We start from the raw sequence: 57671 nt of genomic DNA, 5'->3' as shown, positions 1-57671 counted from the left end.
TACCACCAAAACCGCTTGGCTGTCGCACCAAATGGATCTATCAGCTACATCAATGACGTATCTGCTTCTATCCACCCAATTACACAACGGATTGAAGAACGCCAAGAGAAAAAAATCGGTAAGATCTACTACCCTGCAGCAGGATTGTCAACGGAAACGATTCCTTACTACACTTCTGCCTACGACATGGATATGCGAAAAGTCATCGATGTCTATGCTGCCGCAACTGAACACGTAGACCAAGGTCTTTCACTGACTCTCTTTATGCGTAGCGATATTCCAAAGGGTCTTTACGAATGGAAAACTGAAAACAAACAAACCACTCGTGACTTGTCTATCCTTCGGAACTACGCCTTTAACAAGGGTATCAAGTCTATCTACTACGTCCGTACCTTTACAGATGATGGTGGAGAAGTTGGCGCCAACCAATGTGAAAGCTGTGTCATCTAATCCGCTATCCTAGATAGCTATCAAAAGTCGGTTCGCCGACTTTTTGTGCGGTATTCTATCAATTTATGGTAGAATAGTAACGATTGAATGAATAGAAAAAGAAAGTGATGCAAATGGAAACATACTACAAAGCCATTAACTGGAATGCGATCGAAGATGTCATCGATAAATCGACCTGGGAAAAACTGACAGAGCAATTCTGGTTGGATACACGTATCCCTTTGTCAAACGACTTGGATGACTGGAGAAAGTTGTCTAATAAAGAAAAAGACCTAGTTGGTAAAGTCTTTGGGGGATTGACCCTTCTAGATACCATGCAATCTGAAACAGGTGTTCAGGCTCTTCGTGCGGATATTCGTACTCCCCATGAAGAAGCTGTCTTTAACAACATCCAATTTATGGAATCTGTCCATGCTAAGTCTTACTCTTCTATCTTTTCTACTTTGAATACCAAGTCAGAAATCGAAGAGATTTTCGAATGGACCAACACCAATCCTTTCCTTCAAAGGAAGGCAGAAATCATCAACGAAATCTATCTCAATGGGACCCCTCTTGAAAAGAAAGTCGCCAGCGTTTTCCTTGAAACCTTCCTCTTCTACTCTGGTTTCTTCACACCTCTCTACTATCTTGGAAACAACAAATTGGCCAACGTAGCTGAGATCATCAAGTTGATCATTCGGGACGAATCTGTTCACGGAACCTATATCGGCTACAAGTTCCAACTTGGATTTAACGAATTACCAGAAGAAGACCAAGAAAAACTCAAAGAGTGGATGTATGATCTTCTCTACACCCTCTATGAGAATGAAGAAGGCTACACAGAGAGCCTCTATGACGGTGTGGGCTGGACAGAGGAAGTCAAGACCTTCCTTCGCTACAACGCCAATAAAGCCCTCATGAACTTGGGACAAGATCCGCTTTTCCCAGACTCAGCAGATGACGTTAACCCAATCGTCATGAACGGAATCTCAACCGGTACTTCTAACCACGACTTCTTCTCTCAAGTCGGAAATGGTTACCTTCTCGGTGAAGTAGAAGCCATGCAGGATGACGATTATAACTACGGACTATAAGACAAAAACCTTTCCAGACGGAAAGGTTTTTTTGTTGCAATCTTTTTCTAATTGGATCTGCTTTTTTTTGAAAAAAGAGGTTGGACAAACATCCAACCTCTCCGATTATTACAATTTACCTGCTACGGCATCCAACAATTCTTGGATTTTCGCTTGGTTGCTTCCTCCTGCCATGGCCATGTCTGGTTTACCACCACCACGTCCATCGACGATTGGAGCCAATTCTTTGATCACATTACCTGCATGCACATCTTTTGTCTTGCTAGCAACAAGGACGTTGACCTTGTCACCAATGGCTGCGACAAGAACAAGCACATCAGAGTAGTCTTTTTGTTTCCAGTTATCTGCAAAGGTACGAAGGGCACCTGCATCTGATACAGAAACTTGGCTGGCAATGTAACGGTGACCGTTTGCTTCTTGAACATTCTTGAAGACATCCCCTGCTGCCGCTGCTGCCGCTTTTTCCTTCAATTCTGCATTTTCTTTTTGCAATTGACGGAGTTGTTCTTGAAGACCTTCCACCTTGTGAGGAACTTCTTTGAGTTGAGGTGCTTTCAAGGTTGCTGCGACTGCTTTCAGAGCATCTTCTTGTTCACGATAAGCTTCAAAGGCTTCCTTACCAGTTACTGCCAAGATACGACGAGTTCCTGATCCGATCCCTTCTTCTTTGACAATCTTGAAGAGACCAATTTCAGAAGTATTGCCTACGTGGGTACCACCACAGAGCTCAACAGAGTAATCCCCGATAGTGACAACACGAACTTCTTTACCGTATTTTTCACCAAAGAGGGCCATAGCTCCCATTTCTTTAGCAGTATCAATATCTGTTTCAATCGTTTCGACTGCGATTGCTTCCCAGATCTTTTCATTGACTTGTTGTTCAATAGCACGCAATTCTTCTGGAGTCACAGCTTGGAAGTGAGTGAAGTCAAAGCGAAGGAATTCTACTTCATTGAGAGATCCCGCTTGGGTTGCGTGGTTACCAAGGATATTGTGAAGAGCCGCATGGAGCAAGTGAGTGGCTGTGTGGTTCTTCATAACACGATGACGACGATTGGTATCAATAGCCAAAGTGTATTCTTGGTTCAAGGCAAGTGGAGCAAGAACTTCAACCGTATGAAGCGGTTGTCCATTTGGTGCTTTTTGAACGTCTGTCACTGTCGCTACGACGTTTCCTGCAGCATCCAAGATTTGACCATGGTCCGCAACTTGTCCACCCATTTCAGCGTAGAATGGAGTTTCTGCAAAGATCAGTGATGCAGTCCCTTCAGATACAGCTTCTACTTCTGCATTATCCGCTACGATTGCTACCAACTTAGAAGGCAATTGGCTAGCATTGTAGTTGAAGCTACTTTCAACTGTGATGTTTTGAAGGGTTTCATTTTGCATCCCCATAGATCCACCTTTGACAGCAGATGCACGCGCACGTTCTTGTTGTTCCTTCATAGCTGCTTCAAAACCTTCACGATCGACTGTCATTCCAGCTTCTTCAGCGATTTCTTCTGTCAATTCTACTGGGAATCCGTAGGTATCATAAAGTTTAAAGACATCTTGACCGGCAATCACTGTTTGACCTTTGGCTTTCAAATCTTCAACGATGGTTTGGGCAAAGTGTTGACCAGAGTTTAAGGTACGAGCAAATGATTCTTCTTCACTCTTGATAATTTTTTCGATAAAGTCTTGTTTTTCAAGTACTTCTGGGTAGTAACTTTCCATGATCTTCCCAACGGTTGGAACCAATTTATACAAGAAGGTTCCTTCAATCCCCAATTTTTGACCATGCATGGAAGCACGACGGAGGAGACGACGAAGAACGTAACCGCGTCCTTCATTACCTGGAAGAGCCCCATCTCCAATCGCAAATGAAATCGAACGGATGTGGTCAGCAATCACCTTGAAGCTCATATTGTCTCCATCTGGATCATAGGTTTTACCAGACATCTTTTCCACTTCACGAATGATTGGCATGAAGAGGTCTGTTTCAAAGTTAGTCTTCGCCCCTTGAATAACGGCTACCAAACGTTCCAAACCTGCGCCCGTATCAATGTTCTTGTGTGGCAATTCCTTGTATTCGCTACGAGGAACAGCAGGGTCAGCGTTAAATTGTGACAAGACAATGTTCCAAATTTCGATGTAACGGTCGTTTTCGATATCTTCTGCAAGCAGACGAAGACCGATATTTTCAGGGTCAAAGGCTTCTCCACGGTCAAAGAAGATTTCTGTATCTGGTCCAGAAGGTCCCGCACCGATTTCCCAGAAGTTGTCTTCGATTGGGATCAAGTGAGTTGGATCTACCCCAACAGCGATCCAACGGTTGTATGAATCCTTGTCATCAGGGTAATAGGTCATGTAAAGTTTGTCTTTAGGGAAATCAAACCATTCCGGACTTGTCAAAAGTTCATAAGCCCACGTAATGGCTTCATCACGGAAGTAATCTCCGATAGAGAAGTTCCCCAACATTTCAAACATGGTATGGTGACGAGCAGTCTTCCCTACGTTTTCGATATCATTGGTACGGATGGCTTTTTGAGCATTTGTAATCCGTGGATTTTCAGGTTTGATGGTTCCATCGAAGTATTTCTTAAGAGTGGCAACCCCTGAGTTAATCCACAAAAGTGTAGGGTCGTTTACAGGAACCAAGCTAACAGATGGTTCTACAGAGTGGCCTTTGCTTGCCCAGAAATCAAGCCACATTTGACGAACTTGTGCACTAGATAATTGTTTCATATTTGTCTCCTAATTTTTTTAAGATTAATTTGCGCCAGCTTCTAACATTTCGACATAATCGATGGCGACACAAAGTGAGATGACTAAATCAGCGTATTCATCCTCATACACCGATACTTGGTAGGTAGAGGTTAGATGAAAGAGTTCCTTGCTAATCTCAGCGACGATTTGATCCCGATCATCAAACAATTTGAATTCTAGGTCCCAGATATTTCCCTGTACCCGCAGTCCCAAATCTTCGATATCGTATTTATCCCTGAAGAGCGTCAGCTTTTTATGGATAAAAAAGCGATCCCCATCCTTCAACTCAACCACAAACTTGGGAAGAAAGCTGATTGTTTTTTTGGTGATATGGCTCACTTCTTGTCCATTCTTATCGTAGATGGTAAAAGTCTTGGGAATCTTAAGAAAAGATCCCTCAACCTGGTACTCAACATTTCCCAACTCATCTTTGATATCGAACCGCTCGCCACCCAATCGAAATTTTTGTTTCACTTGATAGGTTCGCATCTTTTGATCTCCTTTAAAAAGCTCCAGACAACTGCCCATAAACAAAAGACAAGCCACTAAACGAAGGGCGAAAAACCGCGGTACCACCTTCATTCAATGAACTTGTCATTCTTCATTTTATATGCAATTGTCTCAGCCGAGTAGCAAAATCATTTCTCTTCCATGGCTCACACCCCCGCCACTTCTCTGATTCCGAGTAACAATGATTTATTCTCAACTATTTCATTATACAAGTTCCAAAAGGAACCGTCAACTATTTTTTAGATGATGATTTGCTATCGCTCGTTTGAACACCGATATTTTGCAAATATTGGTTAAATGTTGATTTGAAGGCATCATCTTTGACCTTGATATTGGCATTGGTCATCGCTTTTGCAATAATGCTACGGATGTAGTTGGTATCTTGCTTACGACCATCAACAATGATCTCTTTCAAACGTTTTTCGTATTTCTTCCAGTCAGAGCCTTTTTCTGTCTTCTTATTCAATTTGACAATATAGTAGCTAGCAGAATAGTTTTGACCTGCTGAAACTGTGATCACATCTGAAATGCCGTTCTCATCCAACTTAAAGGCAGCTTCTTTGACTTGAGATGGAATATCTGCTGTTCCTGAATCAAACTTGACTTCGCCACCTTTGTCTTTTGTAGCAGTATCTGTTGAATTGTCTTTGGCGATTTGGGCAAAGTCTGCACCTTCCGCTTTAGCTGCTTCCAACACTTCTTTTGCTTTATCTTCTGAATCTAACTTGATAATTTGTGCTGTTACTTCTGGTGTGTAAGATTCAAAAGCCGCCTTGTAGTCAGACTCTTTGATATCTTTCTTAGCAGCTTGGTTGACTGCATATTCCAACAACATATTGCTACGGATTTGTTTCTTTGCTGTTTCTTCCGTCAAGCCTTGTTGCGCCAAGTAAGCATCGAATTGCTTGCCTAATTGTTTCTTTTGTTTAGCCAATTCTTTATCGACTTCTTTATCAGAAACTTTTGATCCATATTCTTTTTCAAAGACTTTATTGATGGTCATTTGGAAAAGAACTTGTTGAGCACCTTGGTTGTTTTTGATTTCATTATAGAAATCAGAAACTGTAATCGTGTCCCCTTTCATGGTCACGATATCTTTGTTTGTGCCATTGGCACACGCTGCTAGTGTTACGACTGATAGCAAGGTCACAGCACCTGCTACAAGTTTTTTCTTCATGAAAATTATTCTCCGTTCCTTTTTAAACTTCTTCTATTTTACCACAAATTAGAGAGAATACCTTAAATTTACCTAAAAAGAGCTAGGATCTGGCAAGGTTACCGTCTCTGTATTTTTCCGAATCATCAAAATACCATCTCCAAGTGGCACCAAACTAGCGGTCAAATCTGGATGATTGAGAGTCGCATGAAAGAGGTTCTGAAGCCCCCGGTAAATGGTTCGTTGCCCACGACGCACTTCCATGATGTCCTTGGCAACATCTCCTCCTTGGAAAATATCATCCAATACCACGACTCCCCCAACCTCTAAGAGTTCGAGAATTCGTGGCAAAAAGACGATGTACTTAGACTTAGCAGAGTCCATAAAGACAAAGTCATAGGTCTCTGTTAAATCCTGCAAGACATCTACTGCATCTCCTTCAAGCAAGGTGATTTGTTTTCTCTGATCGTATTTAGCCAGATTTTCCTTGGCAAAGCCAATCATCTCTTCATTCCGATCAATAGTGGTAATTTGTGCATCGGGAGCATTTTCAGCCATTAAGAGCGCTGAAAATCCAATTGCTGTCCCAATTTCCAGGATTTTCTTTGGTTGTAGGGCTTGCAGGAGTAGTCTAAAGTAAGCTACCGTTTCATGCGGAATAATCGGAATATTTTCCTTGCGGGCGAATGCTTCTAACTCCTCCAAGGCACCTGCTACCGGTTTTTGACGCGTGCGCATAAAGTCAACGATCTCGTCTTTAACCACTGGCCGGCGCATATTGTGGTTGGCATTTTTACTATAAGACTCTACCATCTTATGCGAGTCCTAATTTTTCTACTAGGGCTTCAAATTCATTCAACCGACGTTCAAAGACCGCAAAGGCTGCGTCCAAGTAGTCTTCTTTTTCCATATCCACACCTGCTTTGCGGATGACATTGAGTGGATAATCAGAATTTCCAGCTTTCAAGTAGTCGATATATTTATCACGATCTTCTTGTGTTCCATGAACAATCTTTTCAGCTAAGGCTGAAGCTGCTGCAAAACCTGTTGAATATTGGAAGACATAGTAGTTATAGTAGAAGTGAGGAATCCGAGCCCATTCATATTGGATCTCAGGGTTGTCTTCTTTTGAAAGACCATAGTATTTTTCATTGAGCTCTGCATAAAGGTTGTTCAAGAACTCACTAGTCAAAACGGTACCTTCTTGGTCTGCTTTATGGATGGCATGCTCAAATTCAGCAAACTGCGTTTGACGGAAGACGGTTCCACGGAAGCCATCCAAGAAGTGATTCAAAATAGCAAAACGAGTTGCATCGTCTTCTACTTCTTCTAACAGACGTTCGGTCAGGATATTTTCATTGGTTGTAGAGGCGATTTCGGCAAGGAAGATGGAATAGTCCCCATAGACATAAGGCTGGGTTTCACGGGTATAGCTAGAATGCATACTGTGACCAGTTTCATGCACCAAGGTGAAGAGATTATCCAATGTATCTTGCCAGTTCAACAACATGAAGGCATTGGTATCATAAGAACCACCTGAATAGGCACCTGAGCGTTTTCCTTGGTTGACATGCACATCAATCCACCGTTCGCTAAAGGCACGTTTCACACGAGAAAGGTAGTCCTCACCCAAAACAGCCAAGACTTCTTCTGCTTTGGCCAACGATTCTTCATAGGTAAACTTGTAGTCTGTATCGGATAATGGCGTATACATATCGTACATCTTCAAGTCTGAGATTCCTAGAATTTTTGAACGCAATTGCACATAGCGTTGCAAGAGTGGCAAGTGTTTGTTGACCGCTGCCACCAAGCTATCATAAACACTTTCTGGTACAAAGTTTTCAGAAAGGGCCGCTTCACGGGCAGATGAGAATTTGCGAACTTTGGCATTAAAGTTGTGAACTTTCACATTGGTTTGCAAGGTTTTAGCATAGGTATGTTGGTACTGTTCATAAACCTTGTAGAGGCCTTCGTAAGCTTCTTTACGAACGGCACGATCTTTTGATTCTACCAAAGAAATATAGTTTCCATGGGTTAATTGAACCTCTTCGCCCTTGTCATCATGCACAGTTGGGAAAACAATATCTGCATTGTCCAAGATTTCAAAGGTTTCACCCCCAGCCGCAAAGATCTCACCAGCTCCTGCAAGTAATTCCTCTTCTTTTTGAGACAAGACATGTTCTTTTTTCTCTAGCAAACGATCAAAATAATGACCATATTGTTCCAAGGCTGGAACTTCACTCACAAAGGTCTTGTATTGCTCATCCGTAATGGCCATGAATTCAGGCTCATAGAAGGCAAAGGTTTCACCTAACAAGCTATAAAGAGACATCCCTTTTGATTGGTACTCTTGGTATTTAGCCACTCGTGTGTCTTGGTCATTTTTCATATGGGCATAGACGTAGACCTTTTCTAAACGACGACTCAATTCCAAATATGCATTGGTTGTATCCAACAGTGTTTGCGCTGAATCCAACAAATGGCCAGCATAGTGGCTTGCTGCTTTAATATCTGTAGCTAAGCTTGCTGCTTCTTCTTCCCAAGCTTGATCTGTCGCAAAAATTGTCGACAAATCCCATTGGTATTTTTCATCAATTTCATTACGTTGTTTTACCATTTCGATTAATCCTCCAATGGTACTATTTTAGCATAAAAATGAACATTTCGGGAGGTTTTCTATCTTAGAAAGTTAGCTTTTCTGTTGAGCATAAAAACGTGGGGGATAAAGGATCTGAACGGGTTGGATCCCTTGCGACTGATAATAGGTCATAAATTGCTGGTAGTAACCTTCTACATCCTCTTTAATTTGGAGCAAGTTCTGTGAAAGGATCGGACGACAAAGAGGATAAAAGAAATCCAGCCCCAGTTCCATCAGATGGTGTCCCTGCATATAGAGTTCTTCCTGAAGCTTCAGCCACTTTGGATGACGATAAAAGAGTTGCTGCTGTATATACGTTAAAAATGTACGATCGAGCTCGACTGCCATTTGCTGCATGGGTTGCGAAAGATAAGGGGTCCGTAAGACTTCCAGTAAAGACCTTTGGCCAAAAGGGAAAATTTCTGTTTGATAATGCAATCGCCCTCGTAAATCCTCATGGATGAGGTATTGCAGACGTAGCTCTTTCTTTGTCAGATCCAATTCCCAAAGATGGAACCCTCGATTCTGACTAAAATAAAGAAAGCCAGCCTGCAGCTTTGTTAGTCTTTCCTTGAGCCACAACTTTTTACCAAGTAACCAATAGACCTGGTAACCGTTGGATCGATAAGCATCGCTCCTCTCCTTCAAGCGTTCTAAAGATAAGGAGCTGCACTGCACTTCCAAAGCTAAGTTCTTGTCTACTACCAAAAGATCGGCAATTTGTTGAAAGTCTGCTAAATAACTTTCTACCTCTGTATTAGATTCCTTAGAGGCCCAATCATAAAGACAAGCTTTTAATTCCAGATGTTCAAAACTCTCAGCTTCGTGATGGTAGGGACAATGCTGTAATTTTATATGAGCAAAATGAGCCCGTAGAACCGAGCCATTTTTTAGACGCACTGGACTATGACAAGCCAAGCAATAGAAGGGACCTTCTGTCACAGCTGGGATCTCTTCCATACAGTTCCACCGCTTTTGATTGTTATCCATGGCAATAAACATAGGCCCACCTCCTCATCTATATCATTCGAAAAAAAAATAGGAAAAAGGCTGGAAATTCCAACCTTTTCTTCTTTTTATTCTTCAGAATCTGAATCTGAATCATCACTAGAATCATCAGCAACAGGAGATTTACTCAATTCTTTCTGCATATCTTTCATTTCTTTACGAGTACTTTCCAACTCTTCACGAGCATCTTTCAAGATTTCGATCAAAGCTTCACGGTCTTCTTTAGGAACGACTGTACTATCTGAACCGATGCTTTCCAAGCCTTCATTAAAGATATCTTTTTGGTTTTCTAATCCTTGCTTTAAGGTACTAATCATTGCATCGTATTGTTCTTTTGCAGAACCTGTCACAGAAGTGCCTGCTTCTTCAGTAATAGAAACAGATTGATCCATTAATTTTGCAAACAACTTTTTGAAGTCTCCAACTGTCTTAGCCTTGTTGATTTCAGCATCTGTTAAGAGGCTAGAAGATGACGTATCTTCTGAATCTGTTGAATTATCCTTACTTTTTGAAGTGTTGGCAGATTTGCTCGTCACTTTAGTCGTTGATTGACTGTTTGAAGTTTCCTTCTTTGTGTCTTGTTTGTTTGAACAAGCAGCTAGGGAAAAGATCGTCAAAAGAGCAGCTGTCGATAAGATCATTTTTTTCATAAAATGGTCTCCTTTATATTTATTTTACCTCATTCTACCATCGAATACTTTGACTGTCAAATTAATCACTAGTTCTTAATATTAGCAAAAAAGTTGGACAAAACACTGTGAAATCAGTGTTTCTGTCCAACTCCTCGATGATTAGTCATACAATTGTAACAATTTCATTAGTCTACTTTGCCACCAAAAAGGCCGTGAGCCTTCCCTTGGGGCATTTTTAAGGCAAAGCTCAGCAAAAAGACGATCCCTACAACCCCTGCTAAAAAGAAACTCATGACTTGGTAACCACCTCTTTCAATACAGAGGGCTGCGAGAGGTTGTAAAAGAATGGTTCCTAAATAACGAGCTCCTTGGACAATAGCCATGGCAAGAACCAAGTCTTTGCCATTCACCTGTTGGGCAATAAACCGTAAGGAGACCATAATCAAAACCATCCCTGTTGTATGCTTGGCTAAAAGAGTCAAAAGCACTTTTAAGAAGACAGGACTTGGAAGAGCGTAGACAGCATATTGAGCAAAAATAATCCCGATTGGAAGAGCGATCAAAACCCGTAAAGGCCAGTGGTCCATGAATCGATCAGAGAAAAAGATCAAGGGGGCTTCCACTACGACGGAGATAGCTACAACCGTAGAGGCAATATGGACTGGTAGACCACTATCCATGAGCAACTCAGGAATATAGGTATGACCAATATTTCCAACCCCTGAAGCCAAGCCAATCAAAATGATAAAGAAGAGATAAGGTCCATTATGAAGAAGAGGACGAATAGAGACAGGATGTTTTTCCTTTTCTACGACTGTCTCTTTTTTCTTCATTCGAACCGCACTTAGGCAGAAGAGACTCAATACAATGGTGATCAAAACCGTATAATAGATAGCTTGGGGGCTAAACTGATGATAGACCCAGCCGGCTATTTGAACACCGACCGAGTAGCCAATGGTTCCCCAAACGCGAATCTTCCCAAAAGCGTATGGACTTTGCGTTGCAAATACTTCCATCATGGGAGCTGTCCCATTCAAACAGACTAGAACAATCCCGTAAAAAACAGTCAGCCAAAAGAGATTGGGGGCCCAAAGAAAACCGAAGACACCACCAATGATCACACTTAGACTGAGGGTCGTCATTTTTACGATTCCAAATCGCTCATTGATATAACCAAAGAAGGGTTGGGCTACCATGGATAAGAAAAAGGCAATCGATACCAAGGTCGACACTTGAGTTGCACTATAGTGCTTTCCCATCAAATAGACGGAAATGAGGGTCGTAAAGAGAGAGGTGGACATAAAATAAAAACTATAGAGCAGCATATAAGCCGCATAAGAATTTCGGAATTTTTTCATATGAATCCTTTCTAAAAATATCGGAATGGGACAATGACAAAACCCAACTGACAATCAGTTAGGTTTTATTTTATTCTTTATTATAGCGCTTTTGAGCCTCTTTTTTGCGTCTCTCACGACTTTGTTTTTCAATCGAGAGAATGATGACAATAATGAGAATCGGAATCAAAATCAGGAAGTGATCCAGCGAAAGCCATTTACTGTGCTTAGCCGTTGTCTTTTTCCCACTTGCTGTTTCTTTGACAAGCTCTGGCTTGGCTCCTTCTTCCACCTTCATATCATCTCGGATACCTTCAGACAAGGTGTAGAGATCATTATCTACTGTCAGATAGCCATCTTTTACCGCAAGGGTCGGTTCTTTAGCACCTTTTTTAACCGTTGCATAGAAGGGTTTTTCGAGTGTATAGGTCTTGCCGTCAATCTTCTGGACACCCGCATCTAACAATTTTTTATAGCCAAAATCTTTATAAGCTTTTTCGATCAAAGCATTGCCAAACGGATGGCGGTAATATTCCCCATCTTGGTCTGCCCAATCTCCTACGCCCATAATGACAGCAATTAAGCGCTGATTGCCCCGTTTGATGGTCGCGATATAGTTGAAAGCTCCACGAGGACTTGAACCAGTTTTTAAACCATCCACACCTTTCAAGGCATACTTGGCTCCTGGCAATGAATAATTGTAGGTATCAAAGGTTTCCTCATACGGAGTTCCTTTTTTGACCGTGACTTGGGCTTGATTGGTATAGTTTAAAATATCTGGGTATTGATTGATAAAATGATAGACCAAAATCCCTAAATCACGCGCAGTTGTCTGGTTAGCCGCATCATTTGGATAATTGTTTACCTGATAGTAGCCTTGCAAGGTGGAGATGGCCGCCCCACTCGGGTTATTCCAGACCGTGTTGGTCATCCCTAATTCCTTAGCTTTGGCATTCATGCGCTCGATAAAGGCATCTGGATCATTGTTGGACATAAGATTGGCCAACATGAGGGTCGATACATTTGAGGATGGAACCACTGTCATGGTAATCAACTCAGGAATTGTGTAGTCTACCCCAGCAACAATATTATTGTTGGAGATCTCATAGATCTTTCCGATCGCTTGGTCTGAAGCGGTCGCCTTGATCACTGTATCCTTACTGATCTTGCCATTTGCCATATCTTCAAACAAGAGATAGAGCGTCATGAGCTTACTCATGCTGGCAGGATCTCTGACTTCATCGATATTGTCTTTCCAAAGAACATTTCCCGTATTGCCGTCAATAATAAGCGAAGAATGCGGACGGTTAATGGCTTGGACATTGTCATTTGGATACATCTTTTGCGCCATATCCACCAATTCATCCGCACTCGCTAGAATTGGCTGGCATAAGAGACTCAGAAGGAGGCAAATATGGATCAAATATTTTTTTATCATAAACTTTTCCTTTATAACAGACTAATCAGCTGGAGGCTAAAATAAGCTTCTAGCCCTCATGCCCTTTCCTCTTGTCTCCCAGTAGATGAAAAGAGCTAATCCCAGCAGATAATTACTTGTATTGTACCATATTTTGAAGCAGAAAAAAACCTATCTGGCCCGAATAAATCGGCGATAGGTCCTGTTTTTTATCGACTTAACAAGCTCAAAGCTTCCTTATCCGCAATAATGGTCACATTTGGATGTCCTTGAAGGGCACTAGCTGGCACTTTTTCTGTCCTTTCCCCCTCTACCGTACCTTTGATCGCTTGGGCTTTTGATTCCCCATAAGCAAATAAGACAATTGATTTCGCAGCTAAGATATTGGCAATCCCCATCGAAATGGCTTGGGTTGGTACATCTTCGATCTTATCAAAGAAACGAGAATTAGCTTCAATGGTAGAGGCATCCAACTGAACTAAGTGGGTCTGACTATCAAAGGATGTTCCAGGCTCATTAAAACCGATATGTCCATTGCGTCCGATTCCCAAGATCTGAAGGTCCACTGGATGCTCTTCGAGTATTTTGTTATAACGGATCACTTCTTGATCGGCAGATTCTTCTACACCAGATGGGAGATAGCTTTCTTTGAATGGTTTGGCATCAAAGAGATTTTTTTCCATGAAATACCGATAAGATTGAGGATCATCTCCCGTCAACCCTACGTATTCATCTAAGTTAACACTGATTAGATTAGAAAGATCCAAATCACTTTCACGAATTTGTTTATAAAACTCAAGGGGACTGCTTCCAGTCGCAAGACCTAAGGTTTGAGCACCTTCCTTTAATGTTTCTTTCAATATATCAAAGGCAACTTTTCCACCCTCAATTTGGTCCTTTACTTCAATAATTTTCATTCGATAGACCTCCTATTTCTCTATGCTTTTATTATATGGTATAGACCAATTTTTGTCAAGTGAAACCGCTATCTTTTTCTGGCATTTTTTTCATTTTCAAGTCGATTCGTGATATAATGAAAGGTATGATTGTATCACTATTATTCATCATTTTTTTGATCGGACTCCTTGTCTTTCTCTCATCTTTCTTGATTCATCAAAGAAAGATTCTCAAGGTCCTGATCTTTTTGATGGGAACTGTCCTGATGCTTTTAGCTATCGGTACAACCATCTATCTACTCACAAATTTATTATAAAAGGAGCGCAAATGAATACCAACGACTTTGACTTTGATTTGCCTGAAGAACTGATTGCCCAAACCCCTCTTGAAAAACGAGATGCTTCTAAACTCTTGATCCTGGATCGAAAAACAGGGCAATTCCAAGACCGTCACTTTGATGCAATTTTGGATGAATTGGAGCCAGGAGATGCTCTTGTCATGAACAATACGCGCGTTCTACCAGCCCGCCTTCATGGGGTAAAACCAGAAACAGGTGGTCACGTCGAATTCCTTCTCCTTAAAAATACCCAAGACGACTGTTGGGAAGTCTTGGCAAAACCTGCAAAACGATTAAAGGTAGGGGCCACAGTCAGCTTTGGAGATGGTCGCTTGACCGCAACCGTCGAAGAAGAATTGGAACACGGAGGCCGTATCGTTCGCTTCCACTATCAAGGCATCTTTTTAGAAGTCTTGGAAAGTCTTGGCGAAATGCCACTCCCTCCCTATATTCACGAAAAGCTTGCTGACCGCGAACGCTACCAAACCGTTTATGCTAAAGAAAACGGTTCTGCTGCAGCCCCAACAGCAGGTCTACATTTTACCCAAGAATTGCTCCAAAAGATTGAAGCAAAAGGTGTTCACCTGGTCTATTTGACCCTTCATGTGGGCCTAGGAACCTTCCGTCCAGTATCAGTAGACAATCTTGAAGACCATGAGATGCACTCTGAATTTTACCAACTTTCTGAAGAGGCGGCTGCGACCCTTCGTCAGGTAAAAGCTGCAAAGAAACGCATTGTAGCTGTTGGAACAACTTCTATCCGGACGCTTGAAACGATCGGAAATAAATTTGCAGGTGATATCAAAGCCGATTCAGGCTGGACCAATATTTTTATCAAACCAGGTTATGAATGGAAAGTCGTCGATGCCTTTTCTACCAACTTCCACCTTCCAAAATCAACTCTGGTCATGTTGGTTTCTGCCTTTGCTGGCCGTGAATTAACCCTCGAAGCATACCACCATGCTATTCAAGAACGCTACCGCTTCTTCAGTTTTGGGGATGCTATGTTCATCAAGTAAAGGAGTCTCTCATGAATAAAATTGAAAGCCGCCACCGCTTGATCCGCTCGATTATTTCTGAGCGTAGGATTCATACCCAACAAGAACTTCAAGAAGCCTTAGAAGCCAATGGCGTTCTCGTTACCCAGTCCACCCTTTCACGAGATGTCAAATCCTTGAATCTGGTGAAAATTAACGAGGGGGATAGTTCCTACTATGCCATGAACACCATCGCTCCTTCCCGTTGGGAAAAGCGCCTGCGGATGTATATGGAAGATGCCTTAGTCATGTTACGGCCGGTTCAAAACCAAGTCGTTGTAAAAACTCTTCCAGGTCTTGCCCAATCCTTTGGAGCTATCTTAGATGCATTGGAACTTCAAGAAATTGTAGCTACCATCTGTGGAGACGATGTCTGTTTGGTCATCTGCGAAGACAATCAAGGAGCTTTGGATTGTTTTGAAAAATTAAAAGAATTCACACCACCTTTCTTCTTTAGTAAATAAAAAGTTTGGAAACCAAGTTTCCAAACTTTTTTATATGGTGGCTAAGCGTTGAATGGCTTCTCGATAGATTTCCATCGCAGAATAGAGATCGTCAATTTTTGCACGTTCATTGGCTTGGTGCTCGGTCTGTTCTGCACCTGGGAAAAGAGCCCCAAAAGCGACACAATTTTCCATGGTCCGCGCAAATGTCGCACCACCAGAAGACATAGCTGGCGTCTTATCACCAGTTTCTTCCTGGTAGACGGCCATCAAAGAGCTGACTAAAGGACTATCCAAAGGAACATATAAAGGAGCCAGATAATCAAACTCTTCATATTCCAACTGATAACTAGCTGCAATTTCTCGCAAACGAGCTACTAAGGCCTCCTTATCTGCTAAGACGGGGATCCGGATATCAATCCCGATTTCCGATTGTTCTTGATCGATCACAAGGGTCGCAAGATTGAAGGAAAGATCGCCACTTGGTTCATCTGTAATTTTGCCAAATAAAGCTTCTCCCGTTGCATCCTCACCAACAGCATCTGCAATAAAGAGCAAGGCTGGATGGGGTTGGATGAGGGATAAACTTTCCGCTAAACCGACAATAGCATTCACTCCTTCAGCTGCATCTTTAGAATGCTTGGAAACACCCAAGACCGTTACAGAATCTTCTGTTTGGCTATACTGAACCCCACTTTGATCCAAAACAGGAAGCAACTCTTCCAAACGATGACCCGCATAGGTCGCCTTGTCTGGAACAACATTGAGGGCCTGACCAGCCTGTAAGGGAAGATCATCCCAACCTGGACCATGCAATTTCACTTGTAATAAGCCTTTTTCAGCATAGGTTAATGGGAAAGAAGAATCCGGTGCAAATCCAAGATCTGCTTGCTCTTCGATTTGGTTGTAGCGGTTCATACAGCGCCACAAGGTTTCTTCATCCGTCCCAAAAATAAAGCGGATTCGTTTGGTAAACTGGATGCCATCATCCAGTAAACTCTTAACTGCATAGAGGGCAGCGAGTGACGGCCCCTTATCATCCTGCACACCACGACCTACTAGATAGTCACCGACAATGGTCGCTTCAAAAGGTGGCGTTTGCCAATCTTTTAGATCACCGGCTGGAACAACATCCAAGTGACAAAGAACGGCCAGGAGTTCTTCCCCCTGACCGATCTCTGCATATCCATAGTATCCTTCAGGATCTATATATGTTTGAAAACCTAATTCTCGAGCAAGCTCTAAGGTTTTTTCTAGGACATCTTGGATAGCTTGTCCAAACGGTGTTCCATTTTCCCCTTCGTTTAATACTGAGGGGTAAGAAATGATGGTTTGAAGCGAGTTTAAAAACTGCTCTTTTACATCGTTCTTTATTCTATTTTTCATGAAACACCTACTTTATTCTATTGCAAGAATGGAACCACAGTTCCTAGTAGAAGAAGGGCAATGGTGATCACAACAATCGCTACGACCAATTTACCCATGAATTTCCACCATGCACTCAAGTCAACACGTCCAAGAGCAAGAGCTCCCATTACGATACCTGAAGTTGGTGCGATCAAGTTCAAGACACCAGATGCAGATTGGTAAGCTGTGACAATCAAGCTACCTGGTACATTGACGAATTTACCAAGAGGTGCCATGATACCCATTGTTGCGCTGGCAAGACCAGATGATGATGGGATCAAGAATGACATTGGCAAGTAGAAAATGTAAGTCAAGACAATGAACAATTGAGATGAAAGACCTTTCAGTCCTTCTTCACCCCAGTGAAGAATTGTTGCAGTGATCATACCATCATTCATGATGACTTGGATACCACGTGCTACCGCTACGATAAGAGCAACACTCAAGAGGTCAGCTGCACCATTCATGAAAGATGAAATGATTTTATCTTCTTTCAAGCCATAAATGATACCAACGAGGATTCCCATGAAGGCAAAGAGCATAGCTGTTTGTGGGAAGTACCATGTACCAAGAGCATCTGTGTTACCGATCAATTGACCAAGTACTGGAATTTTATGGAGAGATTCGTTGAAGGTTTCAAAGAATTTAATACCCAAATCTTTGAATGGGATAAATCCAGCAACCATGATCACGAATGTTGAGATGAAGACGACCAAGACACGTTTTTGTTTCTTGTTCATTTGTGAAGGAATTTCTTCGCCACTATCAACGTTGAAGTGTTTCAAATCTTCTTCACGAGTTGCATAGGTGAGAGATTTGGTTGGGTCTTTTTGAACCTTATCTGCATAACGGTATACATAGTATGTGCTAAGTCCTGTCAATACGATCCAGAAGATCACACGAAGTAAGAGACCTGAAGCACTTGAGATACCTGCAGTATCAGATGCGATAACTGTCGCAAATGGGTTCAATGTTGACGCCAAACATCCGATTTGTGATCCTAAGAGGATAATGGCTACCCCTGTCAAGCTGTCAAAACCAACGGACATCATAACAGGTACAAGAAGTGGATAGAAGGCCATGGTTTCTTCACCCATACCATAAGTTGTACCACCAAGGGCAAACAATGGCATCAAGATCAAAATCAACATTTTTTCGCGGCCTTTGTATTTACGAACGATAGAAGCAATCCCTACATCAAGGGTACCTGTTTCGTTCACAACTCCAAGGAAACCACCGACCATCAAGATGAAGAAGGCTACGTCAATCGCTGCACTGGTTGGTGCTTTACCAAGCATGGCATTGATTGGGGCCATCAAGACATCCCAAATTCCTTGAGGATGTGCTTTTACAGATTCATAACTACCTGCAATGATAGCACCTGCATCGTCAACTTTGTATTGACCAGCTGGAATGATCCAAGTTAACACTGCCATAATGGCAATGATGATCAACAATACGGAAAAAGATGAAGGCATCTTAAATCCTTTTTTCGTTTTTTCACTCATTTGTCTTCCTCCTAACGCAACAAAGTGTGAGTGATGTTTTACAAGAGTCTCTTGTAAAACGCTTACCTATAGACTTATTCTATCACAATAAGCTTTAAAATACTAGTTTTTTCCTAATTTTTCATTAGTCTTTTTGGATGATTGTTCCACTTTCAGACTCAATCAAAGCTCCAAGGTTTTCAAGTGATGTAATAACTGCTTTTCCTTCTGGGCGACCGTTTACAAAGGCAATGGCAGCTTCTACTTTAGGAAGCATACTTCCTGGTGCAAATTGGTCTTGTTTGATATATTCTTCCAATTGAGCCACATTCACATGTTCCAATTTCGCTTGGTCTGGTTTGTTGTAGTTCACAAAGACATAATCGACACCAGTCAAGACGATGAAGAGGTCTGCTTCTACCAATTCAGCCAAACGTTGAGATGCAAAGTCTTTATCGATTACCGCTTCAACACCAGATAGGCTACCATCTGCTTCTTTCACAACCGGGATACCGCCACCACCGGCAGCTACAACGACTTGACCGTCGTTCAACAAAGTACGAATGGTATTGATTTCTTTGATATCCACTGGTTTTGGTGAAGCCACAACTTTACGCCAGCCACGACCAGCATCTTCTTTAAAGGTTGCACCTGATTTTTCAGCTTCTGCTTTTGCTTCTTCTTCTGAATAGAATGGACCAATTGGTTTGCTGAGGTTAACAAAAGCGGGGTCGTTCTTATCAACAACGACTTGTGTTACAACAGAAGCCACATCTTTTTCAATTCCTTCTTCAAGAAGAGCATTTTGAAGAGCATTTTGAAGCCAGTAGCCAATGCTTCCTTCGGTCATAGCAACCAATGAATCAAGTGGGAACGCTGGGTTCTTTTCAGAATTTGCAGCCAAGTGTTGGAGCAAGAGGTTCCCTACTTGAGGACCATTTCCGTGAGTGATGATCAACTCATCCCCATTTTTGATTAATTTAACTAAGTGTTTAGCTGTTTCTACCAGCGCTTCTTGTTGAGCTTGCGCAGAAGGATCAGATGAGAGAATAGCATTTCCTCCCAAAGCAACGACGATTTTTCTTGACATGAATTTTCCTTTCTATAAAAAATAGGGGCAGGACTAAAGCTAGCAGTCCAGCCCCTATAGCTGTTGGTATACGGTTAAGTCTTAAACTTTTGGAATGTACAAGTTACCAAGAGTAGCTGCCATAACCGCTTTGATAGTGTGCATACGGTTTTCAGCTTGGTCAAAGTGACGAGCATATTTGCTGCGGAACACTTCGTCAGTAACTTCCATTTCTTCTACGCCGAATTTTTCAGCAACATCTTTACCGTAAACAGTGTTTGTATCGTGGAAGGCTGGCAAGCAGTGCAAGAAGATCAAGTCTTCGTTATCAGCTTTCTTAATCAAATCCATGTTTACTTGGTAAGGTTTCAAAAGGGCAACACGTTCTGCAAATTTGTCTTCTTCACCCATAGATACCCAAACGTCAGTGTAAAGTACGTCTGCACCTTTCACTGCTTCGTCAGCATCTTCAGTGATCAAGATATGAGCGCCACTTTCTTTTGCAAATCCTTCTGCCAATTCAACGATTTCTTTTTCTGGGAAGAGTTCTTTTGGTGAGAAGATGTGTACGTTCACACCAAGGATAGCACCTGTTACAAGAAGGCTGTTTGCAACGTTGTTACGTCCATCACCACAGTATACAAGTGTCAAACCTTCCAAACGTCCAAAGTTTTCTTGAACTGTCAAGTAGTCTGCAAGCATTTGAGTTGGGTGCCATTCGTCAGTCAAACCATTCCATACTGGAACACCTGAGAATTCAGCCAATTCTTCAACCATACGTTGGCTGAAACCACGGAATTCAATACCGTCAAACATACGTCCAAGAACTTTAGCAGTATCTTCTGTAGATTCTTTTTTACCAAGTTGGATGTCGTTTGCACCTAGGTATTCTGGATGAGCACCAAGGTCGATAGCTGCTGTTGTGAAGGCAGCACGAGTACGAGTTGAAGTTTTTTCAAACAAAAGCGCAATGTTTTTACCAGCAAGATAGTGGTGTTCAATGTTGCGTTTTTTAAGGTCTTTCAAGTGAGCTGAAAGTCCGATAAGGTATTCTAACTCTGCACGTGTAAAGTCTTTTTCTGCCAAGAAGCTACGTCCTTGGAACACTGAATTTGTCATTCTAATTGTCTCCTATTTTCTTTCTAGTATTGATCAGTAAGAAGAAAGAGCTGATCTCCAAAGACCAGCTCTCGGTCTTCTCTATTAGATTTCTTCACGTTCAAATGGCATTGACATACAACGAGGTCCACCACGACCGCGAACCAATTCACTTCCGCGGATCTTAATCAAACGAAGTCCGTATTCTTCTAATTTCTTGTTTGTGACTGTGTTACGATCGTATACGACTACCACACCAGGTGCGATTGTAAGAGTATTTGAACCGTCGTTCCATTGTTCACGAGCAGCAGCAACCACATTGCCATCGCCACAAGGGATCAATGTAACTTTTTCAACACCAAGGTTTTCAGCAAGCAATTCAGCCAAATCACCTTTTTCTTCAACGATCTTCAATTGTTCGTTTTCATAAGTTACAGAGAAGACGCGAAGGTTACCTTGGATTTCTGGGTGGATTGTGAATTTATCGTAGTCCACCATTGTGAATACTGTATCCAAGTGCATGAATTTACGGTTGTTAGCAAATTCGAAGGCCAATACTTTTTTGAAGCCAACGTTCTTCTTAAAGATGTTTACCAACAATTTTTCGATTGATGCAGCATCTGTACGTTGTGAGATACCAACTGCCAATACATCTTTAGAAAGTACTAACTCATCTCCACCTTCGATACGAGTATCTTCTTCACGGTTGTAGACAAGTTCAACTTTTCCACCGTAAACTGGGTGGTATTTGAAGATGTATTTACCATACAAAGTTTCACGGTTACGTGTATCTGCGTACATGTGGTTCAATGATACTGCATTACCAATTGTCGCAAATGGGTCACGTGTGAAGTACAAGTTTGGCATTGGGTCGATAGCAAATGGATAGTCAGATTCAACAAGGTCTGTCAATCCTTTTGCTTCTTCAGGAATTTCTGGAAGTTCAGCTTTTTGAACCCCTGCCATTGTTTTTTCAACCAATTCTTGGTTGTCTTCAATGCTGTGAAGCAATTCACGGATCGCAATTTTTGTTTGGCGTCCACGAATGTTCGCTTCTTCAAGGTATTCTTCGATGAACTGATCGCGAATTTCTGGAGAAGTCAATGACTCAGCAGCTAACTGTTCAAGATAAAGTACTTCGATACCTTCGTTACGAAGTGCTTCAGCAAATGCGTCGTGTTCTTTTTGAGCATCTTCCAAGAAAGGAATATCATCAAAAAGAAGACGTTCAAGATAGTCAGGCATCAAGTTTTCCAACTCTTTACCTGGACGGTGCAAACAAACTTTTTTCAGTTTTCCAATTTCTGAGAAAACATGAATTGGGTGTGTAGACATCTATAGTCCTCCTTTTTCTTGCGGTTTAGCTTACCTAATCCCGTTTACAGGTTTTATTTTATCACCAATTGGTACCGCTTTCATGAAGGATTCTACTTTTTTAATGCAAAGAATTTGGCATTATTTTGAATTATTCCTATTTTTTAGTTAATATGAAGCGTTTTCTTTGCATATTTTGTTTTTTATATTGTTTTTATGAATATATATTTTTTTACAAAAATAAAAAAGATCAACAAATTAATTGATCTCTTTAAAACTCTTTAAAAAGTAGGCTGTATCTAGAAAGGTTAATTGTTTTCTCTCATACTGTATCTTATGAGAATCGATGAGTTTCTTTAAAACTTGATTGACGGTTTCTCGGGTTGTGGCCGCTAATTTGGCCATTTCCTTCATACTGATTGGAAATGGAAGTTGATTTCCTAAACTTTCATAGTCCTTACACAAGATAGCTAAAGATTGAACCACACGCTCACTGGCACTAGCTGTCACGACATTACGTAGACGCAACTCTTGAAATTCTAAAATTGACGAGAGCTTTCTCGTAATGAAGAGCAACTGCTCCTTACTCTCTTGAGCATATAATTCATAGAGGTTGACGGGGATAACGAAACAGCGCAAATCTGTCACCGCACTAGCTGTATAGTGGTAACGCTCATCCTGAAACATCCCACCATAAGGGAACAGGGCCCCTTTCTTGATATAATCCATATAGGAAAATTGATCAGACGAATCGAATTGCTCAATGCGAGCAAAGCCTTTTGAAAGAAGAAAAATGCGATCCCGCTTATCTCCTGCATAAAATAAAATTTGTCCTTTTTGGATATCCCTAGCATGAATTTCAACAGCTAATTTATCAAATAGCTCCACTGGCAACGCAGAGAAGGCTGGATGCGAGCGGACCAACTGGTAATCTTCCTTTGTAATCATGTTTATACTTCCTCTTATTACTATTAATTAGTATAACATATTTTTTTGATAGAAGAGGGAAAGAAGCCTCTTTAAAACAGAAAAGTATTTCGAAACACCAAGTGAATTTTATGCTACTGTGATAGAAGAAAAGGTCTGAGCAACCCTCAGACCTTCCGTCAATTATTCATTCATATTCACACGATGCCATTCATTGATGACATAAGCTAGTTCTCCCAACTGATAAAGACCAACACCACTGATTTCAGAACTTTCTGGGGTCGTTCCACCCAGTCCTGCAGTATAGATGGCAACCAAATAAGGGGTCGATTCATGGACAATGGCATCCACATTGAGCGCTTCCGCAACATAGCCCGGTTTTTGTTGAATGACCAAATCTGGCAAGAATTTCTTATAGTACTCACCTGGGAAAGACTCCCCGATCAGTTCTAGTAAATCTGCATATTTTTCTTGATGATTCCAAAGATATTCCAAGACATGGATGTAATAATCCGTTGTCGTTTTATTATCTTCGCTAAAGGTTTTGACTTCTGGTGAACGGGATTGACCATAACGACTGAATAACTTGCGCGCTTGCTCCATCCCCCCTAAACGATCTGCCAAAGCATAGGCTGGGGTATTTTCAGAGTAAACCAATGAATAGCGCTGCATATCAGGGATAGACATGGCTCCATCAAAGGCAGCAACGTAATTGTCATGCTCCCCTACATATTCATAGTAGGTGTTGGTAATGTCAAACCTATCTGTTAAATTCAGTTTGCCCTTTGCGACTTCATCCACCACCAACATGTTCAAGGGTAGCTTATAGGTACTACCTGCCGTCATTGGTTGAAGATCATTCATAGCAAATTGCTCTCCAGTAATGGCATTGCGATACGTGAAAGCAACTTGTGACGGATCAATTCCACTTTCCGCTAGGAAATCCTGAACAACCTCTACCAAGCCTTTATTAGCATAATCATAGACAAGGCCATAAGCACTCATCGTTTCCATGTCTGCATCTACTACTGCTTGCTTAGCTTCAGGAGATTTGACACGCGGTTTTTTCGTCTCAGGGGTAGACTTTTCGATATCTTGTTCTTTTGCTTCTTTTGTTTTCTTTGCTTTTTTTTCAATTGCTGATGCTGTTGGTTGCGTAAGATGCAAGTAGCCCAGTGCGCTTGTTCCCACTAAGCACAATAAAATACTGACCGCAATCATGATCGAGCGTAGATTAAAATATTTTTTCATACGAGATTAATTATAAAAGATTCTACTGAAAATAACAAGAATTATCAGAAAGATAAAACGGTTTCTTTTTAAAAAGGTTTTTTCTTTTCATAAAAGGCTTATTTCCGTTTAAAGGAGCCCATAATCAGCTTAGCGATCTCACGCGCAATCGTCCTGAATAAGGAACTCAAGAAGGAATCTTTTGCCTTTTCAAGACTAGATTTTCTTGGACGACCTGGACTACGTTTTTGAGACGCTTTATCTGCTGCAGCCTCTTCCTTTTCTGCTTCTTTTTGCTCTTTTTCTTGTGCTTCCTTGCTTGCTTTAGCTGCTAATTTTTCATAGGCAGATTCTCGATCAATCGTCGTCGCATACTTTTGATGGAAAGGCGATGTTGTGATCAAGGCCAATTGTTCACTCTCATTTAAGAGGTCAAAACTCGATTGAGGAGAGAGAATGTAAGCACGCTCAACCACACCAGGCTGTCCCTTTTCATTCAGGAAAGAAACCAAGGCTTCCCCTGTCCCTAACTCTGTGATCACTGTTTCTGTATCAAAATCTGGATTTGGACGAAAACTTTGGGCAGCAACCTTAATTGCCTTCATTTCTTTGGGTGTATAAGCTCGAAGCGCATGCTGAACACGATTTCCAAGCTGTGCCAAAACAGATTCTGGAAGGTCTTGAGGATTTTGGGTAATAAAGTAAATCCCCACACCCTTAGAACGAATTAGGCGTACCACTTGCTCGACCTTCTCAAGAAAGAGCTTGCTTGCATCCTTAAAGAGGAGATGTGCTTCATCAAAGAAGAAGACCAATTTTGGCTTTTCAGGATCCCCAACCTCTGGAAGTGTTTCAAAGAGACGAGACAGCATCCAAATCAAAAAGGTTGAGTACAATTTTGGTGAATGAAAGAGCTTTGTAGCCGAAAGAATATTGATATAACCACGACCAGATGCATCGAGTTGCATGAAGTCATTTAAATCAAGTGCGGGCTCTCCGAAAAACTGGTCTGCTCCTTCTTCTTCAAGAACCAAGAGACTTCTTTGGATGGCTCCGACAGATTGTTTGGTGATATTGCCATATTGGGCTGAATAGTCTGAACTGTGTTCATAGACTTCCTTTAAAAGGCTTTGCAGGTCCTTCAAATCAATCAAGGGCCAATCTTTCTCTTGAGCCACTTTAAAGACAATTGCAAGAATTCCTGATTGGGTTTCATTCAAATCAAGCAGACGAGATAGAAGCAATGAGCCCATTCCTTCGACAGTCGCCCGAACAGGATGACCAGCTTGACCAAAGACATCCCACAATCGAACAGGGAAGGCTTGTGGCTCAAACGGATCTGTGATCCCAAGAAGCTTGTAGCGTTCTTCCAGTTTTGGTGTCCATTGCCCTGCTTTGGCTAAGCCAGATAAATCTCCCTTGATATCGGCTAGAAAGACCGGAATGCCTTCTTTGCTTAATTTTTCTGTTAGAACTTTGAGCGTAACCGTTTTTCCTGTTCCTGTTGCACCTGCAATCAAGCCATGACGATTTAACATCCGCAAATAGATAGGCGTCTCAACGGCTCCTTTAGTAATGGTAATACTAGTCATTTCATTTCTCCCTGAATGTTTCAGTTTTCATTTTAAGGTTTATCTTTTCCTTGCCTAGGCCCTTCAAACCAGGCTTCAGACAAGTAAGACACACTCCTATTAGTGTATCATTTTCCTGACCAAACGCAAGAAATTATACTCCAATTTTTCGGATGCACATAAAAAAATCTATAAGAGCCAATACTTGCTCTTATAGATTCCTTCATTTTATTATTTTGCTGCTGCAAACAATTCATTCACTTTATTCCAGTTGATCACTGAGAAGAAAGCTTTGATGTAGTCAGGGCGTACGTTACGGTATTTCACGTAGTAAGCATGTTCCCAAACATCCAAACCAAGGATTGGTGTTTTACCTTCAGAGATTGGTGTATCTTGGTTTGCTGTTGAAGTCACTTCGAGTTTGCCTTCTTTGTTGACAACCAACCATGCCCAGCCAGAACCAAAACGTGTCGTTGCTGCTGCTGTGAAGGCTGCTTTGAAGTCTTCAAATGAACCAAATGTAGCATCAATCGCTGCAGCAAGTTCTGCTGAAGGAGCTGTTTGTTCTGGAGTCATCAATTCCCAGAAAAGAGCGTGGTTCAAATGACCACCACCATTGTTGATCACAGCTTGGCGAATATCAGCTGGAATGGATTCAACATCAGCTAACAAGCTTTCAAGGTCTTCTCCAATTTCAGGATGTTTTTCAAGAGCTGCATTCACATTGTTTACATATGTTTGATGGTGTTTATCATGGTGCAAATGCATGGTTTCTTCATCGATATAAGGTTCCAATGCATCATAAGCATATGGTAATTCTGGTAAAATGATAGCCATTTTATGGTCCTCTTTTCTTTATTACTGACTTGATGATAACGCAAACAGCTAAATTATTCAACTAATCTGCTTGCGATTTCATTCATCGTTAGACGCTATTCGCTACTTTCAACAGGGCCAAATCAAATAAGTAGTCTTTTTCATATGTTCCACTTTTAATCGCATAATCCGTCTCGATGAAGGTCATCATAGCTTGCTTCAAAAAGGACAGAGTAAGCCTGCGGCTATCCCGTAAGGCAAACTTCACCTGATAAGGATTGACCTTGCGTCCTGACAAGTCCGACAAGCTCGCTACAATTTGGCTTTCGGATTGGCCTTCTTCTGAGAAAATTTTAACTTGAGAAAACATTCGGAATTGCCCCAACAAAATAGCGATCAATTTTATTTCATCTTCTCCTTGTAAGCGAAGATCCTTAACCAAATTCCGGGCTTGATCGATTTGGCGTTTGAGAATCATCTGTGTCAGATCAAAAATATTATCTTGCAAGGACTTTGGAACAACCTCCTCGATATCTTGGAGGGTAATCTGACCATCTTCTTTATAAGCCTGCAATAGAGCGAGATTCTTCTGTAACTCTCCAAAATCATAGCCAGATTTTAAGAGCAACTGGTCCAAGGAATCGCCAACAAAGTGTAAGCCCAATTCTTGCGCCTGACCAGAAAAATAACGCTTTAAATCTTGCTCTTTAGGAGTGGTCGCTTCAATGATTTGGGCATCCCGTTTTAGGAGTTTGACCAAGCGACGCTTACTATCTAATTTTCCTTCTGCAAATATCACCAAACGGGTCGATTCAGAAGGGTTTTCCAGATAGTTTTCAAATTGCTTCAGATCTTCATCGGTTAAATTGCGTTTTTTGGCAGTGGTCAGATCCAATAAGTGATCCAAAATCACGATTTTTTCATCTGCAAAAAAGGGAAGACTGACCAAATCCAGCTCGACTTCAGCATAGGAGGCTTCCTTCATATCAAAATAAGAATAATTCAAATCTGAGGGATCATAGCCTATTTTTTTTAAAATGTCTTTTTTTAACCATTCAAATTGACCTATATCCTCACCCGTCAAGACAAGAATAGGAGGCAGAGTTTGAACCGTCAGATGTTTAATGTCGGTAATTGCTTGCATGAAACTCTCTTATCTCTATCAGTCTAGTGTATTTCGTGTTCAGCAGCCATTTTTTGTTCCAATGGTGGTTTTTCGTCGGACAAATCTGGAGCTGCTACAAAATTAGGAATTTGCTCAAACGAGCTGCCTCCAAAGCTTCCTTCTGTCGCTGTGACCTGTGGTTCAGAAGTTACTCCCATAGGAGTTTCTACTGGTTGTGGGAAGGTATTTTTTCCTGGAAGCATCATGAGAATCAAGAGAGAAATAACTGTAATCACCCAAAGAAATAGGAAAATATCTAGCCCTGACAATAAATAGAGTAAAACCGGACCAAGGTTCAAAAAGATCCAAGACCAATGGATCCCAGCATCCCGCAAGCGACGCACACAAATGGCTTGACTGGGTACCAAAATGAGGAAGTAAAAGAATGCTAAGAAAGCGAGTGCCCATAGACCTGTTTTAGAATGAACAGTTGAAAAATTGAGTATTTCTTGAGCATTTTGATGGGATAAAGAAGTCACGATGTAAAAAACCCAAAGAGGCAAAGAAATCAGGAAATTCCAGAAAAAAGCTAGCCAAAAATGAGCTCGACTGGTCTTACTTGAAAAATCTGCATACTGTATCCAAAATTGCTTAAATGCGTTCATACGATTCTACCTTTACATTGATTTCACCTTCTATAATAGCAATTTTCAGCATAGAAAGCAAACCTCTCCTCATCTCTAGCGGACCGTTTCTACCCTCCAATGATCCCACCCAATCAAGCGAATCGCTCCTCTTTCATCGGTACGAAGGTAAGAAATGGATCGTTCCTCTAAACGATCAAGCAATTCTTTATGAGGGTGCTGATAGCGATTTTTCTTTCCAACGGAGATTAAGGCCAATTGGGGATGTAGCTGATCCAAAAATACATCACTAGAGGAACCTTTCGATCCGTGGTGGCCTACTTTCAAGATATCCACTTGTAATTGGGGATAGTTTCCCAATAGTTTTTTCTCCCCAGCTTCTTCCAGATCACCTGTAAACAAAAACCTTTTTTGATAAAACTGCCCATAGAGGACAATCGAATCATTATTTTTGCCATCCCCCACTTCATCAGGAGATAAGACTTCGAGATGATGATCAAAAATAGGAAGTTGATCCCCTCTCTGGACTACTTTAACTGGACTATGAAGCTGTTTCAATTTCTCTTGAAATTTGGAACTGGTTAGACTGCCTGGACTGACATACACTTTTTTAACCGGGATTTGTCTGGCAACCTCGACCATATCGCCCATATGGTCCTGATCTGTATGGGTCAAGACCAGAGCATCGAGTTTTCCAACACCTCGACTCTTGAGATAGGGAATCAAGGTTTGTTCCGCATTGGCAGATTGACTGCGCTCTTGCCACTTGTCTCCACTTTTAAAAGTGACGCGTCCTCCGACATCAATCAAAATGGTTCTTCCTCTCCAATCACGTAAAAAGATACTGTCTCCTTGACCGATATCCACCATGGTAATCTCATTTTCTAAAGGATGCTTGGTCCAACAAAAGATGAGTAGAATCATGCCTATTAACAGGAAACGACGTTTTTTTTGCTTTCGAAGATCATACAAGATCCCTAAAAGAAGGAAGAGAGCGATCAGAGCTGGTCCCGTCGGCTGACCAAATACCAACGGTAGCGACGTGAGCTTTGAAATCCAACGAATACACTCCTCTATGAGAAGAAAGAAACTGTTAAAAATTGTAAGGGGCTTTAGAATCGATAAGATAAATAGCACCGTTAAACCTGGAAGAAGGACAAGGTCAAATAAGAAAGAAAAGAGGAAGGTTAAAGGGAGTGACCAGGGTTGAAAGACACTAAAGTAATAGGTCAAAAGGGGCAAAATCCCCAGGCTAATCCAGAAACTTTCCACTAGTAGCTTTTTCAGTCCTGAATAAGAACTGGTATCTACCAAGGTCAAAATAAAGGCATAGGCACAACTCAAGACCCCTCCAGCGGTCAGGAGAAACTTGGGCACAAGCAGCATTAAGAGCATCAGGGTCATCGCCATATTCTCCATCCCTCGGATCCCCTTTTGAGAGAGGATCTTTTGCAAGAGACTGCGAACCACTGAAACTGAAAAACCTGTCAAGCCAGCATAGACCAAAGAAATTGGAACCATCCAGATATCAACTGTCTCTTGCAAGATTCCTAGACGTAAGAGACCTTTTCGTATCCCATTGATGAAAAAGCCGACCTGCATCCCAGATAAGGCGAATAAATGGATGATTCCTAAACTCGTGTAAAGCTGGTCCATCTCTTCAAAATCCTTATCTAAATAGCCAAAAAGAAGGCCGGTCATATACTGGTTCATTGGCTGCGGAAAGTGCTCTTTACTCCAAACAATGGCTTGTCGCCTCCATTGAGACAGCCAGTCAAAAACATTCCAAGTCTGTATAGGAAGTGCGGATTGGATCGCTTCAATTTTTATTTGATAATGAATCCCCTGTGTTTCCAAATAAGACCGATAGTCAAATCCTCTAAAATTTCGCTGCCCTTCTGGCTCTTCTATAGCACCTTTATACGTCAACTCCAACAAATGAGTTTGACTTTGCCACTGCTGTTTTTCTTTTTCTGATTTTAAAGTGTAGAAGACTTGGTAGGTCCTTCCCTGATTTTTAGCACGAAAAGACAGGGCGTCCCCATTGATCTTGATGGTATCTGGAATCAGACGTAAGTGGGATGGGGGCTGACTTTCTGCTTGTACTGGATGATCCTGTATTCGCTGAAAGACAAAGAAGGCCGCAAAACAAAGGGTTGCTAAAGCAAGCCCTAGCAAACTTGAGCGCTCCCCTTTATAGTGATGAAGCGCTAAAATTCCCACTACTACTAGACCGCTGATCGAAGGCCAAGATGGTTGATAAACACTAAAATACAACCATAGGAGTACAAAGGCGAGATGGATAAGCGAAAAAGGAAGGTCTTTAATCCACCGTGAAAGCATCTCTTAGTTTCTCCAGTGTTTTCTCTCCGATTCCTGAAACATTCTTCAGATCATCCACTGATCGAAAAGGACCATTTGCCTCGCGATAGGCGATAATGTCCTGGGCACGTTTCTGGCCAATGCCTGATACTGTCTGGAGCTCTGTCTCTGTCGCTCGATTTAAATGAACCTTGCCTGTTTTTTCTGCTGGCGCTGACGAAGTTGCAGGACTTTCTGAACTTCCAAGTGCTGGAACATCCTCTCCTTCTTTAGCAACATAGATCACTGCTTCATCGGAGAGTTTTTGCGCCAAGTTGACTGATTGGCTATTGGCATCTGCTGTCATCCCACCCGCCTTATGAATGGCATCGTGGACTCTGCTATTGGAGCGCAACTCATAGACACCTGGTTGTTTGACGGCTCCTTTGACATCGACCGTAATGATCTCGGGTGCATCAGACACAGAAGTAGCCGTCTTTTCTTCTTTGGAACTAGTGGTCTGCACCTTTTCTTTGCTCGAAGTTGAACTAGAAGCCTGATAAAGATCCGGTATAGTGGATGCATTTGACTGAGGTCGATGAAAAAGAAAATACCCTCCAAGTAAGAGTCCGATAGCAGTAAGAGCTAAAAAGAGCTTATATTCTTTGATTTTTTCGATGATATCCTCCATAAGAAACCTCCTCTCACTTTTATTATTCGTAAAAATAAAAAAAACTGAGAAAAACTCTCAGTTTTTTTACTTGTTTTTCCGATGTTTGTCTGGATCCCATACAAAGCTTGCTAAGTAACTAAAGAGCAAGGTCAAGATGCCCACGACTAAGACAAGGGGAATCAAAAGGATTTTTAACAAGCGAATCAAGATAAAAGGTTTTGTTGGGGTGTTGATTGCTTGTGCTTCCGCATCCAAGCGATCAAACTCCTCTTGGATACGGCGAGCAACCTCTGCCACTCCTTCGTCATTCATCTTTTTAATATCCGAAATATCAATGGGATGTCCAAAGTTCATATCAATGCGTTCACCTGTTGCCAACCCTTTCAAGTCTCTTGGACCAGTATAAGTCACTGGCATGATACGGACCTTCGCCATTTTGGCAATGATGGCAACACCGCCTTTGACGTCTTGAGAATGACGGCTTCCACTTGGGAACATAATCAAAGAACGGTTGCTCTTTTTCAGCATATTGACAGGATACTTAATGGCTTCTGCTCCTGGATTTTCACGGTCGATCGGAAAAGCCCCACACATGCGAATCCACCAGCCAAAAATACGATTGGTGAAGAGCTCTTTTTTCGCCATAAAGATAAACTGCTTTGGCTTGGTCGCAAAGGCCATATAGACCGGATCCCACCAAGTCCGGTGAGGCGATACCAAGATGTAGTTCTCTTTTCGATCTGGAATATTGTCCTTATGATGGTAATGGGCATTCCCATTTAAAACCCAAAGAATAAAGGCAACAAGGCCACGTAAATAGGTATAAAACATAGTTGTTCCTCAAATCCATTTCATTCGTCTCTCTACAAGATATTCCATCCTGTAAAAGGTTCTTTCTTATTATACCGTATCCTGATTTTGACCGCAAACCTTTTTTAGATAAAAATTGTCTCAGCGGACCGATTCTAGATAGTCTTTTTCTCAAAAAAATGATATCATATTGTCTATGGAAACTATTGATTTAAAGGGCTTGTCCCTCAGTGAAGTCCGCAAGAAAATGGATCGCGGACAAACCAATGATTTTACAACGAATACAAGTACCAGTACCTGGCAAATTATCAAGCGCAACGTCTTCACCTTGTTTAATACCTTAAACTTTGTGATTGCTGTGGCCTTGGCTGCTGTACAGGCCTGGAGCAATATGATCTTTTTCGCAGTCATTTGCTTCAATGCCATTACAGGGATCATGACCGAGATGCGCGCCAAGCGGATGATTGATAAGCTCAACCTCATGAGTCGTGAGCTAGTGACTGTCATTCGTGACGGGGAAAAAGATGCGATTCCACCAGAAAAGCTTGTTCTAGGTGATTTAATGCTCTTGTCTTCGGGTGAGCAGATCCCTAGTGATGCCGAAGTCATGTCTGGTATCGCTGAAGCCAATGAAGCTATGCTGACTGGTGAGAGTGATCTGGTCTTAAAAGAAGTTGGTGATGAACTGCTTTCTGGTAGTTATATTGCCAGTGGTCAAGTCTATGCCCGTGTCAAGCGAGTTGGAGCAAACAACTATGCCAACAAACTGATGATGGAAGCCAAGACCTTGAAACCTATCAATTCGCGTATTCTTTATAACTTAGCGAAAATTTCAAGCTTCACTGGTAAAATTATCATTCCATTTGGCCTTGCCCTCTTCTTTGAAGCATTGTTGATCAAGATGCTGCCAATCAAAGATTCTGTCGTGAATTCTTCCACAGCTCTCCTGGGAATGTTGCCAAAAGGAATTGCCTTACTGACAGTTACGTCTCTTTTGACAGCGGTTATTAAGCTCGGCATGCGCAAGGTTCTTGTCCAAGAAATGTACTCAGTAGAAACCCTGGCGCGTGTGGATACCTTGTGCCTTGATAAGACCGGTACCATCACCCAAGGGAAGATGACAGTTGAAGCTCTCCATAGCTTATCTGATCATTTTTCTGAGGAAACCATCAAAGTTATCCTTTCAGCTTACATGCAAAATAGCGAGGACACCAATCCTACTGCTCAAGCTATTCGCAAGGCTTATGGGGAGTTGGAGCATGCCTATACTGCGGAAAATATTATTCCTTTCTCAAGTGATCGGAAATGGGGAGCCATGCACCTATCCAACCTTGGAACCGTCTTTCTCGGTGCTCCTGAAATGCTCCTGAAAGAAAATCCAGCTGCTGTCGTCGAAGCACAAGCTCGTGGATCGCGCGTGCTCGTCTTGGCTCACAGTTCAGAACTGATCAGCATGCAGGAATTGAAACTGCCTGAAAATCTTGAAGGGATTGCAGTTATTGAGATTACAGACCCCATTCGTGAAGGGGCTTCAGATACTCTTGAGTATTTGCGCTCTCAAGGAGTGGATCTCAAAATCATCTCCGGTGACAACCCTGTGACGGTCTCTTATATCGCTCAACAAGCTGGCTTCAAAAATTATGAGAACTACATTGATTGTTCAAAAATTTCTGATGATCAATTAGTGGATCAAGCAGAAGAAACAGCTATCTTTGGGCGCGTGTCCCCTCACCAGAAAAAACTGCTTATCCAAACCTTGAAAGCAGCTGGTCGGACAACTGCTATGACAGGAGATGGGGTCAATGATATCCTTGCTCTTCGCGAAGCAGACTGCTCCATCGTAATGGCTGAGGGAGATCCTGCAACCCGTCAAATTGCCAATATTGTTCTTTTGAACTCTGACTTTAATGACGTTCCAGAAATTCTTTTTGAAGGCCGTCGTGTGGTGAATAACATTGGACGAATCGCTCCAATCTTCTTTATCAAAACGATCTATTCCTTCCTCTTGGCTATCATCTGTATTGCCAGTGCTCTCTTCTTTAACGTCAACTATTTGCTGATTTTCCCTTTCATCCCTATTCAAATCACCCTGATTGACCAATTCGTCGAAGGATTCCCACCATTTGTGTTGACCTTTGAACGCAATATCAAACCGGTTGAAAAACACTTCTTGAGACGTTCCCTTCTGTTAGCCTTACCAAGCGCCTTGATGGTCGTCTTTAGTGTTTTGTTCATTCGCCTTTGGGGAGCAAGCCATGGTTGGTCTGCAGCCGATATGTCTACTGTATCCTACTACTTACTTGGATCCATCGGTTTCCTATCCGTTATCCGTGCTTGCCTGCCACTAAATATCTGGCGGGCCCTCCTCATCCTCTTCTCTGTAGTAGGATTCTACGCATCTGCGATCGTGTTGAAAAACTTGATCGAGATTTCCCTCCTTACAGCCACTACTTTCCCAGTTTATCTGGCATTGATGGCCATCTTTACAGGAGTCTTTATCCTCACTACAATTCTCCAAAAATATGAATTTGATTAAAAAAGTTGAGAGTAAAAACTCTCAACTTTTTATGTTTTATCGATCTTTCCCCAGGCCTCTTTTCATGCTATAATAGAGCCATGACAGATATCGAATTAAAAGACGGCGAGCGCGTCAATCAACTTTTTTCAAGTGATGTGAAAATTATACAAAATCGGGAAGTCTTTAGTTATTCCGTGGATAGCGTCCTGCTCTCGCGCTTTCCAAAATTGCCCAAGCGGGGCTTGATCGTAGATCTCTGCGCTGGAAATGGGGCCGTGGGACTTTTTGCGAGTACTCGGACAGAAGCCCAGATCATTGGTGTCGAAATACAGGAACGTCTGGCGGATATGGCAACCCGCTCCATTGCTCTCAATGGCTTGAACCAGCAAATGTCCATGATCACCGATGATCTCAAGCATTTACCCCAACATATCAAGGGCAGTAAGGTGGATATTATCCTCTGCAATCCCCCTTATTTCAAGGTGGATGAGCATTCCAATCTCAATGAGAGTGAACACTACCTCTTAGCTCGACATGAAATTACGACCAATTTAGATGAGATTTGCCATGTGGCTCAGCGAGTTCTTAAATCAAATGGCCGCTTAGCGATGGTCCATCGTCCAGATCGCTTCTTGGATATCATCGAAACCATGAAACGTTACAATCTTGCACCTAAGCGGATCCAGTTTGTCTATCCCAAAGTGACCAAAGAGGCGAATATGTTGTTGATTGAGGCGATCAAGGATGGCTCACTGGATGGTTTAAAAATTCTGCCTCCCCTCTTTATTCACAATGAAGACGGCAGCTATACAGACGAGATTCATGAGATCTACTATGGAAACTAAGGCTTACATGTATGTCCTAGAGTGTGCGGATGGCTCCCTCTACACTGGCTACACCACGGATGTTGAAAAACGCCTAAAGACTCACAATGCTGGAAAAGGCGCCAAATATACACGGGCTCGCCTCCCCGTTAAACTTCTTTACCAAGAATCCTATCCAGATAAACCCTCTGCTATGTCTGCCGAGGCTCTCTTTAAAAAGAAATCACGCCAAGCAAAGCTAAACTATATCAAAAAGAACCGTCGGACTCCTTAGTCCAACGGTTTTTCATTTACAAAATGGTGATACGGTACTGGTGACTCCGTGTTTCTTGAGGAGCCAACTGGATCACACCTTTTTTATCTTCGAAGAAATCGCCCTCTTCTGCAGATGTGGAAATACCCGTCCAAGGCTCCAAGGCAATGAAAGGCCCCTTGTTATTGGTAGACCAAAGGACGAGATTCTCAAAATCTGCAAAGGCAAATTCCAAACCTTTACCAGATTTTTTCGAGAGGAGCTGCACAGATTTAGAAGCTAATTGATCTAAAATAATGGCGTCTTTTTCAAATAGTTCATGGCGCAAAGGTAGGCTACGACTATGGTCTAAAAATGGCGTCCGCTGCAGGCGATCAACCAACCCGGTTTCTGTGAACAAGAGAGGAACGCTACAGCTTTCTTCTTTTTCAAAAATCAACTCGTAGTCTTCATAGTCTTCATCTGCTAAAAGGGGACAACGAAAGGCTGGATGCCCTCCAATGAAATAAGGCATGACTTGATCTGACTCTAAATTTTGCACGCGATAGGTGATGGTGATCTCTTTCCCCTGCAATTCATAGATAATTTCCACTCGAAAATGGTAGGGATAATTTTGTAAGCTTTCGTCGTTATAGGTAATTTCAAAGACAAGACGATGGTCTGTTTGTTCTTTGAGTTCAAACTCTCTCTTCCGAATAAGGCCGTGTCTTGGAAGCTGGCCTGTCTTCACTCCATCTTTTAGATGATACTGCACTTGACCATTACGAACACTCCCGCAAATCGGAAACAGAACCGGCGCTTGTCCTGACCAATACTCTGGATCCCCTTTCCAAAGATATTCTATGCCTTCCTTACTTCGAATGGAGCTCAATTCCCCACCAAATGTCTTAAATTGTAATTCTAGATCACCATTTTTTAATGCAATCACCATGGGCGACACCTCTTTTTAATTAGTATAGTTATTATATTCATTATAACCTTTTAGAAGAGATTGTCAATTTTTATTTTTCTAGTCAAAAATTTTAAAAAAATAAGAAAAAATCCTTGACAAGGCTTGGAAATAATTGTAGACTTAATATGTTAACAGAAATATTCCATTTTAGGAATTCATTCTTTCTGTTTTCTGACTTTTTTAGGATGCTCCTTATCATGATACATTTTTTCTAAAAGAGTCAGTTATCATTTAGGTCTCCTTATAAATATACAAGGGTTAACAGCTAGTTAACCCTTGTATTTTTGATTTTCATTAAAAAGACGGCCTATTGCTAGACCGTCTTTAGGACTTATTTATCCCCTTTGTTGCGGATGACAAAGCCATTTTTCTTTTCATTAGAAGTACGATGAGGACGTTTGTTGCCTTTACCTTCAAAGTCTCGGCTATTTTTATTCGACTTGCGTTTGAAATCACGGCGTCCACCTTCACGGTCATCTCTGCGATTTCGGTCACGGCGTTGGTCTCCACGACGGCCATTTCCACGGCCCCCTTTGCCTTTCCCACCAAAGCCACCACCAGATGGTTTAAATGGCAATGGTTTTTCACGCGCAATTTCAACTTCTGGAAGACTATCTGGATCTTGAACGGTCAAGCTTAAGATATACATAGCCAATTCTTCAGGAGTGAATTCTGCAGCCAATTTGCGAGCATCCTTACCAAACTTCTCAAAGTTCGTTCGGATTTTTTCATCCTCAAAGTCTCGCTCAATTTTCTTCAGCGCTACTTGTTTTTTCGCTTGGAAGGCTTCTGCTGCTGTTGCAGGTTTCATTCCCTTCATCCGCTTTTTAGTCAAGTTCTCAATGATTTGCAAATAGCCCATTTCATTTGGCGATACAAAGGTAATGGATTGCCCTGTTTTCCCAGCACGACCTGTCCGTCCGATCCGGTGAACATAGCTTTCTGGATCTTGTGGAATATCGTAGTTGTAGACATGGGTCACACCTGAAATATCCAAGCCACGTGCCGCAACGTCTGTTGCTACCAAGACGTCCAAGTTCCCATTTTTAAAGTCACGAAGGACTCGGAGACGTTTGTTTTGATCCAAATCACCGTGAATTCCTTCTGCTCGGAAGCCACGAATCTTCAAGCCACGAGTCAATTCATCGACCCGGCGTTTTGTCCGACCAAAGACGATAGCAAGCTCTGGTTGCCACACGTCCATGAGACGAGTCATGGTATCAAATTTTTCGCCTTCTTTGACACGAATATAGTATTGATCGACCAAATCGGTTGTCAATTCTTTGGCCGCAATCTTAACGTGTTCTGGCTCTTTCATAAACTGAACACCGATTCGTTTGATGGCTTCTGGCATCGTTGCTGAAAAGAGCAAGGTTTGGCGTGTTTCTGGGACACGGCTAATGATGGCTTCGATATCTTCCAAAAAGCCCATGTTGAGCATTTCATCTGCTTCGTCCAAGATCAAGGTTTCAATATGATTAAGTTTCAAGGCCTTGCGCTTGATCAAATCTAGCAAACGGCCAGGTGTTCCCACAACGATATGAGCACCTGACTTCAAGGCTTTGATTTGCTTTTCAATGCTTGATCCACCATAGACAGAGCGGACTTTAACACCCTTGCTGCGTCCAAAACGGAAGAGTTCTTCCTGACTTTGAACCGCCAACTCACGCGTCGGGGCAATAACAAGGGCTTGGATTACTGTGTTATCGACATCAATCTTCTCCAAAGTTGGAAGACCGAAAGCAGCTGTTTTACCGGTCCCTGTTTGCGCTTGACCAATGACATCTTTTCCTTCAAGGGCCAAAGGAATGGTTTGTTCTTGGATAGGGCTTGCTTCTACAAAGCCAGCTTTTTCGATTTCTGCTAATAATTCAGCAGATAAGTTAAATTCATTGAATTTCAATTCTTTCTTCTTTCTAAAAAGTGGTGCGAAGCCACTTTATCACACTTCTTTCAATGCGAAAACGCACTGATTGCATAGGAAGTCACCTTCCCGGTCACCTGTCGCAAGACTCATCTAAAGAAAAACTAGTCCGTCTGTTTAAGACTACAATTTCTTTAGAGAAAAATGTTTTGCGTCCTAACGGATGTTGTTGGCTAGTATCGTTTTTCAAACAAATAGGCCACAAGATCCTACTTGCGGGAGTCTTCTTTCGAACAGAATCCTTCCATCTGTTCTGCCTCCCTAGCATTTCTCTCATACAAGTTTGCAACTTATCTAGTATAACACAATGAAGAGGTAAATGATAGTCACAGGAGACTAATTTTATTTTTTAGGAAAAAATCTTAGATAGCTTTAAATCATAAAAGTGACACAAAACCTAGCCGGGATAGGTTTTCTTCATGCAATCATCTAATATACTTCATCATTGGAGTATAAAAAAATCGGAAAACTTTTATTTTTTGGTAACTCTTATCTTGCGTTTTTACAAATAAATATGTATAATACAGTTAGTATCTAAAATATTTCTGTATAAAGAAATAGGATCATTTTATCTGATTCAACGATTTATTCTAAGTTCTGATTTATTTAGAACCACTCAGTACTATTAAATCTACTCCTACTATTTCCAAGAAGATTTTGTACAGTCGATGAACTATTCACACTGCCCCTTCTTTGGAGAGGAGGGCAGGTGTCTAGATGGTTCCTATTTCTCAGATTATTCTAGATACGAAGAGGCTCGGATTTCTCCAAGCCTCTTTTTTTTATCTTTTTTTCACAATCCACCGCATGACCTTTGCCAAAATGAGCCATAATATAAAGCTACATAGGGATACATAGATCCAAGCATTGGGATCCTCTGTCATCGGAAGAGGGATATTCATTCCAAAGAAACCTGTGATAACGGCTAAGACCGCCAACAAGGCTTCAAAGATGGTTAGGGTTGTCAAGTTATCATTCAAGTTGTTGTTTAGGATATTGTTGTATGATCCAGACAACTGCTGTAAGACATTCGAAATCAACTCAGTCATCGAAACCAACTGACGCGCTTCGATCATGGCATCATCAAACTGCTCTTTTTCAACATCATTCATCCTGCGATAAATGGCATGCGCTTTGATATGTTCTAGCAACATCCGATTTTGCTTGGCTGCCGCGACCAGATACACCATACCGGTCTCAAGGTCAGACAGGGCATAAAGATTCTTTGTCGTCGTTGTCTTTCGAAGCAAACGATTGAGTTCATCTTTGTGCTTATCTAAGCGATCAATAATCGGATAATAAGCATTACTGATCATTTCAAGACCTGCAAAAAGCAACTTATAGATCGACAGCTCCCCATGGCTTTCCAAATAGCGAACCATTTGTTCAATGATATAGGCATTGTCCTGATTACTGATGGTCACGAGTCGCGTATCTTGAACGATAAAGGTCATGGGGATGGTTTCGTAGTATTCCTTGTCCTTTTCTAAATCCAATACATTGTAGATAAAGGTGATCGTTCCGTTTTCTCGATTGTAATCCATATGGGCACGTTCGTTCTTATCCATCGCGTACTCAATGGTTTCTTTGTCAATATCGTATTTTTTATAAAGATATGAATTTTCAGCAATCAAATCCGAGTCGATATTGATCCATTTCCGATCTTGACCCAATTGTTTATCGATAAACATTCCGTCTCCTTTCTCAACTGTTCTCTATCAAAATGATTATTTTATTTAAAGACCGCACTGGCTAATGCTTGCTGAATTTCGATGACACTGTTGTCACTCTTGAATTGTAAAACTTCTGAAGGTTCCACTGCTGAAGAAACCCAGATTTTTAATTCGGCATCCAAATCAAAATGACCGGAAGTTTCTACTGAAAATCGAGAGATGGAGCGATAAGGAAGGGATTTGTAGGATGTTTTCTTCCCTGTTACTCCTTGCTTATCCACCAAGATCAAACGAAACTCTGTAAAGACGATTAAATCACGAATCAAGCTAAAAGCAAGTGTGACTTGCTCTCCCGGCACCAAGATATCTTCCAGATCTCTTTCTACTTTATCAACATTCTTTTGAGAGGCATTGCCCATCAAACCACTTAATAATCCCATTATTTCTCCTTTAAAAGCGAAAACGGATCTTATCCGTTTTCTTATTCTATTGTTATGGATCGGTTTTGAATCGTTCCTTATCCCATCTTTTCTTCCAGCTCAACATCTGGATACTTATCCGCAAACCAGCGGAGGGCAAAGTCATTTTCAAAGAGGAAGACTGGTTGGTCAAAGCGGTCCTTCGCCAAGATATTTCGGCTTGAAGACATGCGCTCATCTAAGTCTTCTGGTTTGATCCAGCGAACGGTCTTTTTACCCATTGGGCTCATGACCACTTCGGCATTGTATTCATTTTCCATCCGGTGCTTAAAGACTTCAAACTGAAGTTGACCAACAGCACCAAGCATGTATTCACCTGTTTGGTAATTGGTATAGAGCTGAATAGCTCCTTCTTGCACCAATTGCTCAATCCCTTTGTGGAAGGATTTTTGCTTCATGACGTTCTTAGCTGACACTTTCATGAAGATTTCAGGCGTAAAGGTTGGCAGGGGTTCAAATTCAAACTTGTTTTTGCCTACTGTCAAAGTATCTCCAACCTGATAAGTACCGGTATCGTAAACCCCGATGATGTCTCCTGCTACAGCATTGCTGACATTTTCACGGCTTTCGGCCATAAATTGAGTTACGTTAGATAACTTAGCACCCTTACCAGTACGAGGCAGGTTGACGCTCATCCCACGCTCAAATTCGCCAGATACGATCCGCACAAAGGCGATCCGGTCGCGGTGACGAGGATCCATATTGGCTTGGATTTTAAAGACAAAGCCTGAGAAATCCTTGTCATAAGGATCGACAAGTTCTCCATCTGTCTTCTTGTGGCCGTGTGGCTCCGGGGCAAACTTGAGGAAGGTTTCCAAGAAAGTCTGTACTCCAAAATTGGTTAAGGCTGAGCCGAAGAAGACGGGAGTCAATTCACCCGCAAGGATGGCTTCTTCTGAAAATTCATTTCCAGCTTCTTGCAAGAGTTCGATATCATCTTTTACTTGCTCATAGAAGGGGTTGTTGGCAAAGAGCTTGTCTCCGTCTTCTAGACTCGCAAAACGTTCATCCCCTTTGTAGAGTTCCAAACGTTGGTTATAAAGATCATAGAGTCCCTCAAAGGCTTTCCCCATCCCGATCGGCCAGTTCATTGGGTAACTGGCGATACCTAAGACTTCTTCCAATTCTTGTAAGAGATCCAGTGGCTCACGACCGTCCCGGTCTAGCTTATTCATAAAGGTAAAGACGGGAATGCCACGGTGTTTCACAACCTCAAACAATTTCTTGGTTTGAGCCTCAATCCCTTTGGCAGAGTCTACCACCATGACGGCAGCATCCACCGCCATCAAGGTCCGATAAGTATCTTCTGAGAAGTCCTCGTGCCCTGGCGTATCAAGGATATTGACCCGTTTGCCATCATAGTCGAACTGCATAACAGATGAGGTTACCGAAATCCCACGTTGTTTCTCAATATCCATCCAGTCAGATTTAGCAAAGTTTCCTGTTTTCTTCCCTTTTACGGTACCGGCTTCCCGAATCTCTCCCCCAAAGTAGAGCAACTGCTCTGTAATCGTCGTTTTACCAGCATCCGGGTGGGAGATAATGGCAAAGGTACGGCGTTTTTTAATCTCTTCTTGTACGTTCATATTCCTAATTCTTTCTCTTTTTATTTTCTGATAAATTTACAAATTCATCTTTACATCGGATCTCTCCTCAATTTCTCTATCTCTCCTATTATAGCGAAAATAGGCACTTTTTTCAACGATGATTCTTCTTTGAGAGCAAAAAGAAAGACTAAAATCCGTAGATTCTAGTCCTCTCATCATGACTGTTAGAAGGCTCCAAATCCTCCGCCACCGCCACCATCAGAAAAGCCACCGCCGTCAAAGCCACCACTGCCATCTGAGGAGTTAGTAGAGAAGCTTGAAACGCTATAGGAATCATCAGCATAACTCATCAAGGTAGAGCCGTCTAGGAAGGAATTTGAGGAGGTCGTTAGCCAAACAACAGTGTCCCAGTTTTCATATGGCAAGGAAATCTGATGATTTTTGAGTACCTGACTCACTTTTTTAGCTTGACCATACATAGTTGCATAGACTAGGATACGATTCCATAGAACAACACTCTCCAGTTCTGCTTGATTGAAATTTGGAATACTTTCGATCATATTTCGAAAGGCCATCCATTCAAATTGTTCATCCAAGTTCTCTAAGGATTGGAGATGTTCTTCGCGAATTTTCACAAGAATATAAAATGGAATGAAGAAGACGACCAACAATACAATCATCCAAAAATAGAAGGAAGATAGGTGGGAACCAAATCCAAAAGATAAGAAACACATGCTCACAAATAAGATCAGTAAGAGCCAAAAATGTAAGGCACAGCCTGTTTTTGAAAAAGCTTCTTCTTTTTCAGATAAGTCTCTAAAATAAGAAGGCAATCCTAATTTCGCAATCTCCTTCTCTACCCCTTTTGACAATTGCTGGGCATCTTTTTTTAACAGTGATTGAACGTCATTTCCGACCTTTCGAATACGGTCTCGTTGGGTGTCTGATTTAGCAGCTCGAAAGTCTTTTTTTAGGGCTACTTTGTCGATTTTATACCTTGAAAATACTTCACTGATATTGATTTGAGATTCTTGATCAAAGATCATTTCAATAAACTTCAATTCAAAATCAGCCAAGCCTTCATAATGGAGACAGGTCAAGGTTTCCCCATTTTCATCCCTAGTCAACCGAAGATTTCCTCGATCAATAAGATCTAACATAGTTGCCTGGATGAGATGATTAAATTTTAGTTGCCCCTTCTCTCTAGACATCACCATCCGTTCAAAATCAAGTTGATACAGTGCCTTAGCTAGGACAAGAGGAGGTAAATTCTGTGGTGGTTCGTATAATCGTACTCCTTTTGCAATCCGACGAGTTCTGGTACTGATAAAATACCGGATCCATGGAATGAAAGCTAGGATAAATAAAAGAACCGATACAATTGGAACGACCTTGAGTAGAAGGGTCCGATAGAGGAACGTTTTTTGTTCAATGGATTTCTCTTTTTTGAGAAATTTCTCTTTTCCATTTCCCTTGTTAATCTCATTTGCTTGGTCTCGACGCAGGGCCTCTGTCATTGGCCAATAGGCATGCAGTTCGAGCTTACCATTTTTTGGAAAATCCTTTGTCCAAATATGATAACCAGTTGCAGTCCGTTCGACTTGGGCTGGTGGATTAAAGTAACCAGTATGGGCATACAGTTTTCCCTGCTTGGCATCCAAGCCATCCACATAAAAATCTAATTTCGCGACTTTCTCATCTCCATCTGAAATAGGAAACCAATTCAGTTCTGCAATATCCTTGTAGAAAGTCAAGAGATGATCAATCTTCCATTTTACTTTGATCTTGACCGTTCCTCCGACGATACGGGCATTGTATATTTTTAATTGCCGACCATCTTCCAGGTCTGTCTCCTCTACACGAATCTCACGTTTTTCCCCATCCACATAGGCTTCCACTTCAGGATGACGATGAATCTTAAACCCTTTTGGAAGAGGATCAGCGCTTCCTAAGGTCACATATTGACCATGATAGCCTGTCTGAAACTGATAGGTAATCTCTTGTGTAAATGTTGCTTGGCTATCTTCCTGCAATTGGAGGTGTCCTACATAGGATTCAATCGAATAGCGAACTTCATCATCTGCATGTGCGATCGTGATTGTACAAACCAAACTCCAAATGAGGGAAATCATTAGCAAGAAACGCTTCATATATTCTCCTTTAATATAAAACAGGGTTGAGACCAAGATGTCCCAACCTTCCTACTTGTTATTTTCTCACTTTCACCCGCTCACTTCTGCGACTGAAGAACTGATTAAAGAGTAATAAAGCAAGGGCTAAAATACTGGATACAACCAGATAATTGAGCCATACCTTATCCCCTCTCATAATCGGAGGGCGGGCCATCAAGCCATAATTTCCTCCCGTCAATTGATTGACTCCAACCAGGAATAAATCTAAGGCAAAGGTATAGAGAACAATCTGACTATTTTTTAAGAGGTTTCGATCATACCATCTCAAAAGATAAATCAAGGAATTGATGAGGAGACAGTAATGTCCGAGGAGGAAAGAAAAACTCGTAATATGAGGGAAAGTGTAGGGATCAAAGACTGGATAGCCCAAAGCAAAGATGGCTCCACTCACTCCCATCAAGGCAAAGAACTGTTTACTTTTCCAGCGGTCTGGTAAAAACAAGACCGCAAACATGGCCAAACGACAATGATAAAATGGTAAGCTATTGGACCAAGGAATGTGGTAGGCAAAATACCAAAGATACAAGCAAATTAACTGGAAGCCTTGTAAGTATTGAAAGCATTTGCGAAATTGCTCATTCTGATAATAGCGAAGTGACATCATAATCGCTGTCACAACGAACAAGACCATCACACTATACCAAAGTGCTGAGATTGCTGGTGGTGCTGTTGATTCTGTAGTGAAAAAATGATGCATAAAATCTCCTTATTTAAACAGATTTAGGTATTCTTCTTTTCTTACTGTACTGAACGATCGTATTGATGAAAATCAGTGTCCCCGTCATGAGAACTGTCACGATGAAATAGTTGAGCACAAGGCCATGGTCACCGATCACAGGAGGCCGACGCATAAAGCCGTAGTTTCCACCTGTTGCGAGATTCGCAAGCTGAATAATGGCATTGATCCCAAACGTCATCTGACAGATTTTCCAAACAGCCCCTTCTTCCACCTGGTAGGATTGAACCAGATAGATCAAACAGTTGGCCAAGAGAGCCCAGTGACCAAAGACATTGTTGATCGAGGATACGTGAGGAAAAGGGTAGGGATAAAAGACGGGATGAACCAAGGCCATAATGGAGCCAAAGACTCCCACGAGGGCAAAATATTGCTTGAAGCTGCTCTTAGGAGCTAAGAGAATAATCCACATAGCCATCCGGCTATGATAGAAGGGAAGACTCTCTGAAAGAGGCAAGCGAGCAGCTAGATACCAAGAGTTGATGATGAGCAACTGGATCAACTGCCCCCAATACCAAAAGTTTTGGTAGGCTTTAGAGTGAGCAAATCGAATGGACAGAACTCCCACTACCACCAATGAAGTCGGCAATAAGAAATACCAGACTCCTAATTGAGGAGGGGCCGTTGGTTGACTGGTGAAAAATAAGTCCCAAAGTGTCATGATTTCTTTCCCTTATCTGCTCTTTTTATTCTGAACGCGAAACGATACTCTCTTCGACCATCTTGTATTTGTATTTATAGCGTTGATTGACCAAGCAAATACCAGCTACCATCACGATGCTGACCAAGAGGTAGTTAAAGAGAGCACCGTGGTCTCCAATGATTGGTGGACGTCGTAAGAAGCCGTAATCTCCTCTGGTCAAAAGGTTGACCAAAAAGATGACTGCATTCATGCCAAAGGTGATCTTAACAATTCGTAAGCTATCTTGCTTTTCCGACTGATAAAAATCTTGCAGGTAAATCAAACTATTGGCAAACAAGGCCCAGTGACTAAAAATCAGATTGAGCACAGTAATATGGGGGAAGGGGAAGGGGTCAAAGGCTGGATAAACCAAGGCCGCAATGGATCCTAGAACTCCCAACAAGGCAAAATATTGCTTGATATAGGTCCCTCTCGGTGCAAAGAGGATCGCAAGCATAGCCAAGCGACAATGATAAAAAGGCAAATTATCTGTCAAAGGCATGTGGGCTAGAATATACCAAGCATTGATGGTCAGGACTTGAATCAATTGTGCCCAGTACCAAAAGCGTTGGTAGCTTTTTGACTGCGCATATTTGATAGAAAAGTAGCCAACCACCAACAAGGAAACTGGTAGGAAAAAATACCAGAGTCCAAACTCAGGCGGGGCTGATTTTTGGTTCGTAAACAATAAATCCCAAAGTGTCATTTTTATATCCCTTTAATTTATAGATCGTTTTTAATCACAATACAAATCTCGTTTCCCATCATAAACCTCCCAAAGGAAATTCAATTGTTCTTCTGTATTGCGCTTGGTAGAAAGAGCAGGCATTTTCCCTCTCTCAAAAAATGCAAGATCAGAAATTTCCTGATTCTGTTGAAAACTTCCATCCAGCAATTCACATTCAAATACCAATTTCACATATTGGCGGCTTTGCAATTGGTAGCGATTGGTATCAAATACTGCCAACAAGCGATTGACACGTGCTACATAGCCCGTTTCTTCTTGGATTTCCTTTAAAATATTTTCTTTAGGAGAATAGCCAACCTCACCAAAACCACCCGGCAAAGCCCAGGTCTCTTCTCCCTGACCTTTCACTAAACAAAGTTTGTCATCTTTGACAATCCAGGCCCTTACATCAATCAAGGGAGTGTCGTAATGGTCTGTCGGTCGAAACAAATCCGATAATTCTTGTGAATTCAGATCAGTCGTTTCTCTCACAAGATCCTGTAAAATTTCACGAATATCCTGGTAGCGCTCTTGATCAAATGGATCTTTTGAGAACGCTAAGCCTGTATTGGTGATTGAAATCAAGCGCTGAATGTCCTTCAGTACATTATTACTTACCATTCTCCAATTCCTCTACTAATTTTGCCAAATTCATGGAATTGCTTCCCTTGATAAGGATTTGGTCCTGCTCTTTTAAGCTTTCCTTGACTTGTTTGACCATGTCCTCAAACTGATCTTCCTCAGCTGTTTTCTTGAAATAATAGACATGTCCGAGTGGGAACATCTGACTCGCTAACTGAGCCAATCCCGCAATGTCTTGGCCATAGAAAATAACCGTATCCAAAACATCCGGCGAGAGACTAAGAATCATTTGGTTGTGCAGATCAATAGATTGCTCCCCTAGTTCTTTCATATCTGCCAGGACAGCTAATTTTCGACCATTTGGATTAGCAGGAATAGTCGAGAAAGTTTCTAAGATTAGGCGCATAGCCGTTGGATTGGCATTGTAGACATCGGATAGGATATCCGCTCCGTTACTGGCCTTCTTCCATTCTGTCCGGTTGCGCGTTAATTGCAAGGTTTCAAAACTATCACGAATCGCAGCCTCACTCACTCCTTCTTTCAAAGCAACATAAGCTGCGATCATAGCATTGGTCGCATTGTATTTTCCTGTTACCGGAAGATCAATCGCTTCTTCTAAGAAATTCGCTCGGAAGGTTAGGCTGTCCTTTCGTTCGATTAACTCGGTAATAAAAATCTCCTCATCTGGCCCAAAGCGAACCACTTTTTGTTTTTCAGGGAGGTAGGCATTCACGATCGGATCAGCTGGAACCACCAGAAGGCCACCTTCTGGCATGCCATCCGCAATCTGGAGTTTTCCTTTTGCGATCTCACTTCGATCTTTAAAGAATTCCAAATGGGCTTCTCCAATCAAGGTGACAATAGCAGCTTTTGGATGCGCCAGTTCTGACAAGAGATGGATATCTCCTAGATGGTCTTGCCCCATTTCAAGGACGAGTTTGTCCGTCCCTTCTGGCATATGCAAAACCGTATAAGGAAGACCAATTTCGTTATTATAGTTTCCTTGTGTTTTATAGGTCAGGTAGGTGGTGGACAATAGCTGTGCCAACATATCTTTTGTGGTGGTTTTACCATTTGACCCCGTTACTGCAAAAACATCTACTTTTGTCTTTTGAAGATAGGCTGCAGCTAGTGTTTGAAAAGCGCTCAGCACATCTTCCACCAAAATATAAGGGTGGCCTTCGATCACTTTCTCTGAAAAAGTGGCTACGGCTCCATTTTCAAAAGCAGTCTCAATAAAGTCATGACCATCACGCGCTCCCTTTAAAGGAACAAACAGGTCTCCAGGCCCAATCAAACGACTGTCAAATTCCGGCTTGACGAGGGCCACATCTTCAAATTGGCTGATATCATTTTTTGCACGTACTAGATGAGCAACTTCATGTAATGTGAGATTCATATCCGACTCCTCAGTTCTCCGTAACGTCCTCAAAGATTTGGACGCTCCTATCAAATTCTTCTCATTATACCATATTCTAGACCACAAAAAAAGTGGCTGGGACAGAAGTCCTAGCCTCTTGATTATTTTTAGGTTGTCGAGCAAGACGCAGTGGTTGAGTGGGCTCTACTACGCTGATTTCATCAGCTTTTACAGCCCTACTCAACTGTGCAGAGGTGGGACGACGAAATCGAATTCTAACGAATTACCGATTTCTGTCCCACTCTCTCTTTTCTTACAACAAATGCGCTTCGTGTTTTTGGAAGACTTCTTTTCCAAGCTCTACTAACTTGGTAATCAAATCTGTATAGTTGAGTCCCATATTGTCCCAAAGCAAGGGATACATAGACCATTGAGTAAATCCTGGCATGGTATTGAGTTCGTTTAAGAAGATCTCTCCTTTATCGGTATAGAAGAAATCACAACGCGCTAAACCTAGACCACCGATCGCACGAAAGGCTTTTTCTGCGTTGGTCCGCATGGTTTTCACAACCTCAGGGTCCAATTGAGCCGGAATCGCCATGGTAATTTTGTTGTCGATGTATTTGGCATCATAATCATAGAAGGCCACATCTTTCACAACTTCACCTGGCAAGGTACTCTTCACATCATAGTTTCCAAGCAGTCCAACTTCGATCTCACGCGCATTGACTCCTTGCTCTACCAAGACACGGCTATCGTATTTGAAGGCCAATTCGAGAGCAGTCCGAAGCTCTGTTTGGTTTTCAGATTTTGAAATCCCAACACTAGAGCCCATATTGGATGGTTTGGTAAAGACAGGATAAGAGAGAGTCGCTTCAATTGTAGCAATTTTCTCATCCACGTCATCGCCTTCCACTACAGCTACATAAGGAACTTGAGGAATTCCAGCAGACTCCAAGACCCGTTTGGTCGTGATCTTGTCCATCGCAACACTGGAAGCTAGGATGCCACAGCCGACATAAGGCATCTTCAAGACTTCTAAGAAGCCTTGAATGGAACCATCTTCTCCCATTGGTCCATGAAGAACTGGAAAGGCTACTGCTCCTTCCTTGTAAATCGCAGATGGTGCCACTTTTTTAGACCAGTCCACTGTCTCATTGGTCATCAATTTCTCATCATCCGCTGGTTTCTCTTCAAAAGCTTGCGTCTGGATGAAATCTCCTGACTGCGTAATAAAGTAGGTTTGAACCGAAAATGCTTGGTAATCAATTGCGCGCATCACGCTTTCTGCTGAAAGAACAGAAACTTCACGTTCTGCACTACGTCCGCCATACAACAGGATTAAGTCTTGTTTACTCATAGTTTCTCCCTAATTGTTCCCTTGATTTCTTACTTGATAGTATACCACAATGATAGCCCTTTCGAAAGAACTTCTCTTATAATTCTGTCCGATTTTCAATCGCACGAAGCAAGGTCACTTCGTCCGCATACTCGATATCGGCTCCAACTGCTAGTCCCCGTGCCAAACGTGTCACTTTGATCCCTGCTGGCTTGAGCACACGCGAGATATACATCGATGTCGCTTCCCCGTCTGCCGTCGCATTGGTCGCAACAATGACCTCTGTAACTGTTCCATCCATCAAGCGACTAATCAAACTCTTGAGATTGATATCATCGGGTCCCACGCCATTCATAGGCGAGATCAAGCCATGTAAGACATGATAGCGACCGTGGTATTCCTGGATATTCTCCATAGCAGATACATCCCGGCTATCTTCTACAACAAGAATGAGGGATGGATCCCGCGTTTCATCTCGACAAATCTCGCAGGTTTCTTCATCGGTTAAATTGCCACAAATACTGCAATACCCCAGCTCACGCTTGGCATTGAGTAAGTTTTTGGCAAATTCATTGACATCATCATCTGACATACCAATGGTGTAAAAAGCCAGACGAGTCGCTGTTTTGATCCCAATTCCTGGCAACTTCGAATAGCTGTCAATTAATTTTGCAATAGGTGCTGGATAAAGCATAGTTTCCTCTCTAATTCATGGGGTGTTTCTGATTGTATAAATTAATAATGTCGCGCGTAATGGAATGACTGACCGTCGCTTGTAGATTGGTATTATGTGGAAAAACCACTGCTACTGCAATCTTTGGATTGTTTGACGGTGCATAAGCCACCACATTGGTATTAATGGCTTGTTTGCCTCCATCGACTGTGGTTTCGGCCGTACCTGTCTTGGCACTAATGGAGACACTGGCACCTTGACCAACAGTTTTCCCTGTCGTCAACCCACTCGTACCATTCGCAACCTGATAGAACCCTTGCTTGATCAAGGCCATGTCCTCCGCTGAGATATGGACCTGATTGAGCTCCTTGGTTTCGATCGCTTTTTTCAACTGACCAAGGCCCCCTTGATCATTATTGTCATAGATGCCTTCGACGACATGAGGACTCACCCTCTTCCCATCATTTGCAACGGTTGCCGCATACTGGGCCAATTGCATCGGTGTATAGTTGTCAAACTGGCCAAAGGCATTGGTCAAATAATTGCCGACTGTATACTCTTTCGGAATAAAGCCTGTCGATTCATTGGGAAGGTCAATCCCCGTTGACGTTCCAAGACCGTACTCTGCAAAAGTAGAACGCAATTTTTTCATAGCAGGGTCCACCTGATCCACTTGTAAGGTCATATTGGGAGTGTAGGGTTGCCCCATCATCTTAAGAGCAATCTGGACCATGTAGGTATTAGAAGAATATTCCAAAGCTTCTACTGCATTGATGGAGCGACTGCCGTATTGGGTAAACCAAGAATTGATAGGAGCTGATCCTGCAAAAACAATGGGCTGATCGGTCAGTACCTGATTGCCGGAAATGGCACCATTTTCCCATCCTGAAGTCAAGGTTGCTCCTTTAACGACCGATCCTGGGACGAAAACATTGGTGACTGTTCCCAAAGCATCGGTTGATAAATCTTGACTACCAGCCTGGTGTTTGATCCCTGCCATGGCAAGGACTTTCCCTGTATCAGGCTCAAGGGCTACAGCATAGACACCTTCGGAGTAGGTCGCATTTCCAGCTTGCAACTCTGCGCTAAAGGCAGAGCGGAGAATATCTTCCACCCCTTTTTGGAAATCCAAGTCAATCGAGAGCTTGAGGTTTTCTCCCTTAGCTCCTTTTGAAATGTCTACCACTTTATCCATGTTGCCATTTTTATCCAGGAGAATTTCTTTTTCACTGCGTTTTCCTTGAAGGACGTTTTCGTATTCCTTTTCGAGATAAGATGTTCCAACCCGGTCATTGAGGGCATAACCTTTTTTGACATATTCCTCGACTTCTTCTGCTGGAAGTCCTGCCTGCTCAGTCGAAACCGTTCCGATGATAGAAGCTAAAGGAGTATCCAAAACCTTGCGGTCCCAGCTGGTCGTGATCGCAATTCCAGGAAGGTCCTGACTGTCAGCCGCGATGGTCGCAATCTGCTCAGCTCCTAGTGCTTGCGTCGAAATAATCCCCGTCGCAAAATTCTCCACAGCATTCATTTGGCTATAAAGATAGATAATCTTTTTCTCATCATCTGTGTAACCGAGTTTTGAAGGGTCAATGCTGTCCACTGCCGCTTGATAGATTTTAGCTTCTGGTAGACGATTGCCATCAGTATCAAATTTCTTTTTCTCAGGCAGGTGTTCCACGACCTCTTGGTAGACCTTGGTATTGGCTAGATAGTAATCCACTTCTTGCCGTTCGGTTACTTGAGGATTTTCTACGTCGACATACTGCAGGAGTTTCCCAGCTGTCTCTCGCATTTCTTGGGCCGTCATTTTACGATCGCGCGTAAAAGTCAGGACTTGTTTTCCCACATTTTCCACCAAGGGCTTACCAGAAGCATCATAGATTTGCCCTCGCACACTCCCTTGTTTGACCGTCTTTTTGGTAGCTTTTGCCAATTTATCCGTATAGTAGGCTTGGTGAGAGATCTGCATATAGCCAAGTCGGGCAATCAGAACCAAAAAAAGAAGGCAAATCAAACTAAACAGCAGATAGAGTCTGCGTGTTATCGAATGATTCTCAAACTTCCGTATTTTCTTCTTCATGAAATGTTCTATCCTTCTTTTCTAATCAACACTTACCTTCCATTTTACTATTTTTCCAAGAGTATCTCAAGAAAAGGAAGGGACCTTTCCTGGAATTTTATGAAGAAAAAAGATTGGACCTGCTCGCCCAATCTTGAAATTAACACAAACTTTTTTACATGTACAACCTTATGTGAGGTGGTTGAAAAAATATTGATTTTTAATTTTTAAGCTTATTCAAGCATATGTCGAAACTTTCCGCCGTGAGAAAAGTTCCTGAAACACAATTGTTTCAGGAACTCGGGAGTTTTGAAACTTTAGGTTCAAAACTAAGTCATGGAACTTCGTCGAAGTTCGCTGACGTCCGTACTCACCTAAGGAAAGTTTTTAAGACTATTTTGTCTTCAATTTGAGATTGGACATGCTCGCCCAATCTTTTTTTCTAATAAGTCACAACATTGATTTTTCCTTTGTCATACTCAGCAATGAAAATATCCAAAACGTTGTCATAGCCTTCTTTTTCCAATTCAGCTAGCAACCACTCTTCACTTTTCCCAATTGTTTCCAAAATTTCAAGCTGAACCACACCATCCATAATGATTGGGTATTTAGGATTCTCATCCCCCGCACGGACAACGATCAATTGACCATTTTGTTCAATAACAGCGCGCTTCACATCTTTTAATTGAAAAATCCCTTGTCCACGTAGTTTCAAAGCAACATCTGAAGCAGAAAGTCCTTTGGAACGACACGCTTCCGGATCCAGTTTCCCATTTTTAATGATGACAGTTGGTTTTCCATCAATCAAGTGCTTCATAAAACGAACATTGGTATTGAGCCATTTTAAGAGCAAGATCAAAATAGTCCACATTAAGAGAATCACAATGTATTGAAGAATGGTAATGGAGCTATTGTAGATGACCCCACCAATAATGCCCCCAAGAACAAAGTTCTGTATCTGGTCTACTGCAGAATTTGGTGCTAAGTTTCCTTTCCCGGTCACATTGATGACAAATACCAAGGAAATCAAGCCCAAAGCTAATTTAATCAAGATGTTTAAAAAATTTACTATCATTTGTTCACCTCCACAAGTTCCACGTCTGTTTTATACAGATCCATCTTTTCTAATAGGTAGCTATCTGGGTCAGATCCTGCGATAGCTCGGTAATAAACCTCTCCAACCTTCAGGATCGCCCCATCTGTGGCTGCTGAAGTATTGACATAGACGTCTTCTTTTTTGACATCCAACTCCTTTGAGATGACCTCAATAAAATGCAGAGAACGTTGAAATTGGTCATTATTACTTTGGCTATTTTGGAAACTGCTGATGCCGATCAAGACCACTGCAACCAGAGTCAAAATCGAGATAATGGATAATTCACGGAATTTGCTATCGTGCTTATCCCGATAGGCTTTCACCGCAAAAAAACCAGTCAGTAGAATGAGCAAACCAGAGATCCCAATGGTCACCCAATTTTGCTGACTGATCTGACCCAACACATAGTTATAAGAGTAAAATTTCATAAAGAACTCCCTTTCTCCAAATGAATTCAATCTATTATAATAGATTTCACAAGAGCTTTCAAGGCATTGTGATCAGAAAATTATTAAAATTTTGTTATAATAAAACTATCAATTATGTCAAGAAAAGGAAACACAATGAAACTCATTTCATGGAATATCGACTCGCTTAATGCTGCATTGACCAGCGATTCAGCACGTGCTAAACTCTCTCAAGAAGTCCTTCAAACCTTGGTCGCTGAGGATGCAGATATCATTGCCATTCAAGAAACCAAGTTATCCGCCAAAGGACCTACTAAAAAACACCTCGAAATTCTTGAGGAACTCTTTCCGCAATATGAAAACACCTGGCGTTCTTCTCAAGAGCCGGCTCGTAAAGGCTACGCTGGGACTATGTTCCTCTACAAAAAAGAGCTCTCCCCTATTGTGACTTTCCCAGAGATCGGTGCTCCTTCGACCATGGACTTGGAAGGCCGGATCATTACTCTGGAATTTGATGGCTTCTTTGTAACACAAGTCTATACTCCTAATGCCGGTGATGGCCTCAAACGCCTAGCAGAACGCCAAGTATGGGATGTCAAATATGCTGAATATTTGGCTGACTTAGACAAAGAAAAACCTGTCCTTGCTACTGGAGACTACAACGTGGCCCACAAGGAAATCGACCTTGCCAACCCTGCCAGCAACCGTCGTTCACCAGGTTTCACAGACGAAGAACGTGCAGGCTTTACCAACCTTTTAGCAGCAGGCTTTACAGATACCTTCCGCCACCTCCACGGAGATGTACCGGAGCGTTACACTTGGTGGGCACAACGCAGCAAGACTTCAAAAATCAACAATACAGGCTGGAGAATCGACTATTGGTTAACCTCAAACCGCATTGCAGATAAGGTTACTAAATCAGACATGATTGACTCAGGCGCACGCCAAGACCACACACCGATTGTCTTGGAAATTGAATTATAAGGATTTTCTTTATGAACTACAATTCAGTAATTCCCGAGTTTATGGTTTCGAATATAGAACAGTCCCGTTCCTTCTACTGTGATTTGCTCGGTTTCACCATCGAATACGAGCGCCCAGAAGAAAAATTTCTCTTCCTGTCTCTTGAAGATTGCCAGCTCATGCTAGAGGAGGGGACAGTTGAAGAATTAGCTGAACTAACCTACCCATTTGGCCAAGGAATTAACATCTCCTTTGGTATAGAGGATGTCCCTAGACTCTATCAGAAATTGTTAGAAGCCAACTATCCTATTCATCGCCCATTAATTAAAAGAAAATTTCGTGTTGACGACCATTATATCTATCCTCATGAATTTGCAATTCTGGATCCAGATGGCTATTTTTTAAGATTTAGTGAATAAGAAAATAGATCACTAGAGTAGAAAAAGAAACAAAAAAAGAAAGAGACTAATCACATTGATTAGTCTCTTTTAGTTTTTTAAGGATTATTTCCCCGGAGTATTCGGATCTAGGCCCCAAGATTGCTCGAGAACAGGTCTTAAGGATTTAATCATATCTTCTGAACCTTGGATTATGATTGTGTATACTTTATCTCCTTTTTGGAATACCCATACGTATAAAGTACTCCCATCTTTAACTGTTACTTTTATTAAGAAAGCGTCCCCACCGGCAAATATAGCTTTTACACCTTCTATACTAGTTCGATTTTTGTGTTTTCCGAATGAGCTATATAAACGGTTCGCAAGTAACTCTGCGTCAAAGGTTTCGTTGGGGCCAAGTTTAACAGTATCTTTAGTGTTTGAATCCATTATTAACGCATTGTTTTTGTCTGGTGATAAATATTCGAGCGCTTTGCTACTTCGAGTAGTGCGTACGACCCAATCTTTAGGGATATTGATATAACCAAATTTTTCATTTCCGATACGTTGAGTATCTGCAAGGGATATTTCTTTTGCCCCAGAAGAAGACCCAGGAGTTGTTGTTTGAGTTGTTGTCGTTGGTGCATCCGTAGTTTCTTTAGTGACTTCAGTTGTTGGTGCTGCTGTAGTTTCGTTTGTTTTCTTTTCTCTATTTCCGCATGCTGCTAGTATAAATGCAGATAGGAGCGTCATAGAACCTAATAAGATTTTGTTTTTCACAATGCTTAACCTCCTTAAGTGGTTGACTTACAAATATTTTATCATTTTTTAGAGTTTATTTAAATAGGAAACGTTTTCGCTAAAAAGCATAGGGTACAACAAAAGAGAATTTCTTGTTGGCGACCATTATATCTATCCTCATGAATTTGCAGTTTTAGATCCAGATGGCTATTTTTTAAGATTTAGTGAATAGAATGATGATCACCCGTCTATAGTTAAGAGGCTGGGCCAAAAGTCCTAGCCTCTTAACTGTTTTTGGATTGCCGAGCAAGATGCAGTGGTTGATCTATCTTTCATCTAAAAGAACGAGATGGACTAACATTCGATACCTAAAAAACCGGAACCCTCACATGAAGGTTCCGACTTTTTTTATCCTCATTGATGGAACAATGATTGATTTATTTTTTCTTTTCGATGTGATCTTTGAGATCTTCTTGAGCTTTTTTATTGGATTCTGCTTTTTTCTTCAACCATTCTTCTTTGGCCTTGTTAAAGTCTTTTGTGGTGACAACATCTTTCGACATTTCAAGGTATTTGTAGAAGGTTCCTGTTCCTTTAGTACCTACCCATGAAGCAGCACGGCTGTATGGCACGGTCCGTTGAAGCATTGGAGCACCACCATTTGAGACAGTTGGAAGCGTAATCGAGCTATCTGTCAACCAAGCTTGCGCTGCTGCATATTTTTCATAGCGTTTTCCTTGATCCAACAATTCAGCATCGGCGTCTTTCAACATGTTAGCGTATTGATCCAAACCAACTGTTGCAATGGCTGGATTGTTTGAACCTGCATCAATACCAAGATAGTAGAAGACAGAACCATTTACTGGGCTGATACTTTCAAGATAAGTCGATGGGTCTTGGTAGTCAGGAGCCCAACCACCGCCTGAGATATCGTAATCTCTCGCAGCCGCTGTATCGCTGAAGTAGGTGATATTTTGGAAATCATCATCCGATACCTTTTGAAGGTCCACAACGACATTGTCTGCACCAAGCGCTGACTCTACAGATTGTTTGAAGGAGCTAGCTTGTTGGACCATGCTGTTGTCCACTTGGCTAACAATGTAGTCCAAATGAATTGGGAATTGAACGCCTTGTTTTTGCAATTCAGCTTTGGCTTTCGCAAAGGAAGCTTTGGCTTTTTCTGGGCTGTAAAGGCTCGTTTGACCATCGTCCAGGCTCACACCCTTCCATTGGTCTCCGTAGGTAACCAATTGTTTTTCAACGACTTTACCAAAGTCTTCTCCATTGACTTGGACATAAGTTGGTGGCACCAAGGTACTACGAAGGGTATTTTCAGCCGCATCAGCCCCTGAAACTTGTGCCGCATAAGATTTGCGGTCAAAACCAAAGTTCACCGCTTGACGGAAGTCCTTGTTCAAGATTGCTTTCT

At 41.8% G+C, this 57671-nt stretch carries 51 protein-coding genes and 1 pseudogene (1 of these 52 running past the window's edge); 10 read left to right on the top strand and 42 right to left on the bottom strand.

Annotated features, from left to right (window positions below; all coding sequences use genetic code 11):
- Together nrdE and nrdF are read left to right on the top strand one after the other, a co-directional pair.
- On the top strand, positions 1–450 hold the final stretch of the coding sequence (gene nrdE, locus HMPREF2893_RS01045) for a class 1b ribonucleoside-diphosphate reductase subunit alpha (RefSeq protein WP_070673840.1). 1710 nt of this gene lie to the left of the window's left edge; only the last 450 of its 2160 coding nucleotides appear in the window; its start codon lies off the left edge, out of view; the stop codon is at positions 448–450.
- Positions 451–563: 113 nt separating this feature from the next.
- Entirely contained in the window at positions 564–1523 is a 960-nt protein-coding gene (gene nrdF, locus HMPREF2893_RS01040; protein ID WP_070673984.1) for a class 1b ribonucleoside-diphosphate reductase subunit beta, read from the top strand.
- A 108-nt stretch (positions 1524–1631) separates the two neighbouring features.
- Here nrdF and alaS read toward each other — a convergent pair whose 3' ends face one another.
- The 10 genes from alaS to HMPREF2893_RS00990 form a co-directional block, all read right to left on the bottom strand.
- The gene (alaS, locus tag HMPREF2893_RS01035) at positions 1632–4250 is read right to left on the bottom strand and encodes an alanine--tRNA ligase (RefSeq protein WP_070673839.1); all 2619 of its coding nucleotides are present in this window, start codon (positions 4248–4250) and stop codon (positions 1632–1634) included.
- Positions 4251–4274: 24 nt separating this feature from the next.
- On the bottom strand, positions 4275–4760 hold the full coding sequence (locus HMPREF2893_RS01030) for an LURP-one-related/scramblase family protein (RefSeq protein WP_003012021.1): 486 nt from the start codon (positions 4758–4760) through the stop codon (positions 4275–4277).
- Positions 4761–5013: 253 nt separating this feature from the next.
- Positions 5014–5958 (bottom strand): peptidylprolyl isomerase PrsA, encoded by a 945-nt coding sequence (gene prsA, locus HMPREF2893_RS01025; protein WP_070673838.1) that lies wholly within the window; start codon positions 5956–5958, stop codon positions 5014–5016.
- Between the two features lie 72 nt (positions 5959–6030).
- A complete protein-coding gene (locus tag HMPREF2893_RS01020) occupies positions 6031–6750 on the bottom strand; it encodes an O-methyltransferase (protein ID WP_049496750.1) in 720 nt (239 codons plus the stop codon).
- A gap of 1 nt (position 6751) precedes the next feature.
- A complete protein-coding gene (gene pepF / locus HMPREF2893_RS01015; RefSeq protein WP_070673837.1) occupies positions 6752–8554 on the bottom strand; it encodes an oligoendopeptidase F in 1803 nt (600 codons plus the stop codon).
- A 72-nt stretch (positions 8555–8626) separates the two neighbouring features.
- Positions 8627–9577 (bottom strand): competence protein CoiA family protein, encoded by a 951-nt coding sequence (locus HMPREF2893_RS01010; RefSeq protein WP_070673836.1) that lies wholly within the window; start codon positions 9575–9577, stop codon positions 8627–8629.
- A 74-nt stretch (positions 9578–9651) separates the two neighbouring features.
- A complete protein-coding gene (locus HMPREF2893_RS01005) occupies positions 9652–10233 on the bottom strand; it encodes an LptM family lipoprotein (protein WP_070673835.1) in 582 nt (193 codons plus the stop codon).
- Between the two features lie 167 nt (positions 10234–10400).
- Positions 10401–11573, bottom strand: coding sequence for an MFS transporter (locus HMPREF2893_RS01000; protein ID WP_070673834.1), 1173 nt, complete (start codon positions 11571–11573; stop codon positions 10401–10403).
- 70 nt (positions 11574–11643) lie between these two features.
- The gene (locus HMPREF2893_RS00995) at positions 11644–12990 is read right to left on the bottom strand and encodes a DUF1958 domain-containing protein (protein ID WP_070673833.1); all 1347 of its coding nucleotides are present in this window, start codon (positions 12988–12990) and stop codon (positions 11644–11646) included.
- Between the two features lie 188 nt (positions 12991–13178).
- Positions 13179–13886 (bottom strand): glucosamine-6-phosphate deaminase, encoded by a 708-nt coding sequence (locus tag HMPREF2893_RS00990; RefSeq protein WP_021152882.1) that lies wholly within the window; start codon positions 13884–13886, stop codon positions 13179–13181.
- A 307-nt stretch (positions 13887–14193) separates the two neighbouring features.
- Here HMPREF2893_RS00990 and queA point away from each other — a divergent pair, with 307 nt between their 5' ends.
- Together queA and HMPREF2893_RS00975 are read left to right on the top strand one after the other, a co-directional pair.
- Complete coding sequence (queA, locus tag HMPREF2893_RS00980; protein ID WP_070673831.1) at positions 14194–15222, top strand: tRNA preQ1(34) S-adenosylmethionine ribosyltransferase-isomerase QueA; 1029 nt, start codon at positions 14194–14196, stop codon at positions 15220–15222.
- Positions 15223–15233: 11 nt separating this feature from the next.
- The gene (locus HMPREF2893_RS00975; RefSeq protein WP_003006364.1) at positions 15234–15704 is read left to right on the top strand and encodes an arginine repressor; all 471 of its coding nucleotides are present in this window, start codon (positions 15234–15236) and stop codon (positions 15702–15704) included.
- A gap of 30 nt (positions 15705–15734) precedes the next feature.
- On the opposite strand, the gene HMPREF2893_RS00970 is transcribed toward HMPREF2893_RS00975, so the two are convergent.
- The 14 genes from HMPREF2893_RS00970 to HMPREF2893_RS00905 form a co-directional block, all read right to left on the bottom strand.
- Positions 15735–17069: a dipeptidase gene (locus HMPREF2893_RS00970; RefSeq protein WP_070673830.1), complete on the bottom strand. Its 1335-nt coding sequence runs from the start codon at positions 17067–17069 to the stop codon at positions 15735–15737.
- Positions 17070–17086: 17 nt separating this feature from the next.
- Positions 17087–18598, bottom strand: a complete 1512-nt coding sequence (locus tag HMPREF2893_RS00965) for a YfcC family protein (protein ID WP_049497262.1) — start codon at positions 18596–18598, stop codon at positions 17087–17089.
- Between the two features lie 124 nt (positions 18599–18722).
- Positions 18723–19667, bottom strand: a complete 945-nt coding sequence (arcC, locus tag HMPREF2893_RS00960; protein ID WP_070673829.1) for a carbamate kinase — start codon at positions 19665–19667, stop codon at positions 18723–18725.
- Between the two features lie 81 nt (positions 19668–19748).
- On the bottom strand, positions 19749–20765 hold the full coding sequence (argF, locus tag HMPREF2893_RS00955) for an ornithine carbamoyltransferase (RefSeq protein ID WP_003006350.1): 1017 nt from the start codon (positions 20763–20765) through the stop codon (positions 19749–19751).
- Positions 20766–20849: 84 nt separating this feature from the next.
- Positions 20850–22079: an arginine deiminase gene (arcA, locus tag HMPREF2893_RS00950; RefSeq protein WP_049514063.1), complete on the bottom strand. Its 1230-nt coding sequence runs from the start codon at positions 22077–22079 to the stop codon at positions 20850–20852.
- 237 nt (positions 22080–22316) lie between these two features.
- Positions 22317–23006 carry a Crp/Fnr family transcriptional regulator gene (locus HMPREF2893_RS00945; RefSeq protein WP_070673828.1) on the bottom strand — a complete coding sequence of 230 codons (690 nt, stop codon included), beginning with the start codon at positions 23004–23006 and terminating at the stop codon, positions 22317–22319.
- Positions 23007–23168: 162 nt separating this feature from the next.
- The gene (locus HMPREF2893_RS00940; protein WP_070673827.1) at positions 23169–24236 is read right to left on the bottom strand and encodes a serine hydrolase; all 1068 of its coding nucleotides are present in this window, start codon (positions 24234–24236) and stop codon (positions 23169–23171) included.
- Between the two features lie 98 nt (positions 24237–24334).
- Positions 24335–25807, bottom strand: coding sequence for a helicase HerA-like domain-containing protein (locus HMPREF2893_RS00935; RefSeq protein ID WP_070673826.1), 1473 nt, complete (start codon positions 25805–25807; stop codon positions 24335–24337).
- A 210-nt stretch (positions 25808–26017) separates the two neighbouring features.
- A complete protein-coding gene (gene sodA / locus HMPREF2893_RS00930; RefSeq protein WP_003006336.1) occupies positions 26018–26623 on the bottom strand; it encodes a superoxide dismutase SodA in 606 nt (201 codons plus the stop codon).
- Positions 26624–26711: 88 nt separating this feature from the next.
- Entirely contained in the window at positions 26712–27746 is a 1035-nt protein-coding gene (gene holA / locus HMPREF2893_RS00925; protein WP_070673825.1) for a DNA polymerase III subunit delta, read from the bottom strand.
- Between the two features lie 23 nt (positions 27747–27769).
- Complete coding sequence (locus tag HMPREF2893_RS00920) at positions 27770–28372, bottom strand: DUF805 domain-containing protein (RefSeq protein WP_070673824.1); 603 nt, start codon at positions 28370–28372, stop codon at positions 27770–27772.
- Between the two features lie 75 nt (positions 28373–28447).
- Complete coding sequence (locus HMPREF2893_RS00915; RefSeq protein WP_070673823.1) at positions 28448–30694, bottom strand: DNA internalization-related competence protein ComEC/Rec2; 2247 nt, start codon at positions 30692–30694, stop codon at positions 28448–28450.
- On the bottom strand, positions 30675–31343 hold the full coding sequence (locus HMPREF2893_RS00910) for a helix-hairpin-helix domain-containing protein (RefSeq protein ID WP_070673822.1): 669 nt from the start codon (positions 31341–31343) through the stop codon (positions 30675–30677). Before HMPREF2893_RS00910 ends, HMPREF2893_RS00915 begins: the two co-directional genes overlap by 20 nt.
- A 66-nt stretch (positions 31344–31409) precedes the next feature.
- Complete coding sequence (locus HMPREF2893_RS00905; RefSeq protein ID WP_070673821.1) at positions 31410–32156, bottom strand: lysophospholipid acyltransferase family protein; 747 nt, start codon at positions 32154–32156, stop codon at positions 31410–31412.
- Positions 32157–32331: 175 nt separating this feature from the next.
- Here HMPREF2893_RS00905 and HMPREF2893_RS00900 point away from each other — a divergent pair, with 175 nt between their 5' ends.
- From HMPREF2893_RS00900 to HMPREF2893_RS00890, 3 genes are all read left to right on the top strand, one after another.
- Positions 32332–34671: a cation-translocating P-type ATPase gene (locus HMPREF2893_RS00900; RefSeq protein ID WP_070673820.1), complete on the top strand. Its 2340-nt coding sequence runs from the start codon at positions 32332–32334 to the stop codon at positions 34669–34671.
- Positions 34672–34751: 80 nt separating this feature from the next.
- Positions 34752–35498, top strand: a complete 747-nt coding sequence (locus tag HMPREF2893_RS00895; protein ID WP_021152863.1) for a tRNA1(Val) (adenine(37)-N6)-methyltransferase — start codon at positions 34752–34754, stop codon at positions 35496–35498.
- Positions 35488–35751, top strand: a complete 264-nt coding sequence (locus tag HMPREF2893_RS00890) for a GIY-YIG nuclease family protein (protein WP_004219743.1) — start codon at positions 35488–35490, stop codon at positions 35749–35751. The genes HMPREF2893_RS00895 and HMPREF2893_RS00890 overlap by 11 nt, the downstream gene beginning before the upstream one ends.
- A gap of 16 nt (positions 35752–35767) precedes the next feature.
- On the opposite strand, the gene HMPREF2893_RS00885 is transcribed toward HMPREF2893_RS00890, so the two are convergent.
- From HMPREF2893_RS00885 to HMPREF2893_RS00810, 16 genes are all read right to left on the bottom strand, one after another.
- Positions 35768–36661: an aldose 1-epimerase family protein gene (locus HMPREF2893_RS00885; RefSeq protein ID WP_070673819.1), complete on the bottom strand. Its 894-nt coding sequence runs from the start codon at positions 36659–36661 to the stop codon at positions 35768–35770.
- A gap of 352 nt (positions 36662–37013) precedes the next feature.
- Positions 37014–38585 carry a degradosome RNA helicase CshA gene (locus tag HMPREF2893_RS00880; RefSeq protein WP_070673818.1) on the bottom strand — a complete coding sequence of 524 codons (1572 nt, stop codon included), beginning with the start codon at positions 38583–38585 and terminating at the stop codon, positions 37014–37016.
- Positions 38586–39388: 803 nt separating this feature from the next.
- The gene (locus HMPREF2893_RS00875) at positions 39389–40297 is read right to left on the bottom strand and encodes a magnesium transporter CorA family protein (protein ID WP_049472123.1); all 909 of its coding nucleotides are present in this window, start codon (positions 40295–40297) and stop codon (positions 39389–39391) included.
- A 41-nt stretch (positions 40298–40338) separates the two neighbouring features.
- The gene (locus tag HMPREF2893_RS00870; protein WP_003015210.1) at positions 40339–40719 is read right to left on the bottom strand and encodes a PH domain-containing protein; all 381 of its coding nucleotides are present in this window, start codon (positions 40717–40719) and stop codon (positions 40339–40341) included.
- A gap of 77 nt (positions 40720–40796) precedes the next feature.
- Entirely contained in the window at positions 40797–42344 is a 1548-nt protein-coding gene (locus tag HMPREF2893_RS00865) for a peptide chain release factor 3 (RefSeq protein WP_023917622.1), read from the bottom strand.
- Positions 42345–42529: 185 nt separating this feature from the next.
- Positions 42530–44455, bottom strand: coding sequence for a DUF2207 domain-containing protein (locus HMPREF2893_RS00860; RefSeq protein ID WP_049490996.1), 1926 nt, complete (start codon positions 44453–44455; stop codon positions 42530–42532).
- A 58-nt stretch (positions 44456–44513) separates the two neighbouring features.
- Complete coding sequence (locus HMPREF2893_RS00855) at positions 44514–45194, bottom strand: YwaF family protein (protein ID WP_003006294.1); 681 nt, start codon at positions 45192–45194, stop codon at positions 44514–44516.
- A 13-nt stretch (positions 45195–45207) separates the two neighbouring features.
- Positions 45208–45894 carry a YwaF family protein gene (locus HMPREF2893_RS00850; RefSeq protein WP_003006292.1) on the bottom strand — a complete coding sequence of 229 codons (687 nt, stop codon included), beginning with the start codon at positions 45892–45894 and terminating at the stop codon, positions 45208–45210.
- 25 nt (positions 45895–45919) lie between these two features.
- Positions 45920–46621, bottom strand: a complete 702-nt coding sequence (locus HMPREF2893_RS00845) for a YwaF family protein (RefSeq protein ID WP_003006289.1) — start codon at positions 46619–46621, stop codon at positions 45920–45922.
- Positions 46622–46651: 30 nt separating this feature from the next.
- Entirely contained in the window at positions 46652–47263 is a 612-nt protein-coding gene (locus tag HMPREF2893_RS00840) for an NUDIX hydrolase (protein ID WP_049490997.1), read from the bottom strand.
- Positions 47253–48623, bottom strand: coding sequence for a UDP-N-acetylmuramoyl-tripeptide--D-alanyl-D-alanine ligase (gene murF / locus HMPREF2893_RS00835; protein WP_049490998.1), 1371 nt, complete (start codon positions 48621–48623; stop codon positions 47253–47255). The genes HMPREF2893_RS00840 and murF overlap by 11 nt, the downstream gene beginning before the upstream one ends.
- Before the next feature lie 274 nt (positions 48624–48897).
- A complete protein-coding gene (locus tag HMPREF2893_RS00830; RefSeq protein ID WP_049490999.1) occupies positions 48898–49944 on the bottom strand; it encodes a D-alanine--D-alanine ligase in 1047 nt (348 codons plus the stop codon).
- A gap of 76 nt (positions 49945–50020) precedes the next feature.
- A complete protein-coding gene (gene recR, locus HMPREF2893_RS00825) occupies positions 50021–50617 on the bottom strand; it encodes a recombination mediator RecR (RefSeq protein ID WP_003002450.1) in 597 nt (198 codons plus the stop codon).
- 10 nt (positions 50618–50627) lie between these two features.
- Positions 50628–52679 (bottom strand): penicillin-binding protein PBP2B, encoded by a 2052-nt coding sequence (gene pbp2b / locus HMPREF2893_RS00820; protein ID WP_049491000.1) that lies wholly within the window; start codon positions 52677–52679, stop codon positions 50628–50630.
- A 421-nt stretch (positions 52680–53100) separates the two neighbouring features.
- On the bottom strand, positions 53101–53733 hold the full coding sequence (locus HMPREF2893_RS00815; protein ID WP_003006271.1) for a DUF421 domain-containing protein: 633 nt from the start codon (positions 53731–53733) through the stop codon (positions 53101–53103).
- Positions 53730–54182: a DUF3290 family protein gene (locus tag HMPREF2893_RS00810; protein ID WP_003006267.1), complete on the bottom strand. Its 453-nt coding sequence runs from the start codon at positions 54180–54182 to the stop codon at positions 53730–53732. Before HMPREF2893_RS00810 ends, HMPREF2893_RS00815 begins: the two co-directional genes overlap by 4 nt.
- Before the next feature lie 135 nt (positions 54183–54317).
- On the opposite strand from HMPREF2893_RS00810, the gene HMPREF2893_RS00805 reads away from it, so the two are divergent.
- Together HMPREF2893_RS00805 and HMPREF2893_RS00800 are read left to right on the top strand one after the other, a co-directional pair.
- Complete coding sequence (locus HMPREF2893_RS00805) at positions 54318–55145, top strand: exodeoxyribonuclease III (protein ID WP_045759219.1); 828 nt, start codon at positions 54318–54320, stop codon at positions 55143–55145.
- 11 nt (positions 55146–55156) lie between these two features.
- Complete coding sequence (locus HMPREF2893_RS00800) at positions 55157–55543, top strand: bleomycin resistance protein (protein WP_070673817.1); 387 nt, start codon at positions 55157–55159, stop codon at positions 55541–55543.
- Positions 55544–55627: 84 nt separating this feature from the next.
- Here the strand turns inward: HMPREF2893_RS00800 and HMPREF2893_RS00795 are convergent, their stop codons facing one another.
- Positions 55628–56281 (bottom strand): hypothetical protein, encoded by a 654-nt coding sequence (locus tag HMPREF2893_RS00795; RefSeq protein ID WP_049491623.1) that lies wholly within the window; start codon positions 56279–56281, stop codon positions 55628–55630.
- A 100-nt stretch (positions 56282–56381) separates the two neighbouring features.
- Here HMPREF2893_RS00795 and HMPREF2893_RS10465 point away from each other — a divergent pair.
- Positions 56382–56474, top strand: a pseudogene (locus HMPREF2893_RS10465) (VOC family protein); the annotation flags it as partial.
- 205 nt (positions 56475–56679) lie between these two features.
- On the opposite strand, the gene HMPREF2893_RS00790 reads toward HMPREF2893_RS10465, so the two are convergent.
- On the bottom strand, positions 56680–57671 hold a 992-nt coding region (locus HMPREF2893_RS00790), incomplete at its 5' end, for an ABC transporter substrate-binding protein (RefSeq protein WP_261674163.1).

Origin of the sequence: Streptococcus sp. HMSC072C09, from assembly GCF_001813105.1 — a bacterium.
Lineage (GTDB): Bacteria > Bacillota > Bacilli > Lactobacillales > Streptococcaceae > Streptococcus.
The sequence above is the reverse complement of the archived record's forward strand: the minus strand, read 5'-3'. Positions and strand labels throughout refer to the sequence as shown.

Bases quoted from the DNA above. Each gene is read 5' to 3' on its own strand.
- nrdF (WP_070673984.1), top strand. From the start codon at position 564: ATGGAAACATACTACAAAGCCATTAACTGGAATGCGATCGAAGATGTC.
- alaS (WP_070673839.1), bottom strand. From the start codon at position 4,250: ATGAAACAATTATCTAGTGCACAAGTTCGTCAAATGTGGCTTGATTTC.
- HMPREF2893_RS01030 (WP_003012021.1), bottom strand. From the start codon at position 4,760: ATGCGAACCTATCAAGTGAAACAAAAATTTCGATTGGGTGGCGAGCGG.
- prsA (WP_070673838.1), bottom strand. From the start codon at position 5,958: ATGAAGAAAAAACTTGTAGCAGGTGCTGTGACCTTGCTATCAGTCGTA.
- HMPREF2893_RS01020 (WP_049496750.1), bottom strand. From the start codon at position 6,750: ATGGTAGAGTCTTATAGTAAAAATGCCAACCACAATATGCGCCGGCCA.
- pepF (WP_070673837.1), bottom strand. From the start codon at position 8,554: ATGGTAAAACAACGTAATGAAATTGATGAAAAATACCAATGGGATTTG.
- HMPREF2893_RS01010 (WP_070673836.1), bottom strand. From the start codon at position 9,577: ATGTTTATTGCCATGGATAACAATCAAAAGCGGTGGAACTGTATGGAA.
- HMPREF2893_RS01005 (WP_070673835.1), bottom strand. From the start codon at position 10,233: ATGAAAAAAATGATCTTATCGACAGCTGCTCTTTTGACGATCTTTTCC.
- HMPREF2893_RS01000 (WP_070673834.1), bottom strand. From the start codon at position 11,573: ATGAAAAAATTCCGAAATTCTTATGCGGCTTATATGCTGCTCTATAGT.
- HMPREF2893_RS00995 (WP_070673833.1), bottom strand. From the start codon at position 12,990: ATGATAAAAAAATATTTGATCCATATTTGCCTCCTTCTGAGTCTCTTA.
- HMPREF2893_RS00990 (WP_021152882.1), bottom strand. From the start codon at position 13,886: ATGAAAATTATTGAAGTAAAGGACCAAATTGAGGGTGGAAAAGTTGCC.
- queA (WP_070673831.1), top strand. From the start codon at position 14,194: ATGAATACCAACGACTTTGACTTTGATTTGCCTGAAGAACTGATTGCC.
- HMPREF2893_RS00975 (WP_003006364.1), top strand. From the start codon at position 15,234: ATGAATAAAATTGAAAGCCGCCACCGCTTGATCCGCTCGATTATTTCT.
- HMPREF2893_RS00970 (WP_070673830.1), bottom strand. From the start codon at position 17,069: ATGAAAAATAGAATAAAGAACGATGTAAAAGAGCAGTTTTTAAACTCG.
- HMPREF2893_RS00965 (WP_049497262.1), bottom strand. From the start codon at position 18,598: ATGAGTGAAAAAACGAAAAAAGGATTTAAGATGCCTTCATCTTTTTCC.
- arcC (WP_070673829.1), bottom strand. From the start codon at position 19,667: ATGTCAAGAAAAATCGTCGTTGCTTTGGGAGGAAATGCTATTCTCTCA.
- argF (WP_003006350.1), bottom strand. From the start codon at position 20,765: ATGACAAATTCAGTGTTCCAAGGACGTAGCTTCTTGGCAGAAAAAGAC.
- arcA (WP_049514063.1), bottom strand. From the start codon at position 22,079: ATGTCTACACACCCAATTCATGTTTTCTCAGAAATTGGAAAACTGAAA.
- HMPREF2893_RS00945 (WP_070673828.1), bottom strand. From the start codon at position 23,006: ATGATTACAAAGGAAGATTACCAGTTGGTCCGCTCGCATCCAGCCTTC.
- HMPREF2893_RS00940 (WP_070673827.1), bottom strand. From the start codon at position 24,236: ATGAAAAAATATTTTAATCTACGCTCGATCATGATTGCGGTCAGTATT.
- HMPREF2893_RS00935 (WP_070673826.1), bottom strand. From the start codon at position 25,807: ATGACTAGTATTACCATTACTAAAGGAGCCGTTGAGACGCCTATCTAT.
- sodA (WP_003006336.1), bottom strand. From the start codon at position 26,623: ATGGCTATCATTTTACCAGAATTACCATATGCTTATGATGCATTGGAA.
- holA (WP_070673825.1), bottom strand. From the start codon at position 27,746: ATGCAAGCAATTACCGACATTAAACATCTGACGGTTCAAACTCTGCCT.
- HMPREF2893_RS00920 (WP_070673824.1), bottom strand. From the start codon at position 28,372: ATGAACGCATTTAAGCAATTTTGGATACAGTATGCAGATTTTTCAAGT.
- HMPREF2893_RS00915 (WP_070673823.1), bottom strand. From the start codon at position 30,694: ATGCTTTCACGGTGGATTAAAGACCTTCCTTTTTCGCTTATCCATCTC.
- HMPREF2893_RS00910 (WP_070673822.1), bottom strand. From the start codon at position 31,343: ATGGAGGATATCATCGAAAAAATCAAAGAATATAAGCTCTTTTTAGCT.
- HMPREF2893_RS00905 (WP_070673821.1), bottom strand. From the start codon at position 32,156: ATGTTTTATACCTATTTACGTGGCCTTGTTGCCTTTATTCTTTGGGTT.
- HMPREF2893_RS00900 (WP_070673820.1), top strand. From the start codon at position 32,332: ATGGAAACTATTGATTTAAAGGGCTTGTCCCTCAGTGAAGTCCGCAAG.
- HMPREF2893_RS00895 (WP_021152863.1), top strand. From the start codon at position 34,752: ATGACAGATATCGAATTAAAAGACGGCGAGCGCGTCAATCAACTTTTT.
- HMPREF2893_RS00890 (WP_004219743.1), top strand. From the start codon at position 35,488: ATGGAAACTAAGGCTTACATGTATGTCCTAGAGTGTGCGGATGGCTCC.
- HMPREF2893_RS00885 (WP_070673819.1), bottom strand. From the start codon at position 36,661: ATGGTGATTGCATTAAAAAATGGTGATCTAGAATTACAATTTAAGACA.
- HMPREF2893_RS00875 (WP_049472123.1), bottom strand. From the start codon at position 40,297: ATGTTTATCGATAAACAATTGGGTCAAGATCGGAAATGGATCAATATC.
- HMPREF2893_RS00870 (WP_003015210.1), bottom strand. From the start codon at position 40,719: ATGGGATTATTAAGTGGTTTGATGGGCAATGCCTCTCAAAAGAATGTT.
- HMPREF2893_RS00865 (WP_023917622.1), bottom strand. From the start codon at position 42,344: ATGAACGTACAAGAAGAGATTAAAAAACGCCGTACCTTTGCCATTATC.
- HMPREF2893_RS00860 (WP_049490996.1), bottom strand. From the start codon at position 44,455: ATGAAGCGTTTCTTGCTAATGATTTCCCTCATTTGGAGTTTGGTTTGT.
- HMPREF2893_RS00855 (WP_003006294.1), bottom strand. From the start codon at position 45,194: ATGCATCATTTTTTCACTACAGAATCAACAGCACCACCAGCAATCTCA.
- HMPREF2893_RS00850 (WP_003006292.1), bottom strand. From the start codon at position 45,894: ATGACACTTTGGGACTTATTTTTCACCAGTCAACCAACGGCCCCTCCT.
- HMPREF2893_RS00845 (WP_003006289.1), bottom strand. From the start codon at position 46,621: ATGACACTTTGGGATTTATTGTTTACGAACCAAAAATCAGCCCCGCCT.
- HMPREF2893_RS00840 (WP_049490997.1), bottom strand. From the start codon at position 47,263: ATGGTAAGTAATAATGTACTGAAGGACATTCAGCGCTTGATTTCAATC.
- murF (WP_049490998.1), bottom strand. From the start codon at position 48,623: ATGAATCTCACATTACATGAAGTTGCTCATCTAGTACGTGCAAAAAAT.
- HMPREF2893_RS00830 (WP_049490999.1), bottom strand. From the start codon at position 49,944: ATGAGTAAACAAGACTTAATCCTGTTGTATGGCGGACGTAGTGCAGAA.
- recR (WP_003002450.1), bottom strand. From the start codon at position 50,617: ATGCTTTATCCAGCACCTATTGCAAAATTAATTGACAGCTATTCGAAG.
- pbp2b (WP_049491000.1), bottom strand. From the start codon at position 52,679: ATGAAGAAGAAAATACGGAAGTTTGAGAATCATTCGATAACACGCAGA.
- HMPREF2893_RS00815 (WP_003006271.1), bottom strand. From the start codon at position 53,733: ATGATAGTAAATTTTTTAAACATCTTGATTAAATTAGCTTTGGGCTTG.
- HMPREF2893_RS00810 (WP_003006267.1), bottom strand. From the start codon at position 54,182: ATGAAATTTTACTCTTATAACTATGTGTTGGGTCAGATCAGTCAGCAA.
- HMPREF2893_RS00805 (WP_045759219.1), top strand. From the start codon at position 54,318: ATGAAACTCATTTCATGGAATATCGACTCGCTTAATGCTGCATTGACC.
- HMPREF2893_RS00800 (WP_070673817.1), top strand. From the start codon at position 55,157: ATGAACTACAATTCAGTAATTCCCGAGTTTATGGTTTCGAATATAGAA.